42 protein-coding genes (1 of these 42 running past the window's edge) are annotated in these 57,671 nt (G+C 59.0%); 21 read left to right on the forward strand and 21 right to left on the reverse strand.

What is annotated here, in order from left to right:
- Positions 1–756: 756 nt before the first annotated feature.
- From D3227_RS41205 to D3227_RS26605, 6 genes are all read left to right on the forward strand, one after another.
- A complete protein-coding gene (locus D3227_RS41205) occupies positions 757–1,167 on the forward strand; it encodes a hypothetical protein (RefSeq protein ID WP_147377689.1) in 411 nt (136 codons plus the stop codon).
- A gap of 205 nt (positions 1,168–1,372) precedes the next feature.
- Positions 1,373–1,675 carry a hypothetical protein gene (locus D3227_RS26585; RefSeq protein WP_120017300.1) on the forward strand — a complete coding sequence of 101 codons (303 nt, stop codon included), beginning with the start codon at positions 1,373–1,375 and terminating at the stop codon, positions 1,673–1,675.
- A 443-nt stretch (positions 1,676–2,118) separates the two neighbouring features.
- Entirely contained in the window at positions 2,119–3,075 is a 957-nt protein-coding gene (gene ligD, locus D3227_RS26590) for a non-homologous end-joining DNA ligase (RefSeq protein ID WP_120017239.1), read from the forward strand.
- A 283-nt stretch (positions 3,076–3,358) separates the two neighbouring features.
- Positions 3,359–3,619 carry a hypothetical protein gene (locus D3227_RS26595; protein WP_120017240.1) on the forward strand — a complete coding sequence of 87 codons (261 nt, stop codon included), beginning with the start codon at positions 3,359–3,361 and terminating at the stop codon, positions 3,617–3,619.
- The gene (locus tag D3227_RS26600) at positions 3,616–4,119 is read left to right on the forward strand and encodes a hypothetical protein (RefSeq protein WP_120017241.1); all 504 of its coding nucleotides are present in this window, start codon (positions 3,616–3,618) and stop codon (positions 4,117–4,119) included. The genes D3227_RS26595 and D3227_RS26600 overlap by 4 nt, the downstream gene beginning before the upstream one ends.
- A 103-nt stretch (positions 4,120–4,222) precedes the next feature.
- Positions 4,223–4,525: a hypothetical protein gene (locus D3227_RS26605; protein ID WP_120017242.1), complete on the forward strand. Its 303-nt coding sequence runs from the start codon at positions 4,223–4,225 to the stop codon at positions 4,523–4,525.
- Positions 4,526–4,629: 104 nt separating this feature from the next.
- Here the strand turns inward: D3227_RS26605 and D3227_RS26610 are convergent, their stop codons facing one another.
- The 9 genes from D3227_RS26610 to D3227_RS26650 all read right to left on the reverse strand — a co-directional run bounded on the left by D3227_RS26610 (position 4,630) and on the right by D3227_RS26650 (position 26,138).
- Positions 4,630–7,962 (reverse strand): Swt1 family HEPN domain-containing protein, encoded by a 3,333-nt coding sequence (locus tag D3227_RS26610; RefSeq protein ID WP_120017243.1) that lies wholly within the window; start codon positions 7,960–7,962, stop codon positions 4,630–4,632.
- 3 nt (positions 7,963–7,965) lie between these two features.
- Complete coding sequence (locus D3227_RS26615; RefSeq protein WP_120017244.1) at positions 7,966–10,794, reverse strand: DUF1156 domain-containing protein; 2,829 nt, start codon at positions 10,792–10,794, stop codon at positions 7,966–7,968.
- Positions 10,784–14,989: a sacsin N-terminal ATP-binding-like domain-containing protein gene (locus tag D3227_RS26620; protein WP_120017245.1), complete on the reverse strand. Its 4,206-nt coding sequence runs from the start codon at positions 14,987–14,989 to the stop codon at positions 10,784–10,786. The genes D3227_RS26615 and D3227_RS26620 overlap by 11 nt, the downstream gene beginning before the upstream one ends.
- Positions 14,986–18,570 carry a helicase-related protein gene (locus tag D3227_RS26625; RefSeq protein ID WP_120017246.1) on the reverse strand — a complete coding sequence of 1,195 codons (3,585 nt, stop codon included), beginning with the start codon at positions 18,568–18,570 and terminating at the stop codon, positions 14,986–14,988. Before D3227_RS26625 ends, D3227_RS26620 begins: the two co-directional genes overlap by 4 nt.
- A 207-nt stretch (positions 18,571–18,777) precedes the next feature.
- The gene (locus tag D3227_RS26630) at positions 18,778–20,742 is read right to left on the reverse strand and encodes a hypothetical protein (protein ID WP_120017247.1); all 1,965 of its coding nucleotides are present in this window, start codon (positions 20,740–20,742) and stop codon (positions 18,778–18,780) included.
- A 2-nt stretch (positions 20,743–20,744) separates the two neighbouring features.
- Positions 20,745–23,330: a sensor histidine kinase gene (locus tag D3227_RS26635; protein ID WP_120017248.1), complete on the reverse strand. Its 2,586-nt coding sequence runs from the start codon at positions 23,328–23,330 to the stop codon at positions 20,745–20,747.
- Positions 23,330–24,418, reverse strand: a complete 1,089-nt coding sequence (locus tag D3227_RS26640; RefSeq protein ID WP_147377690.1) for a hypothetical protein — start codon at positions 24,416–24,418, stop codon at positions 23,330–23,332. Before D3227_RS26640 ends, D3227_RS26635 begins: the two co-directional genes overlap by 1 nt.
- A gap of 221 nt (positions 24,419–24,639) precedes the next feature.
- On the reverse strand, positions 24,640–24,861 hold the full coding sequence (locus D3227_RS26645; protein ID WP_147377691.1) for a hypothetical protein: 222 nt from the start codon (positions 24,859–24,861) through the stop codon (positions 24,640–24,642).
- 416 nt (positions 24,862–25,277) lie between these two features.
- A complete protein-coding gene (locus tag D3227_RS26650) occupies positions 25,278–26,138 on the reverse strand; it encodes an alpha/beta fold hydrolase (RefSeq protein WP_167480861.1) in 861 nt (286 codons plus the stop codon).
- 263 nt (positions 26,139–26,401) lie between these two features.
- Here D3227_RS26650 and D3227_RS26655 point away from each other — a divergent pair, with 263 nt between their 5' ends.
- The 8 genes from D3227_RS26655 (at position 26,402) to D3227_RS26690 (ending at position 36,285) form a co-directional block, all read left to right on the forward strand.
- A complete protein-coding gene (locus D3227_RS26655) occupies positions 26,402–27,565 on the forward strand; it encodes a cytochrome P450 (protein ID WP_147377692.1) in 1,164 nt (387 codons plus the stop codon).
- An 80-nt stretch (positions 27,566–27,645) separates the two neighbouring features.
- Complete coding sequence (locus D3227_RS26660; protein ID WP_147377693.1) at positions 27,646–27,963, forward strand: hypothetical protein; 318 nt, start codon at positions 27,646–27,648, stop codon at positions 27,961–27,963.
- Between the two features lie 77 nt (positions 27,964–28,040).
- Positions 28,041–29,522, forward strand: a complete 1,482-nt coding sequence (locus D3227_RS26665; RefSeq protein ID WP_120017254.1) for a radical SAM/SPASM domain-containing protein — start codon at positions 28,041–28,043, stop codon at positions 29,520–29,522.
- Positions 29,519–31,045: a B12-binding domain-containing radical SAM protein gene (locus D3227_RS26670; RefSeq protein ID WP_120017255.1), complete on the forward strand. Its 1,527-nt coding sequence runs from the start codon at positions 29,519–29,521 to the stop codon at positions 31,043–31,045. Before D3227_RS26665 ends, D3227_RS26670 begins: the two co-directional genes overlap by 4 nt.
- A gap of 2 nt (positions 31,046–31,047) precedes the next feature.
- Entirely contained in the window at positions 31,048–33,174 is a 2,127-nt protein-coding gene (locus D3227_RS26675) for a carbamoyltransferase C-terminal domain-containing protein (protein ID WP_120017256.1), read from the forward strand.
- A complete protein-coding gene (locus D3227_RS26680) occupies positions 33,158–34,285 on the forward strand; it encodes a cytochrome P450 (protein ID WP_167480864.1) in 1,128 nt (375 codons plus the stop codon). Before D3227_RS26675 ends, D3227_RS26680 begins: the two co-directional genes overlap by 17 nt.
- On the forward strand, positions 34,251–35,465 hold the full coding sequence (locus D3227_RS26685; protein ID WP_120017258.1) for a metallopeptidase TldD-related protein: 1,215 nt from the start codon (positions 34,251–34,253) through the stop codon (positions 35,463–35,465). The genes D3227_RS26680 and D3227_RS26685 overlap by 35 nt, the downstream gene beginning before the upstream one ends.
- Before the next feature lie 130 nt (positions 35,466–35,595).
- Positions 35,596–36,285, forward strand: coding sequence for a recombinase family protein (locus D3227_RS26690; protein WP_120017259.1), 690 nt, complete (start codon positions 35,596–35,598; stop codon positions 36,283–36,285).
- A 362-nt stretch (positions 36,286–36,647) separates the two neighbouring features.
- On the opposite strand, the gene D3227_RS26695 is transcribed toward D3227_RS26690, so the two are convergent.
- Positions 36,648–37,043: a DCC1-like thiol-disulfide oxidoreductase family protein gene (locus D3227_RS26695; protein ID WP_120017260.1), complete on the reverse strand. Its 396-nt coding sequence runs from the start codon at positions 37,041–37,043 to the stop codon at positions 36,648–36,650.
- Entirely contained in the window at positions 37,030–38,751 is a 1,722-nt protein-coding gene (locus tag D3227_RS26700) for a hypothetical protein (RefSeq protein ID WP_120017261.1), read from the reverse strand. The genes D3227_RS26695 and D3227_RS26700 overlap by 14 nt, the downstream gene beginning before the upstream one ends.
- 555 nt (positions 38,752–39,306) lie before the next feature.
- Here D3227_RS26700 and D3227_RS26705 point away from each other — a divergent pair.
- From D3227_RS26705 to D3227_RS26720, 3 genes are all read left to right on the forward strand, one after another.
- Positions 39,307–40,074: a GMC family oxidoreductase gene (locus D3227_RS26705; RefSeq protein ID WP_245451893.1), complete on the forward strand. Its 768-nt coding sequence runs from the start codon at positions 39,307–39,309 to the stop codon at positions 40,072–40,074.
- A 95-nt stretch (positions 40,075–40,169) separates the two neighbouring features.
- Positions 40,170–42,239 carry a GDSL-type esterase/lipase family protein gene (locus tag D3227_RS26710; RefSeq protein WP_120017262.1) on the forward strand — a complete coding sequence of 690 codons (2,070 nt, stop codon included), beginning with the start codon at positions 40,170–40,172 and terminating at the stop codon, positions 42,237–42,239.
- 1,244 nt (positions 42,240–43,483) lie between these two features.
- On the forward strand, positions 43,484–44,353 hold the full coding sequence (locus D3227_RS26720; protein WP_120017263.1) for a hypothetical protein: 870 nt from the start codon (positions 43,484–43,486) through the stop codon (positions 44,351–44,353).
- 126 nt (positions 44,354–44,479) lie between these two features.
- On the opposite strand, the gene D3227_RS26725 is transcribed toward D3227_RS26720, so the two are convergent.
- Both D3227_RS26725 and D3227_RS26730 read right to left on the reverse strand, forming a co-directional pair.
- The gene (locus tag D3227_RS26725; RefSeq protein WP_120017264.1) at positions 44,480–48,265 is read right to left on the reverse strand and encodes a hypothetical protein; all 3,786 of its coding nucleotides are present in this window, start codon (positions 48,263–48,265) and stop codon (positions 44,480–44,482) included.
- Positions 48,266–48,642: 377 nt separating this feature from the next.
- Positions 48,643–49,224 (reverse strand): recombinase family protein, encoded by a 582-nt coding sequence (locus tag D3227_RS26730; RefSeq protein WP_120017265.1) that lies wholly within the window; start codon positions 49,222–49,224, stop codon positions 48,643–48,645.
- A 542-nt stretch (positions 49,225–49,766) separates the two neighbouring features.
- Here D3227_RS26730 and D3227_RS26735 point away from each other — a divergent pair.
- Both D3227_RS26735 and D3227_RS41785 read left to right on the forward strand, forming a co-directional pair.
- Entirely contained in the window at positions 49,767–50,144 is a 378-nt protein-coding gene (locus tag D3227_RS26735; RefSeq protein ID WP_120017266.1) for a hypothetical protein, read from the forward strand.
- 110 nt (positions 50,145–50,254) lie between these two features.
- Positions 50,255–50,404 carry a hypothetical protein gene (locus D3227_RS41785; RefSeq protein ID WP_167480865.1) on the forward strand — a complete coding sequence of 50 codons (150 nt, stop codon included), beginning with the start codon at positions 50,255–50,257 and terminating at the stop codon, positions 50,402–50,404.
- 59 nt (positions 50,405–50,463) lie between these two features.
- Here D3227_RS41785 and D3227_RS26740 read toward each other — a convergent pair whose 3' ends face one another.
- Together D3227_RS26740 and D3227_RS26745 are read right to left on the reverse strand one after the other, a co-directional pair.
- On the reverse strand, positions 50,464–51,471 hold the full coding sequence (locus D3227_RS26740) for an RcgR family putative quorum lactone hydrolase (protein ID WP_120017267.1): 1,008 nt from the start codon (positions 51,469–51,471) through the stop codon (positions 50,464–50,466).
- Positions 51,461–53,074, reverse strand: a complete 1,614-nt coding sequence (locus D3227_RS26745; protein ID WP_120017301.1) for an RcgA family putative transporter — start codon at positions 53,072–53,074, stop codon at positions 51,461–51,463. Before D3227_RS26745 ends, D3227_RS26740 begins: the two co-directional genes overlap by 11 nt.
- Before the next feature lie 121 nt (positions 53,075–53,195).
- Between D3227_RS26745 and D3227_RS26750 the strand changes: the two genes are divergently transcribed.
- Entirely contained in the window at positions 53,196–53,573 is a 378-nt protein-coding gene (locus D3227_RS26750; RefSeq protein ID WP_120017268.1) for a hypothetical protein, read from the forward strand.
- A 71-nt stretch (positions 53,574–53,644) separates the two neighbouring features.
- Here the strand turns inward: D3227_RS26750 and D3227_RS26755 are convergent, their stop codons facing one another.
- From D3227_RS26755 to D3227_RS26780, 6 genes are all read right to left on the reverse strand, one after another.
- Positions 53,645–53,830 carry a hypothetical protein gene (locus D3227_RS26755; protein WP_120017269.1) on the reverse strand — a complete coding sequence of 62 codons (186 nt, stop codon included), beginning with the start codon at positions 53,828–53,830 and terminating at the stop codon, positions 53,645–53,647.
- Between the two features lie 45 nt (positions 53,831–53,875).
- Positions 53,876–54,292, reverse strand: coding sequence for a hypothetical protein (locus tag D3227_RS26760; RefSeq protein WP_120017302.1), 417 nt, complete (start codon positions 54,290–54,292; stop codon positions 53,876–53,878).
- An 11-nt stretch (positions 54,293–54,303) separates the two neighbouring features.
- Positions 54,304–54,843 carry a hypothetical protein gene (locus D3227_RS26765; protein ID WP_120017270.1) on the reverse strand — a complete coding sequence of 180 codons (540 nt, stop codon included), beginning with the start codon at positions 54,841–54,843 and terminating at the stop codon, positions 54,304–54,306.
- Between the two features lie 108 nt (positions 54,844–54,951).
- A complete protein-coding gene (locus D3227_RS26770) occupies positions 54,952–55,491 on the reverse strand; it encodes a thermonuclease family protein (RefSeq protein WP_425374554.1) in 540 nt (179 codons plus the stop codon).
- 170 nt (positions 55,492–55,661) lie between these two features.
- Positions 55,662–56,204: a thermonuclease family protein gene (locus tag D3227_RS26775; protein ID WP_120017272.1), complete on the reverse strand. Its 543-nt coding sequence runs from the start codon at positions 56,202–56,204 to the stop codon at positions 55,662–55,664.
- Positions 56,201–56,809 carry a hypothetical protein gene (locus tag D3227_RS26780; RefSeq protein WP_120017303.1) on the reverse strand — a complete coding sequence of 203 codons (609 nt, stop codon included), beginning with the start codon at positions 56,807–56,809 and terminating at the stop codon, positions 56,201–56,203. Before D3227_RS26780 ends, D3227_RS26775 begins: the two co-directional genes overlap by 4 nt.
- 155 nt (positions 56,810–56,964) lie before the next feature.
- On the opposite strand from D3227_RS26780, the gene D3227_RS26785 reads away from it, so the two are divergent.
- On the forward strand, positions 56,965–57,671 hold the 5' portion of the coding sequence (locus D3227_RS26785; RefSeq protein ID WP_120017304.1) for a lytic transglycosylase domain-containing protein. The gene runs 244 nt beyond the window's last position; 707 of the gene's 951 nt are visible here — the first part of the coding sequence; it begins with the start codon at positions 56,965–56,967; its stop codon lies beyond the right edge, outside the window.

Below are 57,671 nucleotides of genomic sequence, written 5' to 3' on the forward strand. Positions count from 1 at the left end.
GGTCCATCCCGGAATTATGGGACGCCGTGGCCGTCGCCATCGATCGTTTCCACCCCAAAGAATGCGAAAACCTGTTCGCCCACGCCGGCTACGATGCCTAACCGTGATTATCCAGAAACTGCTCTAGCCCTTTCTTTCTCCGCGAAGCGGTCTCGTGCCCGAAGGGGCAGGAGCTCCGCTCCTGCTCCCGAGCTCGCGCGGAGCAGCGGGAGAGAGGGAGGCAAGGGAAAAAACGGAGGGGGTTCGCCCGCCCGAGGCAAAGCCGAAGGGGCGACGCATGATCCGCCTAAGCGGATCCGCGTCGATCCTGCATGTAGCGCAGCCGAAGGCGTAGCGGAGGAAGGACGGGGAGACCGTTTTTTTCCTTGCGAGGGAGAGAGGGCAGCGCCCTCTTTCCCTCACAGACGCAAACAAAGTCGGCCGCGATCGCGGCCGTCACTCGGAAATGAAAGGAGCCGTCACCGGCTTGCGCCAGGACGGCTCCCGCGGTGAGTGGCAAGAAGGGCTAGCGACTTACCATCACCAACTCGTATTTGGCTGAGCAGGGTGCACTATGCTGATTTCACCCCGTTCTGTAAACGGGCGATATGCCAATTTGGTGCACGCCCTACGGCGTTCTGGCTGCGAAGCAGCCGCGCGTCCGATCGTCACCCGAATGGGAGGAGACTGGCTGTAGGCAAGGCTCCGTGCCGGAGGCATAGAGCGGTTTCGCGAAGCGACGCGCCCATAACTTCTACCATGATCACGAGATTCGAAGTGCATCCAGTCTACCAATTCGGTTACATTAATTCGACCGAACACCGGCGATCAACCGCAACTTGGCAGGATCAATTGCAGTATCCTCTTTCGAGGAATGGATTTCTCACCTCGGTTTACAGCAGATCAACGATCCGCAAGTTGGCAAGCCGGTCTATCGGAAAAACCAGCTTCGGCGAACTGGAGCTAAGTGCCGAAATTGAAAAAAAGATCAGCACCAGCCTTCGCAACGCTCGCTATCGACGGAAAATCGCGCAATCGAAGCTGGCGCCGATGCTCGTGCGACCAGGTTTACAACCGCTACGAAAACGCGGTTTCGCGGCTGACAGTCGGCCGGTTCCCTCACACCTGCGAGGTGCTGGACATTTCGCCGGTGGAGATCCAGTTTCCGGCGCGCCGCATCTTTGGTGAGAGGACGAGGCCGAAGCGGAGACTCGTATGGCGATCGTTGAAAGGCAGGCGAATTTCGACGGGCTCATGCTTCAAGCCAATCTGGGCTTTCTTCACCATCAGAAGACGAAGTAGGCTGACGAGGGCAGCAACGGCTATGACGGCGCGGCACCAGCCGCGCCCTCATTCTTTGCTGCTGTTCACGCTGCAATCGGGAGTGACATTCATGGCGGCAAGTAACAATCGGCTCATGAAGGCGAGCGAGATTCCGGCGTTTGTCGATGCGATCATCAAGGCAGGGTGCGACATCTGCGCCGTCGGCCATGACAAATATGTGGTCGGGGATGCCGACCTGTCGCCGGCGGAACGGGAAATCGCGTGGCCGAAGATTGACAAGATTGAGGAGACTTACGGCGATCGCGATTTCCTCAAGCTGGAAATCGTTGCCTACCTGCGATCGATCGGCAGGTATCTGGATCCCGGCTCGCCGGCGACGCACTGGTCGGAGAATACGAGAACTCATCACTGAAGCGCCGGCGGCACCCTTCTCCGTCATTCTGTGAGAGGAGACTCCTAGCCACTGCCTACTGCGGTCAAGGTGCTGGAACAAATTTGACCGCTGTATATTCTTTCGACATGAGCGATGCCGCGGTCATTTTTGCCTCGATGAGGCGGTCCGGTGCGAGATCCGGCACGAGCTTGCCGTTGCCAGGGCGCAGCATGGCAACAGCTGGGAGGTCCAGTCGATCGCCAACAGCTGGGGCGACACCATGGATGATCGCGAGACATTAGCGGCAATTCGCTTGTTCAATCGCACCGGCTCGATGTTTGCCGGTGTTATCTGCTCCATACACTGATGCCGTCTCCCAAGATCGGGCCGGGCGATCGTCTGACGATAGTCGATGCGCCGAAGGTATGGGGTGACGGCCGCGTGACATTTGCGCTTTTCAGACCACGGGATCGGAAGGCATCATGAAATGGGCGCGCCGTACCACCAGCGCCCGTGACCGGCCGAGTATTGCCGCCGGCGTAATCCCGCCTCTCCTGCCGACGCTGGTCGATCGCGTCCCGCAGGGCCCTGATTGGCTACACGAAATCAAATGGGACGGCTATCGGATCGGGGTCTATCTCGACAAAGGCAAGGTCAAAATCCTTACCCGCAACCTCCACGACTGGACCGTCAGGTTTCCGACCATCGTCGCGGCGGTGGCCGAGCTCGACGCCACGGACGCGATAATAGACGGTGAGGCGTTTGTCGCCGACGACAAGGGCTTGTCGCACTTTTCCAGTCTTCAGCGGGCTCTTGGCCGCGGCGGGAGACGTCAGGACATCATGCTTGCCGTCTTCGACCTGCTCAAGATCGACGGCGAGGATCTTCGCGATCGGCCACTCGTCGATCGGCGCAAAGCGCTAGTTAATCTGCTGGGTGAGACGCCGCCAAACGGCATCGTTTTGAGCGACGAGATCAGCGGCGGCAGCGACATTCTCGCACAAGTCTGCCAGTTCGGCTTCGAGGGCATCGTCTCCAAGCTGCGTGTCAGTCCATATCGATCCGGCCGGCGCCAGGAATGGGTGAAGACAAAATGCGTGCTGAGTGATGAGTTCATCGTCATCGGCTACGAGCCCGGCAACAGTTACGGCGGTCTGGGAAGCGTGCTTCTGGCGAATGTCGAGGACGGAAATCTGGTCTTCGCCGGCGGCGTTGGCACCGGCTTCAATGCGCGCACCGGCACCGACATGATACGCCGGCTCAAAGCCACTGAAGCCGAGAAATCAACTATTCCCGGTCTCAAAGTGAAAGGTGCAATTTGGACGCGGCCGGAGATTGTCGTCGACGTCGAATACCGCGGCTGGACCGAGGATCACCAGCTCCGGCATCCGTCGTTCAAAGGAATTCGCGAAGACCGGTCGGTTGACGAGTTTCTGTAAAAAGGCCTGATCGATAGGGTGGACACCTCCTAACGGCATCGCGATGTGCCAAGGTAGCGGTGTCGAAACTTTGGCTGGAGACGCGATCATTCGAAAGTACGGGTCAACGGGCAGCAAGCGACCTTCCCGAGCGGTAGAACCTTCAAGATGAGGGTCGATATCGTCGCGCGCCTATCAGCCGCTCCGATGAGCCCTCTCGCGGGCTCTGCTCGCACGCCAGCGGGTTCACGCGACACTGGTTCGCGGCTAGACTATTTTGGAACTTCCATTTGGGGGGAAGAATATGAAACAGGCCATAATTCTGTCAGCGGTGCTGCCGCTGCTGGCGCTCGCTGGGTGCAACAGCACTGCGGATCAGTGGCAACAAGCTACTTCGCCGTCTTTCGCCGGTCGCTACGAGCAAGCGAAGGCGATATGCGAGGGCAGGGCGGCGGAGAACTTTGCTGGGGCCAATAGCGGCCTTCTCATACGGGCCGTATCGTCCGACGCGGTGTTCCGTGGCTGCATGGCTGAACAGGGCTTCGTCAAGAAGTCGGGTCAATGACTGCCAGGTTCGTAGCGGCAGTAACAGCGCTCCTGCTCGGTGTCTCGACTGCTGCGTTTTCCCAAGAAGCGCAGGAAGCATTCACTGAACATTTGATCCATCAACTTACGTGCAAGCACGCCCCAGATCCGACGGCCACCCTACTCTATTTGAACAAATCCAAACGCATTCACCTCGACAGGGGCGAGGGTGCAGACAGCGAGACCTGCTGGGCGATCCGGCCTCAGCTGGAGGTGAAGGGAGCTACTTTCACCCATATCTGCGCCTCAGCCGAAGATCGGCTATTGCTCGATCTTTTCCCTCGCCTTTACTGGCGTGGGCCGGGCACTTCGGCGGGAACTGGCTTGCGGCTAGTCTCTGAGGAAGATACCGCAACAATCAAAGACTGGATCAAGCGAACGATTACGGCTGACGAGACAAAACTTGAGGTCGGCGAACCGACATTTGTCGATGGCAGAACGGAAATTTCGTGCAACAGCCTTAGCTTCCCATATCAATAGTGGCCAAATGTGCACGACAAGTGCGGCACCACGTGGGCCGCACGCTTCTTTCGGCAGGGGAGTGAAATCCTTTGAATCAGTCGGCACAGAAGGATTCAGCGCCATGAAATACGATGTCAAAGTTCACGCCCGGAAGATCGCAAATCCGCGTGAAACGGTTGAACGCTACTACATCGTCGAGGTGAATTACCCTGACGAGGTAGACAAGCGGGCAATCGCCCTTGCGCGGCAGGACGGCGCCATAGTCATCAAAGTCTTGCGTAGAACATGCATGGCGCGCGGTGACCCCATCGCGATGCCCTCTTTCGGCTTCGGTTCGCGCTTTTGCCCTGACAGTTGCTCGCTGGCGACTTGTATCGAGCTCACTTGGTATCTTGGTAGCGTCGTCCGCAGTGTTTGGTTTTGACCGGAACCGGGGAAAAGAAGAAGAGAGCCATTCCGGGGATATGTGATCTTTCAAACAGCCTGGAGGCCGCGGGTCGAAGGATCCAGGATAATGGACGGGACAAGTTACTCCACTTCGAAGCCCTGACTGGTGAACTTCAAGGTACGGCTGTTCTCGGTGACCGTCCGGACCACGTTGTCGGGCGCTCCTGTTGGTATTCTGGCCTCGATCTCAATAGTCACAGTCACCTCTGAGCCGACCAAGCCGACGAGGTGAGAAATTACCTCGTCGGCGATCCGGCCTGCGTCACGGCCGACTCGAGCTGGATCAACGACCACGGTGCCGTGGAATCGCTTAGGCGTGCGAGCTGTTGGCCTCACTGGGACGGGGCCGTCACCGGGGGCATTAGGCTGATCGCCCGGTTGCTCACCTGTATCTCCGCCGGTCGACGGCACCGACTTCGGTGCGGCGTCGGCAGCTTGCTGCCGCAAGGCAACATCGGGCTTAACGAGGACCCCGCCAAGGCTATCGACAGAAGCGACTGCTTGTTGCCCGCCGCGCAGGCCGCGATACCTCCCTGCCGCCTCGTCAAAGCTGTCTGCGTAGGCGAATGATTCACTTTGCCACAGCAATAGGCTCAGTCCGTCCTGGACTGCCGCTGCGAGCACCTGTGAGTCTTTTAAGCGTGGCAAATAAAGATATCGCGCGAAGTCCTCTGCGAGCTGCTTGACTGCGACATCATCGCCTCGCCAAAGAGGGACGCGGTCGAGTTCCATCCGCAGTCGGGTCCCGGCCAGTACAGGCACGAGAAGCTCTTCGTTACGAAGCCGCTTGCTGGCACGGACGGCAAGTGCGTCCTGGCCAGACAGGCGGTACGCGTGCCATTCGATTGGAGATTGCGGGCTACTTTGCGCCGGAACAAGCAGCCACTGATAGGTTTCAGGGAGCCGGGCAACAACAGCTCCATCGGCAGACTTCACTTGGGTTTCGGCTTGCTTCAACTGTTGGGGGTCGAGATTGAGAGCTTCTTTCTCTAGCGTGATAGACTCCCAAGCCAGATAACGGCGCACCGCCTCGCCCAAATCTTGCAACCGCGTTTGGTCGACGGCCAGGAAGGTCAACGTGTTCCTGAACAGTCGAGGCGCGGCCCCGCGCGATTCCAGTATGGCGTTGGCCGCTGACTGGGCTTTGTTCGTCGGATCCTTGCTATAGGGATGGTCGATGCTCAGCACGACCAGGCGGGCGTCCATATCATCGGGCACGTCCGCACCGGACTGCGGCAAGGGATGTATGCGCCGGAACTCGCCGGCTGACCGCAGATCGATGCGCAGGCGGCGATCAATTTCCTGCACGACAGCGTCCGGGTTTCGCTTCAACTGCTCGGCGCGATCATCTGCAAGCTTGGTAACGGTCGGCTGGGTCGAGTACCAGTAGCGGGCGCCGTCCTGATAGAGATAGGTCGCTACCCCGCTCAATCGCCGAAGCGCATCGCCGAACACCGCAGGCGATTCGCCCGGCATGACGCAGCCAAGTTTCACGCGACGGTCTTCGAGGCCTCTATGCGCCGCTTGCGTAAGCGGGGCCGAGCCCAGGTAGATAGCGCGTGCGACGCGTCGGCAGGCGGCGAATTTGCCGAGGTTTGGTACTTCACCATCGAGCCGCAGCGGCAACGAGCTGGGACCGTCCACGTCCTTCTCGATGACCGGCACCCAGTTGTCCGAAAGATAGCGCGTCAGTTCGAATTGCACCCGAGGATCATCGATCGAGATGTTTGCCGGCAGAATCATCGGATTGCGGTCGCCCTTCTCCCACAGGCTGTGGATCACTGCGGCCATAAGGCGCAATACGCCGCGGGTGCGTTGGAATTTCACCAGCGTCGACCAATCTGTGTAGAGCCGATCGAAGATCTCGGGATGGATTGGGTAGGCTGCCTTGAGCCGCTTTTCATAGTCGGCATCGCGGCACTCAGACGGAAATTCCTGATGCTGCGTCCGGTAGAGATCGGCGAAGGCGCGGGCCACAACGTCTCGGTCCCTGAATTGCGCCGGATCGGACATCGGCTCGAACAGCCGTCGTCTGACAATCTCGAAGCCCTCCTCGGCGCTGGCGGGTCGCCAGGAAGATTCAACGCGGCCGACGACATTACGCAGCCGATCAAGTGCTTCGCGCCCACGTTGGCCGCCCACCTCGACATCATCAGCTTGGGTGTGAGGCGAGCCCGACGTGTCTGATGCTGGAAGGCTGATAACCAGCAGGCAATTATTAGCCAGCTTCGCCGACTCGGTGAGGACCTGAGCGAAAGTGAATTGGGTTTCGAATCCGCCCGCGGGTAAGTCGGATTGGTCGTGGAGTTGACGCGCGTAGGCAACCCACTCGTCTATCAAGATCAAGCATGGTCCGTACTCCACGAATAGTTCACGTAGGACGTCGCCTGGACTCGTCGCATTCACATCGTCAGCTTGAATTCGTGCGAAAGCCTTCTTACCGCCGAGTTGCCATGCCAACTCTCCCCAAAGTGTGCGAACGACTGTGCCGTCAGGCTTCGTCGACGGATTGCCAGGCGATATCTTATTGCCCACCAGCACGACGCGCTTTGCTATCGGCAGCTTGGTCGCCCCAGCATCCTTCATGACGGCATCGATGCCTGAGAGCTCCGTCGGAGAGATACCGGAGAACATATGATAGAGGGCCAACATCGAGTGCGTCTTGCCGCCGCCGAAGTTGGTTTGAAGTTGCACCACCGGGTCGGCGCCCTGGCCAGAAAGCCGCTGCACGGCACCAACCAGCATCCCCCTGAGGCTGTCGGTCAGATACGTCCGCCGAAAGAACTCGACGGGATTCTTATATTCGTCCGTGCCTTCGCCGAGATGCACCTGCCAAAGGTCGGCCGCGAACTCAGCCTGCTGATAGCGGCCGCTTGCCACGTCCCTGTGCGGGGTTACGACCTCACGCCAGGGCTTTAGGCTCCCTGTCGCCTGACTCTCGATGGCGGTTCCCGCGCTCTTCCGTTTTTCACTCCGCATCTGCTCGTCGAAGATGAGTCGGCGTAGCTCCATCTTCATCTTACTGACTTCATCGGCCTGCGACGCGGAAACGGCTGTGAGCAGGCGCGCGATTGAATCCAGAGCCCGGTCAGCATCATCCCCGGAAAATAGTTCCTGATGCGCCCAGCGGTTGCGGTAACCACGCACCTCGCCGACGAGCCCGCGCTCAGCCGGTCCAAGTGTCTTGCGAAACACATCGTTCCAGGCGTCCCACATAAGCTTCAACAGCAGTGCTGAGTCCCACTGGGTGATGGGCTTGTCGCGAACGAGCGGATCCTCGGCCATCGCTTGCACGGCTTGGATGGATTGCCCGTTATTCAACGCACTCTTGACCTCACGCTCGACGAACGGCGCAAGGCCAGCTTTGAGAAGTTCAAGGGCCTTGCCGACGCGTTCCTGATTCGTGACCGCCATGGCCTAAGTCCTCCCGAACATGTCAGGTTGCGTCGCGGGCCTCGCGATCCGCTCCTCGCGTGCGAGGCGCGCAACTTCTGGCCAGCCGAGAACAAGCGCGTTGTACCCGAGAGCTTCCTGGGAGAGCTTTCGTTTCTCTGCGATCTTAAACAGGCGGTAGGCCAAATCCCGTGCCGCTTCGCCGTTGGAACCCAGTTTCCGTAAAAGGACCGAAGTCGCTTCGTCACCAACCGCCTGATAATGGTACAGGCGCAGAAGGTGATGGGTCATTTCCCAAACAGGTATGCTTTGATCGTTCTGCGGATCCCAGTCGGCAGGTAGTTCGTCGGGACGGAGCAAACGCACCTTGCCTCCCTTTGAGAGAACGATGCCAGCTTGCTGGAGACCAGAGACAGAAGTGACCTTCGCTTTGCTGAGTATTTCGGCATCACCAAAACCGCCTTCAGAGAATCCGAACTGCTCGAACCACGCGATTGCCCACCGTGTGTCCGCATCAAATTCATCTTCTACTTCACTGAGAACTTCCGTCAGGGTCTGATTGATAATGTTTATAGCCGCTCTGATTGATAATTGCGTCCCCGAGCTTTCGAGAATTCGACCATACCGGGAGTAAATGGCCATTCCCGGTCCCAGGGCAGCCTGAGCAAAGTCGACAGGTGCGATGTTGCCCTGCTGCAGATGTCGCAGGGCTGCGGGGAGAACGCGCTTCAGCTCCCTCCGAAACTCGCTGCTGGCGATTTGCGGAGCGTCGCTCGCACGGGGGCGGCATGCAAGGACGATGTAAGATGCTAACGCATTCGAGCCCATCGAGCGCATTCTCCAGGCCTGAGACGCGCGTACCGGCCAAGTCGCGGTGATTTGAAACCCACTGGAAATCAGCGCCTCAAGCAAAGTCTCCCACCCCGTGGTTAGGTCAATCGAAACTCCCGCCTGGTCCTCGTCTTCTCCATCCTCGTCTGCCTGCTTGAACGCATAGTAGACAGTTAGGGGAAACTGAGGGTCAATCTTGTGGCGCAGGGCGCTAAATGCCTTTCGGAAACCTGCTTCAAAATGCTCCTTGGCCATCTCCCGATTCCCGTGAAAATTCTCGGGTGATGCCGTAAGTTCTGGGAGCTTTGGCACCAATACCGTTGAGAATAGATCTGGTTGGATACGGCCTAGTGCTCGCCGCAACCAGATGTAAAAAAAATCGCTGAGTGCAGCATATCCAATGTTGTCATAATATGGCGGATCAGTGCTGACGAGAAGCTGTGTGGCTGAGTTTGTACCCGAAGCTGCGTCAATTTGAAGAGCGCTCCCAAGTTGTGTAGAGCGGGTTGCGATCGTTTCGATGCAATCCGCCACATGCGCGCTACATGTAGTCCAGCCGCCGACGGTATCAGCGAGAATGTTGGCCTCTGAAAAATCGAAGATCATTGGGATTGCTTGGCGCCCGAAAAGGTTCATTACCTTCTGATTTGACGGACTCCAACGGCAAAGAGAGTTATTAAAATCTGCGCATCGATCGACTGCGAGCGCCAGGAACGTGCAGACCGTCTCTGCGTATTGATCTGCTAATTTGACGTTGAATCCGGCTGCCAGCGCATCCGCGTGAGCATCTGCGGAAATTCCGCTAACGAGATCGCAGATTGCTACCATTGCCACCAGTTGGCGCGGGGTAAACATTTGCCAATGCTTTCGGATCCCGTAGTTTTGAACTCGAAATCCCAGCGCCTCATTAGGCAAGTCGGTGTCGGGATAGTCGTTGGGCATCGGAGCGTGAGCGCAAGCTGTCTGGTCGTTAGTGACCGAGACATAAGTTCGCCCACGGCGGATTTCGGCTACAACCGCAACCATGACCGCACCCAGACGACCCTTCTGACCCTCGCTTCGTATGTAGTCGAATGGGATCGGGTCACCGCTTAAGAGACATTTGAATCCGCCGCGGCCTGCCTTGGTGCCAGAAGTAATCGAAGTGCGATCTGATGGGGTTCCGCTTTTCACAACAAAACGAAACTCCCGTTTCATTTTATCTACAACCGGCTCCAACCAGGTCAGGCTACCCTTCTTGTTGGAGAGCCAGAATGTGCTCATCAAGGGTACGTGTGTTCCTTGAGCTGCCGGGCTTGGGCTGGCCACGGTCCGCGCCCAAATCCAAGCAATGATTTTAGCCTCACCGCCGCCCTGTTCCTTTAACAGACGTACTTTCGGATAGAGGGAGCCAATCTGTTTGACTGCCCGGTCATGTACAAGGCGACTGTAATAGCGGATGTCGGCAGCCAGTCCGTGCGTGCCACGCCAAGCGTCTCCACCTCCGATCCGTCGGCGATCTTCGGGATTTACAGGAGCGTGGTTGGCCCAGCGTGGCGCGAGCTCGAGGTTGCACTTGTTCAGCAAGACAGCCACTGGGTTTAGGTCGCCGGCATAAGCGTCAAAACCCATGCGATTGGCTTCTAGCGGAATAGAACCTCCACCGGCGAACGGGTCAAATACCGCCGGCAGCTTGCCGTCACTGTGCCTCAGCATTTCTGCCCGAGCCTCCGCATAGACCTCGGGCGATTCGTGGAGCTTCTTTCCCATCATCCGTCTTATGATGTCGAAGAGCCGCTCACGCTCGGCGTTCTGCTCTTCTTCCGTAGGCCATTTTTCCGGATGCGCTTCTGGATCATCCACGACCGAGGCAAAAAGAATGGCTCGCGCCGTCGGTAGCGGTAGACGCGCCCACCAATGGTGGATGCCCTTCGGGTGCGGGCCGATTCCTGGCATTTTGTCGTAAGCCGAAGCGTCGTTGATCTCAGGTAGCGGCAGAGCTACCTCGATTAGCTTTTTCTTCGGGCTATTACTAACGGTCATGATCAAAAACCAATCGGTACGTGGCTGGGTAGAGGGTGAGTTCACCGTCATCGCGCATGGCACGCAGTCGCGCGCCTGGCACTTCGATGGGGTCACCTTGCGGGGTTGAGAGAATGAGAGAATAGAGATCCGGGAACTTCTCGATTAGCCCCCAGATGTCCGCCTCAAGCTGGAGCGGCTGCTCCTCCAGGCAGTGATCCTTCGGCCAGTAGTGATGGACGAGTTCGCCTTTCGCCGTCCGCTGTTCCCAAGGGAAGCGATTATCGTGGGCCTTGCTGATCCAACTGCCGTTGGCGTGGAAAAAGCGATCGTCGCTCTCATTCTGATAGCCAAGGGATCGTGCAAACCGCTCGATGATGCTGGGCTTGACTGGTTTCGGAGCGGGTCGCTCTCTTGGCGGCGCAACATCCACGCCGTCCAACTCCCCGTGGATTTCATCTGGGTGTTCAGTCGGCTCGGCCTCGACCGCGGTAGCCGGTTCCGGCCTCACGTCAGCGTCCGGGCTTTTCGGTGGAAGAATATGATCGGCCACTGCTTCCACTCCGGCGGCTTGCGTGGCCTGTCCCTCGGAAAGCGGTGTTGCGCTTTCTGATGGCGCGGATGCTGATCGGGGCTCGAGTTTGAAGTTCTCTTCCAGATACTCAGTCACTTCGTCGACCGATCGGCCGAAACAATAGTTCAAGGCCGCAGTGACATCGGGTCGGCCAAAGACCTTCCCCAGCCGCTCCGGCACCAGCCGCGCCAGCTTGGCCCGCGGAAGCTGCTCGACGTAAAGCACCCGGTCGAGCCACACGACCTCGGCATGCTTTGGTGTTCCCGCCGGCGCGCCGTCGATATAAGGAATGATCTCCAGCGTTGGTGTGGTCCGCCACGCAGTGCACGAGAGATCCTCTGCATAGGCGCGGATTCGCTGCGCGTCGCCGCTGTCATCGAGTTCAATCCTGCAGAGTTCGGCCCCCAACCGGGACAGCCAGGGTTGCTTCTCCGGCGAGCCAGAAAACAAGAGGTCTTGCTGAAGGCGTTCCTCGATGCGGCCCGCAAGACGCGGTAGATTTCCGAAAGGCAACGTTTCCGTAATCTCCGCCGGCAAGCGCTGAAAGTCGGCGGTCTTTTGCTTCACCCATTCATGTAGATGGCTGTACTCCGTCAGCGTCTGCATGGTGAGCGCGTATTCAAGCGACGTTGTCGGCACCCATTCGCGCGCCAGATTCAACCAATGACCGCACTCGTACCATATCCGGCTCGCGTGGCGGGACATAAGCGCCCGAACGCGGCGGGCATCGTCCTGCGATAGCGCAGCCCCCGCAGGGAGTTGCTTGAGCCACTGAATGGCCAGATCCGCAGTTGGTCGTTCCGCTACTCCAATTTTCCGCCAAAGCGCCAGGTCGCGAACCGAGGCACGGATGATATCGGCGCCTGGCGCATCATCCTCATCGGCAGAGAGATACACGCCTGACAGTGTGGCCCAGCCAGTTCCCTCGGCGAGGATGATCTTCTCCTCCCGAAAGGCGTTCTTGATGTTCAGAAGGTCGGCCGTCGAACATGTATCGACCATCTGGTCGAGACGCCGATACCATTTCTCGACTTCTTGGATTGGTGGCTGGCTGGTTTGCGCCAGGGCTCGGAGGCAGTCCAGGAGGCGATGCGGTCCCGTGGGTGTGTCCCTGACTCCGAGCAGCGCCAGCAGTGGCCGAGTAGTTTCTCGGTCAAGCAGCCCATGGACGAAAAACTCGACATCGATAAGTGACTCGGTATCCGGCGTTCGTCGGAGCATCTCGGCGGGCTTGCGGAGGACACCTCGCGTGTCCGGGAGGCAAGGCAGATCCCGGAATTTCAGAATCCATGCCGGCAGGAGTTCATCGGAGCTTATCGCCCGCGTGCTGCCTGTCGTCGCGACATGCAGCGCGCGTGCTTTCGATGCTGACGACCAAAAGGATTCCGGCTGAGCAAGTATTCGATCGAGAACGCGACCCCAGAGGCGATCGTCATCCTTCGCGCCAGCGGCCCAATGGTTCCAAAAGGCATCGTCAAAGTCGAAATCTTCAAGGAAGAAACGCGATGTCTTGTAGTGAAAAGTCGGCGCGGACGATGAACCGCGCTTGCGGATCTCGGTTTCGATCTTCTGCCGGCCATACACCTCGACGCGCTTCTGCTTGAGCGGAGCGAACTCCAGAAGGCCAGAGCGCCCCGACGAAATCCAGCGCCGCCACTCCTCCGCGGTGCATGAGGTGAAATCCTTCGAATAGCTGGGATGAAGAAGATGCTCCGCACACCAGAGCTTCGGTAACAGAGACTCCAAGGTTCCGTCTCTGTCGAAAAGAACCACATGGGCACGCGATCTGAGCCGCAGATCGCTCGACGCAAATCTGAAGGACTCGCCTGCCGATACGCCCAGCTTCGCGGCGATTTGGGCAAGTTGGACGCAGTTTGGAAGGGCTTTCGATTCCTGATTGAAAAATCCGGAAGCTACCTGATCAATGACCTTGTTGACATCGCTCGTCTCCTCAAAGCCAAGAGTCTTGAGAACGGCCTGCGCGGCGGATGCCTCCTGATCAATTTCGGCTTCCTCAGCACCTTCCGTGCTCCTGCACTGCTCTGTGATGAAGCGCGTCCAGTTTTGATTCAATACTAGCAAGTGCGCGGAAAGGAACTCCCAATCTGCATCCGACTGGAGTAGACGCTTTTCCCCTAATCGCACGACCTCGGCAGCCGAATAGAGGACATTCCTGCCTTGAGCGGGAAATATCCTGAGTTTCGACCGGATGGCCGTCATGCGCCAGCCGGTCAGGTCCGGCGCCAAGTACGCCCATAATTTCAGGAGACTACGCCACGTCTCTGGCCTCGGTAGGTGCTTTGCCTGAAGAGCGGCAAGGACATGTTCCTTGCTTACGCGATCGACCACGCCCCGGCGGACCAGCTTTTCGCGATTAGCGACAGACACATGGCGGGATAGCGCCGGTCGGTTAGCACTGTCGAGGAGGGAAGCAACCTGTTCGGCGGGCCAGACATCGAACATTTCCTCCGGGAAGATGACGCTCTGCCCGCCGGGTCTCAGCGCGCCGTCATTAGTGAGGAGAAAGGCTTGGCCTTCGATCGCGCCATCGAAGGTTCCTTCCACCGTCGTCGTGCAAGTTCCTTCAAGCGAATTGTCATCACGAACAACATCAGGGAACAGCTCATAAGCCCGAGATCGTTCGACCACGCTAGCGTTGGCGTCGCGCAACCATCGAAGCATCACTGATGCTGCGAGCGCCCCGACACGCTCCAAGAGCCACCGATTTGTCGGTGATGTTTCTGGGTCCTTGATCTTGAGGCGGGCCGGGTCTTGGATGAATGGAGCGTTGCAGGCGAAGGGCAGCGAAGTCTCGACCCCCGTGGGCAGCACGACGTATAGCCGCCCATTGGCGCCAAGGACGATCTCGACCTTGCAGGGGGGGAAGTCCGCCTCCTGGTCAGCACCGAGAAGTCTCTCCTGCCGGATTTCGGACAATGCCTCGGAGGGAAACGCCTCTTCTACGGATCGCGCGAGCAGGAAGGCGTGATCAGGATTGTCATGCAGGGCCATCCACTCCGTATCTGGGACTGGCCCGCAACCCATGCTGCCCCAGTGCATTTCATGCTCGCCAATCCGAAGACGACGAATGTGTTTGAAGAAGAGCAGAGAAACCGGACTTTTGAGCCACTCCTCAAGGTTCTTCTCGACCTCCCGCTCCCGATGGCCATCGGCGATTGGTACATGGACTTCGGTGTGGCGTGTTGGAGAGGCGTCGCCATTAAGCCACTTCGGTTCGGTAAACCGCTGGCGCTCGAAGGCCACGGAAAGCGTGGGTGTCAGAAGACGAACCGTGTCCCCAAGACTAAACGTGCTCTTGAAGCCGATCCCTCGGAACCCGATCGTATGCAGCGCACGTTTGTTGGAATAGCCGAACCGGCACAGAGAAGCGAAATGCTCCTCGGCAAAATCCTCTCCATCATGCGTGAAGATAAAGCAATGGTCTTCGATACGTACCGTCGCCTCGGTGGCGCCAGCGTCGTCCGCGTTTTGCAGGAGCTCCGAAAGAATATGGCGAGGGCTCTGGACCTGCTTGAAGAGCTGATGCCAAGGGCCGGCGAGTTCGGGATCGCCTTCCAGCTGGTCCCAGCGTCTCGCCGCACGCTCGCGTATCCCATCGAAGTAATGTGGCTGCCCGATCATCTGGGCGGCTCTGCACGCGCGATCAACTCAGCAAAATTATAGTTTACGCTGGTGACGCCGAAATCCGGCTCGCGCTGAAACGGCCGACGGACATAGTGAAGTCGGTGATCGTCGCCATCGAATTCCACCATCGCAAGAATGAAATCATCTGGCTTGTTGAGCGAATAGAGGATTTCATTGCGAGTGACCGTGACTGTCGCTGCACCAGACACCCGCCCCTTTACCTCTATGAAGCGAAGGCGCCCCGTGCCGGGCATGCGGCTTTCGATGTCATATCCGAGTTTTTCCAATTCACGATCGATTGGCTCAAAGCCAAGATCACGTTCGACTTTCATCACAATCTGGCGAGCTTTTGCGGCGGCGGCCAGAGTGTCGGGGGATTCTGTGAATGTGGGCGATCGAACCCCGGTCATTGCAGCAACCAACCCGGCCGGAACGACAAGCATGCCGCCAAGGACGACGGGGGGCAAAGGAGAGATCTGCCGTTCGCGCTTGATCTCGTCCATACGCTTTTCTAGACGCCCCTGAAGGGCATCAGCACGCTTCCGAGCCTCTCCCGAGTTCAGCCGGGCATTTACTTTGCCGGATTGTTCCTGAAGTTTTAGCTGTTCGGCACGATGATCCCAGTAGTTGATTTCCTTTGTCAGCCTGTCCTTGACGGCGGCCTCAGTCTTGCTGAGCAATTCGAGCTTACGTGACCTAACCTCATTGAGGTGCTCCGGCACAACATTGGTGATGGCATAGCCCTGGGCCTTCTGTTCGATCTCCCGACCGATCCAAGCAGACTCAGCCCGAGCGAGGAACGCTTCCACAGTTGGCTCGCCGTCGTGGAGCGGCCGATAGTCAAGATAGGGTGCGTAGTTCAGATGGCGGGCCTGTCCCTCCGCGTCGATCTCAACGTAGAGCATCCGCTTCGATACGATCCGCCGGTCTCCGCTTCGCGTAATGCCTGCGTCCTGAATGGCATGTTCTAGAAAAAACAAGACGCGCGGAGTTAGGCCCGGATCACGGTCATCGACCAGGACAGTGCCTCGCCGCAGGAGATCGCGATGCCGCTCCAGGGTGAGGTCTATCGCCGCGTCGAGAAGTGGGTGGCCCGGACACACAAAGGCAGCGAGAGCTAGGCCCTGTGGGGCAACGAGCGACTTTTCAAACGCAATACGCTCGTAGCGGGGTAGTACCGGTTCACCGAACCCAATCAATCGATCACGGTTGCGTATCGGCGCGGGTACATGGGTGACCTCGTATCGCCGTGGCTCGCGCTGCTTTGCCTTGCCGCCTAGCTGCTTGAACGCCTCCAGGAAAAAGGATTCGATATAGTGGGGCTGCAGCCGGCGTGCCTCAGCACGCTCCATCTCTTCACGTATCCGATGGACCTTACTTACGTCCATCGAGTCATGTGCCAGCGCGTGCTCCTCTAGCAGGTCTCGAAGCTGGGTCCGATCAAGCGCGCTGTCGACAGCCTGGGTAAGCCTCGCCCGAACCTCCGGTAGATCTCCGTAGCGTATAGCTTCGATGAGCAGCTCTCGCAGAGGGCGTCCCTCGAACTGAAGCTTACCTAGGACATCGAAGACCTGTCCTCCGAGGGTCTTGCGGGCTTGCTCCAGCTTTTCGAGGAGCTTCCGATACACATCGCCCTCTCGGGTTCCTTCCGCGATGAGGTTCCACAGATGACAAACTTCGGTCTGACCAATGCGATGGATGCGGCCGAAGCGCTGCTCCAAACGATTCGGATTCCACGGAAGGTCGTAGTTCACCATCAGATGGGCACGCTGGAGATTTATGCCTTCACCAGCGGCATCGGTTGCAAGTAAGACTTGAACCTCAGGATCGTGTCTGAACGACTCTTGTGCCTTCAACCGCTCCTCGCGGCCCATTCCTCCGTGGATCATGACGACCGACTGCTTGCGACCCAAAAGGGTAGTGATCCGCCCTTCGAGGTAGTTCAGCGTGTCTCGGTGTTCCGTAAAAAGAACCAGCTTCTGCGATGGGGAAGGAGTCGGCTTTGGGATAGGATGGACATCCACGTCATAAGGAGCTGGGTCCCCCTCGAGTTGGTTGGCGATGACAGCCGGAGTAAAAATCTCGGACAAAAGGTTCGCAAGCTCGCGCCACTTCTTGTCTTCACCGCTACGGCGGATCGAGTGCGCCAGGGCCTCAAGGCGTTTCAGGGTTTCGATTTCGTTGCGCAGTTCCGCGATGCTTCGCGCGGCCGTCGCTTGATCGAGTATGTCTTCCTCGGCCGCCTCGACCTCATTGTCGGGCGCATCCTCGAGATCCTCGACGTCTTCTGCGGCGAGCGCCGGAGCCGCCGCCGCTAGCGCAGGCGCGACTTCGCCGCCGCGTTGGAGCAGCTCCAGCTCTCTGAGCCTGCCTTCCAATCGTTCCCTTCGTCGCCTTAGAGACTGGTGGATCGCTTCCGGCGAAGACGCGAGGCGGCGCTGGAGAATGGTAAGAGCGAAACCTACGGTGCCGGCGCGCTTGTCATTCTCGAGAGCCTCCGCTCGATTGAACTCTTCGCGCACGTAGTCCGTGACCTCCTTGTACAGCTGAGCCTCTGCGTCCGAGAGCTTGTAGGGGACGGTATAGGCAATTCGCTCGGGAAAGAGAGGCGTGGCATCGAACTTGAGTAGATTTTCCTTGACCATCCTTCGCATGAGGTCGGAAACGTCTGCCGCATGCACGCCATCTCGGAATCGACCCTCAAAGCGGTCACCGTCAAGAAGCGCCATAAATAGCTGAAAATCTTCTTCCTTGCCGTTGTGCGGCGTCGCAGTCATTAAAAGGAAATGTCTGGTCAATGTGCCGAGCAGTTGGCCCAATTTGTAGCGCTTAGTATATTTAATTTCCCCACCGAAAAACGTGGCGGACATCTTATGCGCTTCGTCGCAGACGATTAGGTCCCAGCGGCAATCAGGGGCCTGAAGCTTTTGCTGCACATCTTCATTGCGCGAAAGCTTATCGAGCCGCGCAATAACCAAGTTATTTTCGAGGAACCAATTGCCAGTCCTGGCTGCTTCGAGCTTGTCGTTGGTCAAGATATCGAAGGGTAGATGAAACCGTCTATACAGTTCGTCCTGCCATTGCTCTGCGAGACTACCTGGGCATACGACTAGGCAGCGATGGAGATCGCCTCGTGCGATCAACTCCTTCATCAGAAGGCCGGCCATGATTGTCTTGCCGGCGCCCGGGTCGTCTGCAAGGAGAAATCGCAGAGGCTGACGCGGCAGCATGGACTCGTAGACCGCAGTAATTTGGTGCGGCAGTGGCTCCACAACGGAAGTGTGAACGGCCAACACTGGATCGAAAAGATGGGCGAGCCGAATTCGCTGCGCTTCAGATACGAGCCGGAAGAGCGTACCGTCTCCGTCGAAGCTCCATGGGCGACCTAGCTCTACAACGCCAATTCTTGGCTCATCATGCCTATAGAGCAGTTCGTTCGCGACCTTACCTTCGGGCGTCTTATAGGTGAGTTCCAGAGCGGCTGAACCATGCCAGTGAACATTGACAACGGTGACCAGCCCATCTGGCAAGATGCCGCGAACGGACGCATTGGGTTTCAGGTCTTCGAGTTGAGCCATCTTAAGAATCCTCGCGATGAAGTATCGCCGAAATTTCCCGAACACAGAACGGTTGGCATGTCCCCGCAGCCGTCATGTTAATGAATTCGATAGAAGATCGCCGTCATTCGTTTCCTCACGCATGTCGCATCCACAATCCATGCAACGGAGGCCGACCGCAGGGATGCGTTCAGGCGCTTCTGGAGCATTTTGCGCCCACAGACGACGCTAAGATCCCATGCGGACTTTCAGTGACTGAAAATTCCGAGTCGCTATTCGTAGCACTTTCGCCATGTACCCTTCGCCGGAAAACTCATGAGTGCTCTCCAGATGTCTTGGGGTTGCGGGCTCCGATCCCGTTGGCTCTTCCCGAATCGCCTCCGTTGTCTCGTCCATAGTCTTGCGTAAATTCGGGTGCTCGCTAGCAGGGACGGGCTCAATGCCGCCTGGCGACATATAATCGAGGTCGAAGGCCTGTCTGCTCATCACAGTTGTGTATTGATCGAGCAAGGCCGCTGCATAAGGCATTCGAATTCGGCCACAGCGGCGAAGCCGCCACGTCACCCGCTTGGGCCGCGTAATATCCTTCCCATCCTCACGCTGCTTCGACGCCGGTTCGAAGATTGCGGTGTGAATATGCTTGAAAGCGTCTTCGGATGTGAAGGTGAGTTGTAGGGGAGTACTGATCGTACCGGACATAGGTAACGCCTTCGCCTCGGCGAGCGCGTTCGAAGCGGCTGCTGTTCGATCGGCGTAGACCTTCTGCTGGCCCATCAGGAGATGGGCCGGAACCTCGTGTCCTTCGTCAACGCGAACGCGACCATCCTGGCGGAATGAAGCAAGATCCAGAATCGAAATCTTTATTGCGCTCGCATTGCGGAAGTCGCACGCCCATTGCTCTCCACGCAACGTGAAGGGAAGCAGCGGTGCTTTGGGGTCGGCCTTAGCTGGCTCGGTCCGCTTCCGCAGTGGGACAAGGAAAGCCGTGTCTTGCGCGCGCTTCTTCTCCTCCGGCCGGAGTGAAATGTCGCAGGGTTGACCAAGCAGCACATACTTCTTGCTGCTTACCTTCGTCGCGGCTTCGTCCAGATCGGCTTCGAATACGTCACCACAAGCAATGGGCGTGAGCGCGCGGTTCAGCAGTTCGTCTGACTCCCATACCTCTGCTTCCCGAAACGCGGAAAGGTTGGGGTCCGGTGCGGCGTCGACCGGCTTCAGCTTGATGCCACGAAGTGCCCGCAAGCGGTTTGCGCTCGTACGGACGCCCTCGTCCACCCCAAAGAACTCACGCGCCTGCTTTCCGAGATGCGCCGTAATCGCCCGCTCGACGACGTGAAGTTCCGAAACGCCCTCCTTGTATCCACGTTCGAAGACATGAGATTCGAGTTGCTCAGGCGGGATGCTGAGCAAACCTTCTGCAGCTTCATCAATCGCTTTCTGCAGCGTGTTCCGCGCGCGCACCAAGACCTCATGGACGCTGCGCCGAAGCCCCGCCCGCTTGACCGCGGTTCGAAGCGCCTCTTCCATCCCATCAGCGTCTTCGGCCTTGTCGTAGAGCCGCTCTTTGGCGATCACGCAGAGCGGGAGCCCGAGCCCTCCCAAATCCGCAAGCTGAACGCGCAGCTCGGCTTCGCTCTTGCCCTCTCCAGGAATATCGGTCTCGTGCGTGAGAATAAAGGCCGTTCCCCTGGAGTTTTTATTCCAAAGCGTTCTCAGAACATCCAGGCCACGTGTCTTTGACCCGCCCGCTTCGTTGAGATCTACGATGTAGCTGAGCTCCGCGTCGCCGGCGGCACATATCGCTGGAAGATCCTGATCAGCCTTCTCGAAGGTCCACCTATCGGCTTCTAAGATTCCCAGCAGTTCGCAGGCGCGTTCAATTGCCGCCACTGAGAGTTCGCCCGTCGCGAACTCCTCTTGATCGCCCTCCTTCTCGAAGAACGTAGCCTTGATAGCGGCAACCCGTTCAGGGTCAAGATCGGTGAGAATCTGAACAATCGATCCCTCAGCGGCCGCAGCGTCGAATTCGTACGAGGAGAGCGCGCCTAGCAATTCGGGGAATTCGCAAGCCTGCGCGGTTTCAAGGCTGTTGATCAGCAACCGTGCGAGCTGAGCCGGCGTGTCGCTGAAGCAGTCATCGATCCAAATGACACGCTTCGAGCCGAGGACATTCAGCGCTTCGGAAATCAGCATCGCTACGCTCGCACCACGAGAGGCCGGAGGTTGACCGCAAACCGGTAACGCCGGCCGTCTTCGTTGCGTTCGGGCAGGAGTTCGACGTCGCAACCGTCGATCTGCAACAGTTCGCTGACGATAAAGAGGCCCAAACCCTGCCCTGCATCGCGCTCCGGCTTCGCCGTCACGAAAATCTCGAACAGCGACTCCTCGTAATGTGGATCCACGCCGGGTCCTGAGTCGGAGACCACAAATCCGAAGGACGTAAGATCGATGGAGATCTGCTTCGGCCGTTGAACCTCGCCCGTGATATCCCCGCGCCGAATCCAGTAGGTGCTGTTACGCACGAGGTTGTCGAGGACCTGGATCAGGCGAGGTCGATTGGCTCGAACCACGATGCTGGTCCCCGAGATGATTGTGCGAATGCCAGCGCGCTCAAATGTCGAAGTTCGGGTCTTGAAGTACTCCTCGACCAATGCCCTAAGCTGGAGCGTTTCCTTGACCGCCCGAGCTCGTGGGAGCATTGGATCGATAAGAGAGGCCGCGCTCGATATCGCAGTGCAGGAGGACCTAATGGCACGCAGATGCGGAAGGACGCTGGCCGCCCCACTCTTTGTCGCTTGCTCAATCGCGGACGTCCTCTGGCGGATCTCCGTTAGATGTGTTCGCAGCTCGTGAGCCAGCCCCCGCGCGCTTAGCCCGACAGCCGCGCTTTCAAAAAGCGCAACCGCTTGTTCATCGCGATCTTCGAGTTCTAACTTCAGCCGTTCAAGGTTAAGCCCGGAGTGGGTACCGGTTGAGAGCTTCTTTCTAACCGTGTCCATCGCAACAATGGCGGTATTGGCAAGCTTTAGGGCGCGGGCCGTTGAACCACCTGACGATCCATCAGCAGATGCCTCCCGCTCCAGGCGCTCGATCTCCGTCTGGAGTTCGAATGACATGCGGTCAGCCTCCGTCCGCGCGTCTTCGGCCGACTGGAAGCCGGACTCAAGGACTTCGAAAGAGCCCGCGACGGTTTGGGCAACTGGCGAACCCTCAGGCCCCACCTGCCGCTTGTAGTAATCGTCCAGCGCGCGTCGGACCTGCTCCAGAGCATCATTCGCGAACGACTTGCAGCGGCGGGCAATCTGCATGAATCCGCGATAGGTGGCGTCTTCAACGAAACCCTCGCGATCAGATTTTTCGATCAGATTGAAGTTGTGTTCGCCTGTGAGCGCGAAGTAGCCGACGGTGTTATCAACGCGCATCCCATACGTGCTGCCCGAGGTCATTCCAGAAGAGAGCTCCAGCCAGTCGCCTTGGGAGCGGACGCGGAAGCCATCACGTAGGATTGAGATACCTGTCATGCCTTTGATCAGGCTGCGATCAACACCAATTCCAGCCGCTGCTGGCTCATCGGGGTCGCCGGCATCATCGAGATGAAAGAAGTAGAAGGCGCCCTCAAGTGGGCCGGGGTCGACGATCGCGGCGCCGCTGTCCAGCTGCATGTCCGACCACCGGAACGTTCGCTTGAGTTCGACGAACCAGGCGCCTTTGAGATCGACCCGCTTCTCGTCGTACGCCTTCAGGCGGCCGTACGTCTCCAGCGCGTTCGCGAAACCTGCACCGCCATCGCGTTCGAACACCGCAGCTGTGCGCTTGGCAGCCTTTGTGCTCCGCGTGGATGTGAACAAGCGTTTGCGAAACCGGGCCTCAGTCACCAGCACCCGCTTTTCAGGATCATCGGGGTCTGCCTGCCACACGAACTGGAAGTCGGCGATCGCCCGTTTCAGGACATCTTCAGTTACCGTGACCAGGGAATGGTCAACGCCGTCAAGCTTGATCCCGACAGGAAACGTGGACGTTACCTCGAATGGTGATATCAACCGTGCGAGGCTTCGCGTGATCTCGCTGATCCGGTCCTTGCGGCGCCATTCCGGCAGATCCCGCAGGCCTAGGACCGAGACTCGCGTCCCTTTGAAATTGCCGGGGTTCGGAAGCTCGTCAAGATACACCGGTATCTCGTCCACGGTACGAGCGGCTTCGCAGTCTGCCCACCTAAACTGAGCCACAGCTAGCGGACCGTTCGCCGAGGTCGATGTTTCGATACGGAGAATGTCGCCCAGTTTCATTGAGCCAAGTCGACCGAGACCCTTGTCCCCGAGGGGCGTTCGCCCCTTTGGCGTCTTGGCCTTCTGGGCGCCCGGCGCGCCGCGTTTGCTAGACCGACTGATTACCAGCCATGAGGTACGCAACTGATCCGGTCTGAGGCCGTCGCCCTTGTCCTCGATAGTGATGCGACCGGTGTAGTTCAGTTTGCGTCTGATCGCGTCGGCGTCATTCACCGTGCTGGTCAGAGGCTGTCCGGCGGCGTCCAAGAGTTCGACCGTTACGGTTTCGGATGGGAGATCGAAACGTCGAAGTTTCGCTGCGGTCCCGGACTCGACAGTTGTGCCGGTTTCGCGCGTGTCGATGTCAACGAGGCAGCCCGGAGAGTCTGCGTCATAGGCGTTTTTGACGCATTCTAAGATGGCTTGCTCGACATCGGTCACGAGCTCGCTTCCGAGCTGAACGAGCACGTGCGCGCCAACCTTCAGTTCCGCGTCACGGTCGGTGGCGCTGTCCATCACGCGAACTCGACGATCATCGTCGTTTCTGTGGTGATCATAACGCCCTGCGAATTGCGCGATGGCATACGCTTGTTAGGCAGCTGACGGCGCAATGAAGCGATTGGCTTCCCGCCCAAGCTTACGACGATGTCCCGGCAGATCGCGTCGAAAGGCACGGTCACCCCAGCGGCAGTACGATTCCCGGTGGTGAGAACCCAATGTGCGGAAGAAGGGGGATGCGTCCGGAGATGTCTGAGCGCATCGGAGAAATCACCGATAAAGCTCGAAACCTTTCGAACCGCCCGACGTTGGCCGCATTTCTCAGCTTCTCGCGTGAAGCTGTCGAAGTGCGGGGAAAGCGCACGGAGCGCCTCCTCCTTTTCCTCGGCAGCGCGAACAGTGCCCCCTAGACTGGCTGAGTCCAACGAGTTGGTGTTCAACCTGAGCTCCGCGGCGACCGAGCCGGGCAGGTCGTCTTCCGGTATCCACCGCATCGCGAGATATGAGAACTGCCCGTAGGGGATAGTAGTTTGATTATCGCCGTAAGGTGGGGACGTTACCATCACCTGGTGCTCGGTGGCCGCCCAGTCGAGTTGTGCCTTTCGGACGTCCTCACAGAGGATTTTCACCGAAGGTCTCGACGATGAGCGAGCACCAAGAAGGGAGCGATATTCCCGAACCCGGATCAGCGCCTGGCGCAAGTGCGCCTCGAACGTCTCGATCACCTTGTCCGCGGGCACTCGATCGTCAGGCTTGCGTATATGCAGTTTGTACGTGCTGGTGCGGCTGTTAGAGCAGAGCCGCACGGTCTCTGCGAAGACCGTCCACATTACCTTCCGCGCCCCCGCCTCGTTGACGCACAGGATGGCCCTGCGTAGCGCAGAGAACTTGACGGCGCTTTCATGGTCGAACCACTTGGTGCGTCCCGGAAAGTCCGCGTCAATGGTCTCGCTTACATCAAGCCGAAGCGCTTTCAGGAGTGTCTGCGCGGCGCCTTCGATGTCTGAGCCGCTATCGATAGCGGCTTTGGCTTCGCACACTAGAACGGCCAGCGGATTGATGTCGATGCCCGTGAAGTCAAGGTCGCGCATAAGGGCTTCGGTCATGACGGTTCCCGACCCAACGAACGGGTCCAATACGCGACAAAGCCTGGGCATCGCGGCCAAGATCGTATCGATGATGTCTCCCTGCATGCGCGGCACCATCATCGCCGGATAGCGCAATAATCCGTGGAGGTTCGGCCGCGTTTTGGCTCCTGTCTCACTCCAACTGCTCGGAGGCGCGCTCTCCAGTGCAAGCAGCCGACGTCGGAGCGTCAGAGGTTTAGTCATCTGATTTTCGTCCCCCGGCGGCCGGCAATATCTTCATCGGTCACGGTGACCCCCACCTCTCTCAACGCCTCGAGCACAAGCGCTCGTCGCGTGCGACCCGTTTCGACGGCCTTGATATCGAGTTCGCGCTTTACCCGTGGAGGTATAGTGATTTGGAGTGGAACCTCTGCGTCACGCCGCGAGGCTCCGCTTAGCCTCTTGCCGGTCTGCCTGGGCATCTCGCAGCGCTCCCCCAACTCCAGGGTACGTGTCGCACTTATTCATTAAATGTGGAAGACATTAAATAATGATTGTAAAAAGCCGAGTAGCCGCGCTTGTCTCGATCAGCCGCGTTGTCCGACGTTCCGGGACTCCAGACGAATGAACGACCGAACTCTCACGATTAACTGCCAAGCGACAACTGGACGCGGGCGCGATCGAGAAGGATGTCCGTCGTGTCGTCGACTCCGTCATTTCCGGCGACCGCCGGTATCCGGCCATTCGGACTTTCTCCGCCCAGATGATCGAACCGTAAGATCGTCAGATCGTCTGTGATTTTTGGGAGTGGTTCAGAGATAGTCGGGAGCACCTTTCGCGGCTATCTGCTTATCTACAGGGTGGGTTCGATCAGCCCGGGACGGATGCCGCTCCGAGCTCACAGACCATCAATGAATTCCCGAACGGGTAAAAGCCATCGCTCCGGCGCCTCCATATGGGCAAGGTGGCCCGTCTGCTCAAGGATGACGAGCCGCGAGTGAGGTAGTGTCCGATGAAGCCGTTCGGCGACGGCCACGGGAAAGCGCATGTCTTTTGCACCGTGAATGATCAAGCACGGAACGCCGCTCAGCTTGATAACGGTTTCGTAGTCCACATCGTCGGGTGAGATCCGGTGGCCGCCCAACCACCGTTTCGTCCACTCGCCGGAAAAACGAACGGCTGAAAGAGCCGTCTTGATCGGCTCGATATGCGACAGGTCATAGACGTCGAGCGGCAGACAATCGAACGCCAGGGCGCGCGCCTTCTCGGCCGCGCTGAGCGTCGGCGATGCGGTAATGCGATCGGCCTTCTCTCGACATGCACCGTATCTTTCGCGGCGTTCCTCCCAGGCATCGAGCTCCGGCTGGAAGTCCTGATAGGCGGTCGTCGAGGCGAGAATCAACGCCTTCACTCTTTCCGGATGACGCTGCAAAAACCGGAGGGCGACGCGGCCGCCAAACGAGAATCCTAGTAGAACGCCGTGGCTGATTCCTCTTGCATCCATCAGTACGACAAGGTCGTCAACGACGTAGTCAACGTGATAGCCCTCGGGGGACTGCGCCCTGCCGGAGCGGCCGCACCCGCGCATGTCAAACGACAAAACGCGGCACATGTCCTGCAAAGGCGTTACGTAAGGCTCGATATAGGAATGATCCCAATCCGGCCCGCCATGGATCACGATGAGCGTTGTAGAGCCGGATCCCCTCTCTGTGATGTACAAATCGGGCGTTGGGTGTCGCCATTCATTGGATCCTGTCATGTGAAGTTTCTCTAGTTTTGCCGGTTCGTTAAGCCGCCCGGCGCCACGCAGCAGCCTTTGCCGCAGTAATGTCCTCATCATCGACGTCTTGTCGCACCTCCGGCTCCTGAGTCCGGATGAGGCAATGAGGCAACAAGGCTTCCCTCCGAAACCACGGACCGCCAACGGATGCGCCGCGTCGCATGACAGCGATTGCGGCATAGCATAGGCTCGAAATCGCCTTGGAAACAGAGAGCTCGTGCCGCAGATGTGAGGCCATCACCATGAATCCTAAGCCCGATGAGACTACCGGCCTGTTTGATGAACAATTCCGGCGCGATCCACACGCTTATTGGTCCAACCTGCGCGCCCAAAGCCCGGTCGCCTGGTCTGAGCGCCTCGATGCGTGGCTTGTCATGTCCCATAGCGCCGCGCTTACTGCCTTGCATGACAAACGGCTCACCATGGACGTGTATAGCGCTTTCAGACCGAGCCCTATACCGGTGCGATCGAGCTTTGAGATGGAGCCAGAGGAGAATGCCCAATTTCGCCGTGCGGTCGCACCGCATCTGCGCACAATTGCGCGCGATACCAGGCAGGTGGAAGCCGTTGCGCTCGCACTCGCCCGCCAAATCGACGATTCGCGCCAATGGGACCTAGCGGCGGACTTCGCAGAACCGCTCGCGCACCGTCTCGTTCGGCATTGGCTGGGGCTAACCCCCGACAGTCATCTGCAGCTTCTCCATCTGCTCGACAAGGCGGACCAAGTGGAAGACCCAAGTTACAGAGCCGCCGCGGGTGAGATCGCGACGGAACTTCTGCTCACGGAGATTGTCACTGCCCGCAACTCAGGCAGCCAGACCCTCCTAGCACGATTGGCCCGAGCTTGGCCCGAGTGGGGCGGCAAAGACGCCGATTTGGCCGCCTTTGTTTCACCGATGACCTTTTCGCTCGTAAAAGGGATTGGCACCCGGCTTCTGGTTCATTCAGTCGCGGCGCTTTGCCTGCAACCGGCGCTCCAGCGAGTTGTCCAAGACGGCGGGTTCAATTTGGCGGAGCGGGTTGCCGAAGAGGCGTCGCGATGGGAACCGGTTCAGCAGGCAATACCGCGTCGGGCGTCAAACCACATGGAGCTTGAAGGCCGACATGTTGCCCGCGGCGAACGCCTTTTGATCGTCCTGTCAGCGGTCTGTCGCGATCCGGCGCAGCACCCAGAGCCGCATCGCTTCGATCCGTTTCGCACTGAGCCTTCGCTCGCCTTCGGCCACGGCTCTCACGGCTGTCTTGGCGGCGGTCTGGCGACAGCCGCAACGGCGGTCGCACTCGTTGTTCTGCTTCGCACCGTACGTGGCCCGCTGAGACCTGCGCAACTTCCGTCCGATGTTCCGCAAGTCGGCCTCGGATTGGCTTATACCTCTTTATGGTTACAAGCGAGGACTTCTGCTTGATCAATCCGAGGCCTTCTTCTCGACCAGAGATTGTGATAGTATTTAGCAATTGAGATACTGCGTCTCGAATGGAGGAGGGAATGACACATATTTCTCACACGGAGGTTTCGTCAATGCACTGGAACAGGACGATGCAGCTTACGATGCTGAATCGTTCCTCGAACAAAGTCGAAAACGTGAATATCGACTTACCAGCTGGCGCCATGGATCAGATTAAGGCAGCAATTCGACAAGAATTGAAAAAAATGAAAGTTAAAACCGGTGGCGACGTCTGGGTCGAAAGCATGAGCGGCTTTATAACGAGAGACCCAGAGGAAGAGAAAACCATATCTGACATCATGGATAAGATGGTTGATACGGCCACTGCGAAGAGTTTTGAAGTAAAGCCGCGCAAATAAAAGAATGGCATTTCTGTGGATCGTAGTTGATTGCGGCAAAGCGAGCGGCAGGTAGATCACGCTGACGTGGGGATCCCATGGCATACAGGGTAGGCAGCCACTGGTTTGCCGGACCAGTTCACGTCGACTTCAACCTGACCAACCGCTGCAACTTAGCCTGTCGGCATTGCCATGCCAGTTCCGGCGAGCCCTTACTGGCTGAACTGGGTACAGCCGATGTAATGAGGATCGTTGACAGTCTCTATCACCTTGGAGTCTTGTCGATCGCTTTCGCCGGTGGCGAACCATTAGTCCGACCCGACATCGCTGAGATTTTGCGGTATGCAGCAGCGTTGCCGGGGATGTCGGTTTCGGTCATCACCAACGGCCTGTCGCTGACCCCAGCACTGCGCGCGAAGCTGGCTCCAATCAAGAACAATTTAACCATCAATGTCAGCATTGAGGGCAGCACGGCGGAGAATTTCGGCCGTCTGAGGCAGTCGCCGAGCGGTTCCGCCGCTGCGCCGGCGCTGTTTTTCGAACGCATTAAGCAAAGCATTCGCGCATTAGTAGCGGACGGCTTCACTGTCTCGACGAACATGACCATCACCCGCCAGAGTCTGAAAGACGTAGTCGCAACCCATCGGTTGGCGGTGGTGGAGCTAGGTGCCAGCGCTCTCGTCGCCATCAAGTTCTTCCCCGGGGGGTACGGCTCGTCGCTCGCTCATATTTTGGAACCACCAGTCCCGGCATGGCTCGATGTCTTCGCCGAGTTGACTCGGTACAAGCTTGCCGGCGACCTCCCCGGCCTGCAGGTGTCGGTGCCCGCTGCCTGGGAGTTCTACCTGCCGCTGATTGCCGCCGACCTCGACATCGTCGCAGCCGAGCAGGCCTGGGGGTATGTCGGGACAGCGCGGGCCTCATCAAACGGCCCTCGCGACATCGGCGATGCGGCCGGATTTGCCGACCTCTGCATTGATTCAGACGGCAAAGTCTATCCCTCGGTGCTTCTTGCCGGCGAGCCGGACGCGCTGGCCGGAGATCTCCGCCGAGACACCCTTGCAAGCATATGGCGCCACAGTACCGTCCTCAACGGCCTCCGGCGGCTGACTGTTAGCGACATTGAGGGCGCGTGCCAGTTCTGCGCGCTGAAGGATCTCTGCGGCGGCGGATCTCGCGCGCGCGCCTTTGCCTTGACGAGGCGGCTTTCAGGACCGGATGCGACCTGCCCCCTCATTGCCCAACCGGGCAACGCCGGGGCGCGCGACGAGGCGCGCCAAAACACGCCGCCTAGGATCCCGGCTGTGCGCCGAAGCTGGACGGTGGGCGTTGGCCGCCATGCGATACGCGTACTTCGGCTTGATCGTGGATGCGAGGTGCGCACGAGGGGTCACGTGTGGCATTGTCCGGAGGGTACGGCAGTCGCGCTGGAGGCCGCCGCAGAAGCCGACGGAACGTCCGATCTTACGCTCGCGCTGCGGCACGAGACAGCCGGCAACGGGCTCTGTCCCGACCGGGTCGGCAAGATTCTCGCCGGCGCGGCCGCGGTTGCTGGAACGGAGGCTTCAGCTAGGCCATGATCCCGCCGGACGTCCTGGTCATTGCGCCCTTCCGGCAACCCACGTTTCGGTTCGGGATAGCAGCCGACTACAAACATCAGGAGCCTTGGGATTCTCCGCCTTTCCTAATGGCCGGCGCAGTCGAGGCTGCGGGATTTTCCGCCCGTCTCCTGCAGCTTATCAACATCTTCCCCGGCTATAGCGAGGAAGCGCATGGCGCAATCCTGTCCCAACTTCTGCGCGCGTCTCACGCGGAGGTCGTTCTCTTCGTCGCCGACCACTTCATCGCCAGCCGAAGCACGGCCGCGCTCTACGGCATGCGCCAGGTCGTGGCGCACATGGCGCACTCAGGCATGCGGCCCCTGTTTGGTGCCACAGGCCGGATTGCGACCGCACTCGGACGTAGACTCTTTGAGTTGTGCCCCGACCTTAATTTTCTCGTCGCGGGAGAGGCGGAGAGTGTGATCGGCGACGTCTTGGGGCCTGCGGTTCGACGTGACTTGGAGGCGATGGCCGCCCATCCCAATGTGCTTGTGAACGGATGGGGAACCCGGTCCCATGCGGAAGCAGCATTTCTTTCCGACCCGAACGCGGCGGCGCTTCCGGCCTACCATCTCGCGGGCGATATGATGCGCGCGTTCGAGAGAATCTTTGGTGCCCCGCCACAGAACATTCCGTTCAGCATCAGAACAAGCCTGGGCTGCCGGCTGCAATGCCGGTTTTGCGCCGGCGTGCCGAATTGGAACCGCTATCGGCTGAAGTCGCCGGAACGAGTCGAAACGGAGATTGACCTTTTGACGAAGCATTGCGGCGCCTTCGCACGGCTGTCGTTCCTGGAAGACGAATTGTTCACTGTCGACGACGCCCATGTTGATGCCGTTTGCGCACTTCTGCAGAGACGGGCACTCGTTCTCGATGGCGTCTACACCCATTCGGCGTTTCTTACGGGACGGTCGGCCGCGGCACTCGCGACCGTGACGCGCCATGTCTATTTCGGCCTAGACAGCGCCGATGATGCAATTTTGAAGCACATGAAAAAGGGGCAACGCTTCGAGAACGCTTTAGCCGCCATAGAGTTGGCGGAGAAGGCAGGCCTTGCCGTTGCGCTTGAATGGATCATCGGCTCGCCAGGAGAAACGCGAGACAACCTGATCCACAGCCTCAACATGATCTACAATCTCTTGGCCACTGGAACGGTCGACAACATCAACACCTACGTCTACTGTCCTCACCCAGGAACCGCGTTTGCCGAAGCGGCGGAGGAATACGGGATCGAGGTCTTATCGGGGCTCGACTGGATCCAGGAATCGGGAGGCTTTCCGGCCGCGCGCACGCAGACGCTGACGCGCAACGAGATTTTCACCGCCTATTTGATGAGTCAGCTGGTCATCCTCGAGGCAAAGGATGCTCGGCATAAGATAGGGCCGGCACGAAAAGTCTCATCGGCGAACTACCCCTACATGCGACGGCTTCTGGGCCTGATCGCCGAAGCCGATGTAGCGGCCGAGCACGACCGCGCGCTCGTCACGGCGGTGTCGTCGTGACAATGGGAACCCATGTCCTTGGACTAAGCATGTCAAGCCACGACCGATCGGCCTGCCTTCTGCGGGACGGCACCATTGTCGCCGCGATCGCCGAAGAGCGGCTGGACCGACGCAAACATTCGCAAGGCTTCTATGCAGGCGCGGGGCGAGACATCGTGTTACCCCCATTTGCCGCCATTGCCTATGTCCTAAGAACGGGCGGGATCGGCCTTGACGATGTGGCGCTTGTAGTCTGCGGCCGGTCTATCGGCGCAGCCCGGCATCGTCTCCTCGATTACCTCCCCCTGCCGCCGGACAGAGTCACAGAGCCGCCGCTGCCGGGCCATCATTTGGCCCATGCCTATGCTGCCTTCGCGACCGCACCGTTCGACGATCCGGCTATTCTCGTCGTCGACGAACAGGGCCACCACCGCCGCGACGGAACATATGAGAAATGCTCCTTCTTCCTGGGCGAGGGCGGCCGGGTGAAGCCGCTGCGCCAGTTCTTCGGCACCGCGTCCGACCTGAGCCTTGGCATGTTCTACAATGTGTTCGCGGCGACGTGCGGACTGGGCGAGGCCGGCCTGCCGGCAGGCGGCAAGCTGATGGGCCTCGCCGCCTATGGTCAATCCCGACCCGAATGGCCCCAATTGGTCGACATAGAACAGGGCAGCGGAAACACGTATATTCCGCTGCAGCGGCTTGTGACGTTCTTGGACGGGATCGGATGCCTGAAAGCATCCTCGGACGGCGCAATGCACAGCTGCGACGGAGTGCAGGCACTTTTGTCGTTATTGAAACCCCTTGACTGGAGCGACCCGCTTGCAGCATCGCTCGCCAGAAAGGCGCAGGATGAGCTTGAAAGGGCAGTCGTGGCCATCGCGGCAGCACTGAGGCGCGAATCAGGCCGGGACACGCTTGCCTATGCAGGTGGCGTGGCCCTCAATTGCTTGGCGAACGCGAGACTGCAGGAAACGGGGTTCCGGGACGTCTTTGTTCATCCTGCGGCCACCGACGACGGCAATGCCATCGGCCTTGCTTATTGGGGATGGATCGATCGCCTTGCGAAGCCGAGGCCAGTGCCCGCGCTCATGTCGCCATTTCTTGGCCGCCGGTATGAAACCCACGAGATCGAGGATGCAGTCTCCCAATTCGGCCTCGACGGAGTGTTGCAGCGGGGAGGGAGCCTTGAAGACGTGGCGGACGATCTGGCGGATGGTCGCATCGTCTGCTGGTTCGACGGCCGCAGCGAGTGGGGGCCGCGCGCCTTGGGCGCTCGCAGCATCGTAGCCGATCCGACCCGAAAGGGCGTGGCAGAGCGGATCAATGCGACGATCAAGTTTCGCGAGCCATTCCGCCCTTTCGCGCTCAGCGGCACGCAGGAGGCGCTCGCCCAGTTGGTGGATCTTGACGCGGTGCCGCGAGGGCTGCGCCCCTATATGCTTGCCGCGACGGCCGTGCGCGACGCCCGCCTTGATCCTGTGCGCCACGCCGACGGCAGCGTGCGCATACAGGTCGTTGACCCGGAGCTGCAGCCACGCTGGTTCCAGCTAATCGAGTGCTTTGCCGAAAAACGCGGTGTCGGAGCGGTCTTGAACACATCGTTCAATACTCTGGGTGAGCCGCTGGTGGAGACGCCGCACGATGCGGTACGTCAGTTCCTGCTCTCAGGCGCAGACCGCCTTTTGATGGGTGACTATGCGCTCGACCGGCGTGATCTGGTCGGCGAATTCGCCGCGCGTGCCATGGCATTGGCATGGGCGCAGACCGCTTTCGATCCCTTGTCAATCGCCCTTAGCCTTGAGGACGCCGGCTACTGGGAAAAAGCCCTAGTCGTGCTGAGGGAAAATGGGAAGCATCTCCATGCTGATGGCCTTCAGGGCGAGCGGGCAGTCGCCTTCCTTGGCCTGAATGTCCGTATCGCGCAAACACAGGGCCAGACAGACGAGGCCGCCCGCAATGCCGCGGCCGTCCTTCGCCATCTGCGCTTTCCGGCCGATGCCATGAGCGCGGCACACGCGCTCATGCAAACGGGCACGGAGGAAGACTCTTCGACTGCAGCCTTGCTCTCCCTGCTTTGCGGCGAGGGCGGGTTCGCCGCTTTCTCAAAAACTGCTTTTCGGAGACAGGATGATGTCGCACCGCAGTAAGCCGCGGGACCAATCTCGGCAAACCTTTACGTCGCCCGGCCTGTCCGACTTCGAACCCATCGGTTACAGCGCAGCCACGGGCGGCTGGGTCGTTCGCGGCGTCGCCGAGGGGCACCAGATCCTTAACTCTGAGAATTTCGGTCTGGACGTATATGACGAGATCGAGGCGGATCACGCAAAGGTGCACACCTTCATGATGGCGGCGCCTCCTTTGCATCTAACTTATCGTCGTGCGCTTGCAACGGCATTTCACCGCGCTGTCGTGGCGCGCATGGAGACGACCATCCTCGATCCTGCCGCGGGCGCGACCGCCGAGGCCGTGATCCGAAGGATCAAAGAGGAGGGATCGGCTGCCCTCGTCACAGAGTGTATCTGGCCGTATCAAAGCAGCGTCATCTATCACCTCTCCGGGATCGCGCGCGACGCTGGCGACGAGATAGTGGCCGGTTTCCGTCTGCTCCACGCGGTATCAGCGGCTCAGTCCGACCACGACCCGCGCGATGTTACAGCCTATGTCCACGGCCGTACGGCCGAGCTCCTAGGGGATGCGCGCTCACGTGGTGCCGGCCTCTTACCGGACATACTCGCCACGCCGGAGATCGCCGCGCTCGACGATGAAGAATACGCGATGATGTTCCTCGGTTTCTTCCGCACACTTGCCGTTCGCATTGGCCATGACCTGCCGGCGACGCTGTTGCGGCGCATTGCCAGCTTAGCCAGCGTGCAACACGAACTGCGCCGGTCGCCCGCTCTTAGCTATAGCGCCGCAAATGAAGCGGTTCGAATGCAGGATTGGGGCGTGATTCCACGACGCGTCACCGCTGAGTGCCGTGTCGGCGGCAAACGGCTTCGTCTTGGAGACAATGTTTTCATTTTGCTGGGCGATGCGGGCAAGGACCCACGTCTTTTCACCGAACCGGACACGTTCCGTCCCGATCGGCCCTATCTTGACCGGCAGCTCGCCTTCGGTGCCGGCGAGCACCGATGTCCCGGTGCCCACTTCGCCCGCGCCATGGCCGCAAGACTGGCTCTTGCGATACTGTCAAGAACGCGGCAGATAACCTTGACCGCCCGCGATGACGGCACCGACCGTCTTGTTGTCGATGCGTGAGCCACGGTTCGGCGAGGTCGGGTTTTGGGAAGAGCGCCTAGACGACGACGCGTCTATCAAACTCGTGATCGATCAAGGCAAAGTGCACCGCGACACCCCTTTCGCCCGAGCAACGTTCTATCAGCGCTCCATTGCCTCGGCGGGAAAAGACGCACGCGCGTGCACAAAGCCGCGCGACGCCCCCGCCCAAAACAGCTGGGTCGTGAGCCAGGCTATCGCCATGGCCGATTGGTTTCCACTCGACGCGCTCGCCGATAAGCTTGCAACAGGAGGTACCGCCGCGACATTCGAAATAAATTGCCAAGCGCGTCAATATCGCAATGCGGACGGGCATGTACATGCGAAGCGCAAGGCGTATTTTGCATTTACTCTCATACACTCTGACCCGAGGGTCGGCTCCATAGTCGATGTTGCTCAAGACCCCGAAACGCTCGTCAAGAGAATCGACCAACACCTCGCCAGTTTAATGGACTACTCTGAGTTGCTTTGTTCCGAGTCTTTGAGGTCAGTTACCGCAGATCCTCTCCCCATACTTCTCAGCCCGACTGTCGCAGGAGTCATGTTCCACGAAATTTTCGGGCATGGCGCCGAGGAAGCGTGGTTTGGCGCCGCCCGAGGAACACAGACGGGTCCTTATTCCCTCAGTGTCGCCGCGCGGTATCCTAGAGACTGCGGCCACGATGATGATGAGGGTGTACGCGGGAACGCGGTAACACTTGTCGAAGGCGGCGCGTTAGCGAATGAGGTCCGTGACCGCAGCACAAGCAGCACGAACGGTCGCCCATCAGGGCTCGCACAAGTCGGCCCCCATCGTGGAACGCCCCGGGCCCGCTGTACTCATCTGGAAGTTGGGGGCGGATCCGGGTCGCCGGAGGCCCTTTGCAACGCAATCCAGCGCGGGCTGCAATCTGATGATGTGAGATTGGCCCAGGTGGTGAATGGCGTCGCCGTCCTCCAGCTTGGACGGGCGCGGCGGATCGAAAAGGGGCACGAATGCGAGCCCGTCGCACCCTTCGCCATCGTCGTCTCGCTCGTTTCTTTGCGCGAACACATCGCTGCTCTATCGGCTGCGAAACAGTCACGGTGTGGGTTTTGTGTGAAGTTCAACGATCCACTGCTTAGCATCATCAGGGCGCCAGCGACCCTCCTCGATAATATCAAACCGCTTGCGGTCGGTTAGACCAAGAGCCTGGCTCAAAAGGGTGGTCCAAAAGTGGATGGCTCATTTAGATTGCTACTTCCTATTTTGCGCTAGGCGCGTAAGCTAGGCGCATTGAAGTATATCTAAATGAGCCGAGCGGGAGGGGAATATGCACGTTGCTCGTGTTTATCTGCGGGTCAGTACCCAAGGGCAGGATCTCGATCGCCAGGAATCAATCATCGCTGAGGCGAGGGACGCCGGGTACTACATCGCCGGCGTCTACCGCGAGAAGGCATCCGGCGCTCGCGCCGACCGGCCGGAGCTGCTTCGTCTAATCGCGGACCTTCAGCCTGGGGAGGTTGTCGTTGCGGAGAAGATAGACCGCATCAGTCGTCTGCCTTTGCCTGAAGCTGAAAAGCTGATCGAAACAATTCGGAATAAGGGTGCTCGTCTTGCCGTACCTGGTGTGGTGGATCTTAGCGACATCGCGGCCAGCGCTGACGGCGTTGCCAAGATCGTGCTCGAGTCCATTCAGGAAATGTTGCTGAAGCTCGCCCTGCAAATGGCTCGAGACGACTTCGAGGATCGCCGCGAACGCCAGAGGCAAGGCATCGAATTGGCAAAAGCGGACGGGAAATATGCTGGACGCCAAGCTGACCTGGTGACACACGAACGCATCATTGTCTTCCGGTCTGGCGGCAACAGTATCAGCAGGACGGCGAAGCTGACCGGCTGCAGCGAAGCGCAGATGAAGCGCGTCTGGGCTCGACATCAGAAGGAAAGCGGGAAGCAGGAAATGTTGTCGCAAAAGTTGAGTTCTGCGACTGTGCAAAAGTCAGTTGCAAAACCGTCGCTTTGATCGGGAGTTTTCGCGACAAGGGAAGGTCGCGAGAGGTGGTTTTCTTCCGTAGCTTCCCTCGATCGGAACGAGAAAGAAGCGCCAATTGTTGCCGTTGCTCGTCGCCGAATGAACAACCGCTCCTCCGACGAAGCGGTCCTTCCCCACCAGGCGACGCAGAAGGGTGGTGATGAGCAGACCTTCAGGCTGAGTGGTGGCGACGATAGAGCGGATCACGGGCAATCTTCGACATGCCTCCCTGATCGCAGAAATCCGTCACCCCTCGGTTAACTTTGCGGTGCCCTCAAACAATCCCGCTATAAATACGGCACGAAGAAGTTGAAATCTGATCAGCTTTTTGTGACGTCTTGATGAAAACTTTTCTACTTTGCCTTGTTGATCTTCTTGCGGCCCAGAATCCTAAGCACAAGATTTCTTCCGGATCTTAAAAATGGGTAGAGAACGCGCGCCCTGTCTGGATCAGAGAAGACGCGAGCCATAAACCGATTGGCGAATGAGGACGAGCCGCTGGCAAGTGACAGCATTTGCATGCACTGAGCACCATGATACCAGCGTCCGCCGATTAGCGCGGCCATGCCGTCGTCCAGATCAAAACGGTCGCGCGCCTCCAGAGCCTTTGGATCATCGGACCGGGCATCCACCAGCTGGACATGTCCGAAGGCCTGACGAAGCCTGACCATCTTGACGTACTGGCTGCAGAACGGGCATTCGCCGTCATAGACGATCGTGACGCCCTCTCCGGATTCACTGACGGACATCGATCCTAGGCCCCAAGGTTTGAGTCATGACCCGCCGAACGATCTTGCCATCTGCGACATCCAGGCAGACGGTATCGACCACATATCGATATGCCACGATGTCGCGAGGGTCCTGCGCCTCAAAATCGCGGTGCAGGAACGGCATGGAATAGTGATGGTGGGGATAGAGGTTGTAATCAACCGCAAAAACCGAGTTTGCCAAATTCTCGGCGCGATTGTGCTGCCCAAGAATAAACGGCGCCGGGCGGGCCGTATCGTAGTCAGGCGGCGTGACTGGCTGTTCGACTGGATAGGCGCACTCGTTGGTAAGTTTCATGACCTCATAGTTGGACGAGGCAACTTCCGAGGACTTTGGCTGCACGTCCCTTATCCCGATCTGGCCGAAAGCTGAGGTCGGGACGTGCCCGGATTCGTGACGATACTCATGAAAGCTGAAGTGGCGGGCATAGAGCAGGTAGGAGGCATCACGAAAGAAGCTTGGGGCGACCCGCACCCAGTCACCTTCTTCCGTGAGGGCCTCGAAATGTGCCTGCCGGATTTGCCTTGAATCGTACCAGCCGAGCCGCGCGTTATAAAAGACCACGTGGCCGAATATCGTGACAAGGATCCCGGTTACGATGGCGATTGTGGAAAACGAATTTTCCTTCATTCTCGTCAGAGCCGCAACGATCAGACTGTTCAAGATGATCCAGTGCAGAAAAAGGGCGCCGCTCAGAAGGAAGATCCCGATATGCATGAGATCGAAGAACGCGGTCAGGCCGATGAGCCATCGCCGGCGCCAAAACGCGAGAAAGCATAGAAGCTGAGCAGCAAGGATGACGACATTCATCGGAATCTGGACAGCTCTGAAGGCTTCGTAAGCAAGAGCGAGCAGGGATTCAGAAAAGCCCAGCGGGGCCGCGCCCAGACTGTACCCGGCCAGCATTATGGAGCTGGTCGGGTTCTCGAGGACCCAGCTCAGGGGCCCTCCGTCAAGCGTGATCTTGGCCATCCCGGACATGAAGTAGTTGCCGAAATGGGCGCCGATCCCGGCAAGCAGCAGTATGCCGGCAGCTTGGGCTGCGAAATTCCTGGTTCCGAGTTCGTCAAGGCTGGGTAGGTTCCTGGTGACGGGCTTCAGCCGGCTCACACTCTGCAGCAGGCTCAGGACTATCAGGCCACAGGCCAGGAAGAGACCGACCTCAATCAAGGGCGCATAATCGTTGCGGCCCAGTTCCGCAGCACCGGAGACTGCCCGCGTGACATCCTTGTGGAAGGCGAAATAGACCATCGGGAAAACGGCGAAGGATGGCCGTAGGATCGACAGAAGGCCTGCGGCAAGCGCGATCAGGCGTGCATATTCGAGCGCATTGCCCAAGGCCTCTGCGCGGGCCGCGTCGGCAATGCCGGGTTCGTCTCCAAGCCCAAAGCCGAAGAGGCCGAGCGTTATCGCCAGGCCGACGACGATTGTACGAGCAGGCCCCGCCTCGGAGGGATAGCGTACGAATGCAAAAGCGCAGCATAGCACCGCCAACCCGATCGCGCCGGCCGTGGCAAAGGCAGGATCGTGCCACGCCACGCGGGAGGCCGCTTTTTCGTAAAGCAGGATCGGAACGAGCCCGCACAGGAACGGGAAAAAGAGAAAGGCTGCAAGAACCCAACGCTCAACCGGTGAACGCTCGATGCCGACTGACGGCCAAGGCTGGGCGCTGCCCGCTCCGATGCTCATGCCATGCGTCTCCCGTCTTCCGGATTTTTCGCCTTACCTTTTCGGTTTTCGGTACCGGGATGAGCCCTGTCGTGGCCGGATATTGCCGACATCCCGCGTGTATGGTCACAACACATTGCTGCACCGCAACAAGACAGCCGTACTACAACCTAGGCGTACAAGGCAACGATGTAATTTCAAGGCGCCTCGCCGTGGCCCAATATGCGCGCGTAAATTGCACCAAGCAGTCGATAGTGCCTCCGCCCATCGCTGACCTCTTCTAATTGTCTAATTTAGGTACAACTAACGCGACAGTGTTCGACCGGCCAGACTCATCGTGCCGTAGTCGCCCTGGAGGGGTTGCAGGCTTAAAAAAGTGCTACCCAGCTACCCAACGTTGTGGCAAATATCATGTTGCATCGCATCAATAATGCGATGCAACATTGAAATTGCCTCGCTGACCTGCATGAGGCCCGATCGTATCGGCTTCGGCTGCACCAGCGTCTGAAGAGGCCATACACAATGGTACTCGACATCCAAGTCGAACAGGTCGCCAACGAGCACTATGATGCCGTCGTGATCGGCTCCGGCTTCGGTTCAGCCTTCTTCCTGCACGAATTCGTCAGACGGAGGAATGCTCGTGTTCTCGTCCCCGAATGGGGGCGCCATAACACGCATGAATGGCAGCTCGAACACGGCTCAAACAGCGACATCCAGGACGAGGAGACCTATTCCAGCAACGCCAGCAAGCCGTGGAACTACACCATCGGCTTGGGGGGCGGTACAAACTGCTGGTTTGCGCAGACGCCGCGGTTTCATCCGAACGATTTCAGACTGAAGAGCCTCTACGGCATCGGTCTCGACTGGCCGATCAGCCATGACGATCCCGAGCCCTTCTATTGCGAGGCGAAGGCGGTCATGTCGATTTTGGGAGACCCAGATATGGCCGCCGTAATGCCGCGCTCCCAACCCTTTCCTCAGCCGCCCCATCGCATGTCCGCGCCGGATCGGATGATGAAGGCGGCCCGGCCCGATGAGCATTTCGTCATGCCGACGGCGCGGGCGCGCGTGGCAACGGAACAGCGGCCCGCCTGCTGTGCATCCTTGCGCTGCTGGCTGTGTCCGGCGGACGCCAAGTTCACCGCCAATAACGGCTTGATGCATGCCTTTGAAAATCCCGATGTCTCGGTCTGTCTCGGCTGGGAAGTCCGGCGGTTCGGTCATGCCGGCAGCTCCGTCCATTTGGTCATATTCTCGAGCGGGCGGTCCGGCCGCGATCCCTGGAGGCAGCATAGGACGGAGAACAAACCCACGCCAGTGATATCCAAGGAACTCGTCATGTAGGCTTCCCACCAACCCCATCAGCGCTTCGTATCCCTATGCCCTTTGGTGGGTGACTTCCGGTTGAGCGTGCCCCTTTGCCAAGAGGAGAAACTGCTATGACTGTATTCTATGACAGCAGCCGTCCAGATGCGTTCGTCGGCGGAGGCGGCTTGGACGGCGTAAGTTACAAGGCTTCTTCCCGTGGAGTCATTGCCGATTTGGCCTCCGGGCATGCGTACAAGTTGCTTTCGATACTGCCGCTCGGCGACTCCATCACATATGGAGTGATCGCAAGCTCGTCCGATACCGAAAGTGGCGGATATCGGAAGTTCATGCTGGAACGGTTGGACGCACTCAACGTCAAGATCGATTTCGTCGGTTCCCTGTCCAACGGGCCCGCCAGCATGCAAGATCGCGATCACGAAGGACACCGCAACTGGACGCTGAATCAGCTGAACGGCATCGACGACGACGTTGTGGCGGCTACCAAGGCCGACGCCGCGCTGCTGATCGCCGGAACGAACGATAGCGCGACCGATAGCGTGCCAACGATGCTGCAGGATTTGCGTAACCTGTTGCTCAGCTTGAGTTCGAGCGATCCCGCCTTGACCGTCTTCGTCGGTTCCTTGCCTCCCGTTCGCGTCGGGCAGCAGTCACAGGCGCGTGCGGTCCGGGTCGACGCCTACAACGATGCAATGCCCGGTCTGATCTCTGAACTGGCCGCCCAAGGGCATAAGGTCATCTTTGTCGACATGCGTGATCTGACACCAGATGACATCACAGCACCGCCGCTTGATAGCGGACTGCATCCGACTGCCGGGGGCTATGCAAAAATCGCCTCATATTGGATCGACGCCTTGGAACAACACTTCGGTCTGGACGGGACCGGCATCGGAAGAGACCGCGATACCTTCACCAGCATTGAAAATCTTACAGGCTCTTCCTTTGCCGACCAACTCGGCGGAAACGAGGGAGCCAACGTGCTGGATGGGCTGGCGGGCGATGACGTGCTGGAGGGCCGCGGCGGTTCCGACCAACTCATCGGCGGGGTCGGCGCCGACACGCTTGTCGGCGGCGCGGGTGATGACGTCTACTATGTCGACAACGCCGGTGACAAAACCATCGAGGAGACCAATGGCGGCATTGACGAAACGCATGCTTATACAAACTGGACCCTGGCCGACAACGCCGAAAACCTCTTCCTGAGGTCGGCTGCCAATCTGGCGGGAAAAGGCAACGGGCTCGCCAACGCCATGGTGGGCAACGGCGGAGCGAACACGCTCGAAGGCCTCGGCGGCGACGATCGGCTGGATGGCCGGGGCGGGTCGGACCGGCTCATCGGTGGCCTTGGCGCCGATATCCTCACGGGCGGAACGGGAAACGACAGCTTCGTCTTCGCCGCTGGCCACGGCCACGACACCATCGCCGACTTCGATTTCTCCGGCGATGATCTCCTGGAGATTTCAGGGTACCAGAGCTACAGCGAGCTCCGGCAGGTCGGGAGCGACACGCTGGTCGTCTTTTCTGACTGTGACACTGTTCTACTGAAAGACGTAACTAGCACCTCCTTGAGCAGTTCGGATTTCGCCTGGATCGATCCACTCAATGAGCCGCCGCCGGGGTCAATCGTAGGGGACGACGGCAACAATACGCTTACGTGCGGTTCCGGTGCGGACGTCATTTATGGAATGGACGGCCGCGACATCTTGAACGGAAAAGGGGGCGCCGACACGCTGGCCGGCGGCGCGGGTGATGACGTCTACTATGTCGACAACGCCGAAAACCTCTTCCTGAGGTCGGCTGCCAATCTGGCGGGAAAAGGCAACGGGCTCGCCAACGCCATGCTGGGCAACAGCGGAGCGAACACGCTCGAAGGCCTCGGCGGCGACGATTGGCTGGATGGCCGGGGCGGGTCGGACCGGCTCATCGGTGGCCTTGGCGCCGATATCCTCACGGGCGGAACGGGAAACGACAGCTTCGTCTTCGCCGCTGGCCACGGCCACGACACCATCACCGACTTCGATTTCTCCGGCGATGATCTCCTGGAGATTTCAGGGTACCTGAGCTACAGCGAGCTCCGGCAGGTCGGGAGCGACACGCTGGTCGTCTTTTCCGACAGTGACACTCTTTCGCTAAACAGTATCCCTGCCTCAAGTCTTTCGAGCGGCGATTTTCTGTTCGTGTAGAGCAGCGATAGGAGCCCCAGGAGCGTCGCGCCCGTCATGATCCCGAAGCCGCCGATCTGGAAGAGCGCAAGAATGACACCTTGACCGAAACCGGACCAGTAGGTGGGTGTGTCCTGAACGATCAGCCCGGTCACGCAGACGGCCGAGGCGGCCGTGAACAAGGCCGTCAGCAGCGAGGCCCCTCCTGGGTCCGCACGCGAGATCGGTAACATCAGCATTGCCGTGCCCGTAAGGATGGCAAATAGGAATGCCAATGGCACCAGTCGAGCGGGATGCTGTATCGATTGTCGCAAATGCCACCCTTATTGCTTGGCCCCCCGAACAAGGCGGAACTACCGCTCTACAGCACACTGCCCGGAGTTGGTCCACCCTGGGAGCGGCTCAGACGCCCAGCGGCCGCCAAAGCGCAAGAATAAATACGAAAGCGGTCATTTAACGCCCAAGCCATGAAGGTCGAAATGGGGTCATGGGCGTGAATTCGGCAGCGGCGAACGAACTTCCGCAAGGCGTCGATTCCGGCCGCCTGGTTTTCCCAAAAGTCCCGGATTGAAGCAACTGTGTTGCGTCTGATTTTTGCACCGTCCCACAATGGGCAGTTTCGCGACCACCGCAACCATGGCGGTTGCTGCGGCGTATTTCTGACCCAGCCTATGGGGCTATCCGCTTGCCCGAATTCTGAGCCAGACGCGCGACGGCGGGCGGCGTTGCTTGTCTTGATCAGTGGACTACACGGATAAAACTTCCTGCCATTAGCCGCCGAAACTCGCTTCCGCTTCGCGCCGGAAGAGAACTTCGGCCCGCCCCCTTTGTGCACTGTGCGCGTCAGCTGTGGCCCGTTGCAGGCCTTCCCACGCGACGGCTCCACGGCAAATCTTGACCCGTTGGAGATCTGCGTTGCGAATGGCAGCAATGCGCCCAATGGCAGTCGTACCATCTACGGGCGATCTGTCCCGAAAGCGGACGTAGAATTGGGCGCCCCGCGGATGTCGTAACAGCCCCAGTTCCGGACCCTGTGCTAAGCCGCTCAGGGTTGGGCTCGGTAAGGTAGCCGCGCGAATTGATGTGTCGCTGAGACCCTTCAAGCGGCCGACGCACGCGTCAAAATTGACCCGCCGTTCTGACTGTTGAAAACATCCGAGATACCAAGATGGACTCGGCCCTGCAGCCGCTTTAGCGCCTATCCAGCAAAAACGTGGTAATGTGCGATTATTAGGCATGAGCAGGCATCACGGAGGCGCCGAAAAATGTCTGGAAAACTCGAAGACTTGTACCGTCGCTGGATCCTCGATTGCGTAGTCGACTCGGTGGAGGCGATTTCCAAGGACTTTGTCCAGCATCCGCAGCAATATCGAGGTGCTACCACGTCTGGATTGCTGGAAGAATTCAAGGCCCGAACCGGGAACGACCCCCTCTGGCCAAACAAGGAACAGCGTGCTGCGATCTATGGCACACTCTTTGGAATGGCCGACGGCGACTCCGATGGAGAAAATTCAGGTCAATTCGGCGAGGCCGCGAGCGACGTTCGTCGACGGGCAACCCTGTACGCTGAACGGGTTTTCAGCAGCGGCGAGGAAATGCTTCGACAAGCATTTCGGGATTCGATCGAAACCTTTCAAGCCTACTTGGAAACACTGAAGGGTCCAGTTGTTGATAGAGGGGATGCCCAAACAACGAATATCTTCGACAAAGCTGTTGCGGTTCTTCAAGACGCCGGTGTAGCGCAGCGATTCGGCGGGCTCCCCCCAGCACCAGCCAATTGGCCCACTTCGAGACCGTACGGTGGCGATGGCGCAAACCTAATTGAGGAGATCAAGCGCACTTTATTTGTTGGACCCGAATACCAACTCCCACGAAAACGGTTTCTCGTGATGCAGCGTATCGCCACCTATGGTCACGGCACAATTGCCGACGTTCAAAGCTATAAATACGATCAGTCTAAAGGGCAAAAGTCGACGACCGACTTGATAACAGCTGCATATAGCTGGGCAACGGCAATTCTTGACAGCAAGCGGATGAACAGTAACGATGGGATGCACTTGGGCGGCGATGGAAGCAAGCCATTAGAAAACCTCAGTACGCTTGAATCGCGGCGTAATATTGGCCGAAATCGCTGAAAGATTTCCTGGCAATGGGGGATGCGATGTCGCGCGATGACCGGGGCCATCGGGCGGTTACTTACTGCGGCGAACGCGTGATAATTGCGCTCCATTCAGAGGACGAAGACGGAGACACCCTCTCGCTCAGACGAACTGGGCGTCGAAGAACTGACGCCGAAGGTGCTCGCCTTGAACGGCCCGGATCGTCGCGGCTCGCCGCGGGCCGAGCTTTCCGGTGCGCCTTTGCTCGAACCGACTCCGTTGCCGGATGAGCGGATCTCTTCCTGCCAGTACGTCAGCGACTGCCTGCTTGGTCCCATCACTGTTGTGCCCGGAGTTGAACCACAGCCGCACGAGGAAATGTTTCGTTATGCTCTCCAGGGATTCGAGGGACGTAGCACCGAGATCCGCCTCGATTTGCTGTTCGGAGTACCGCAGCCGCGCGGCGAGCGCTCGCAATGCCTCGAGGCTGTTTGGGAACGCGTGCCGGAGGCCGGTTGGATTGTGGGCCTCGTTGACGAACCCCACCGCGAGCTCGCGACTGGGGATCGGATCAGCGCCCGCGGGCATCGCAGCGAACACTCTCGGACGCTCTTCGTGCCAGTAATCGAGTCCGATAACAGTATTGAGAACTTCCCCGTTCGAGAGCCAGACGTTAATGTTGTCCTTCTCGACCGCGACATTCATCGCTAGGAACTCGGGATCCACTTCGAATTCCGCCGCGATGGCGCTAACACGTCTGCGTAACAAATCGCCGCGAGAACCGCGGAAAAGTGAGTCGAGGCCGCTCAGTTGATTACGTCCTTCTCCTAGATCGATGTCTATCAACTCCGCGAGCTCGATGTCCTCGTCTTGACCGAAATTGCCGCTGCCCCCGCTTCCTTCGAGGCCAGTCGCCTCATCCTCGGGCGGCAGATCGTAACGAGCTTGAGTCACTCTCGCGGCGAGATCGCCCATTGCGTTGGGCGAGAACCCGTGGGTGCCGCGGTCGAACGCCTCGCCCTCATGGGAACGCCCGCCGGCAGTCGTTCCGTCCTCGCGCTGCGAGTCCAGCGTCCCGTCGCCCGTCGCGGCGCCGTCCGCCCCGTCCACACTAGCGGTTCTGCCGCCGATCCCTCGACGATCCATGTCGCGGCCGTGGTTTATGCGCGCACCCTCGGCTGAGACACCGCCTTCTTTCTCGCGGCCATAGCCGGCGGTGATCGCAGTCTTGAGCACGTCTGCCGCAACGCCTGCCATGGCGGTCGCATTCCGGCCCGCCTCCGTGGTGGCAGTCAGCGTGCCGGTGGTGGCGGCGCCAGCGAGATCCTGGGTGCCTGCAAGCCCACTCATGTCACGGAAGTTCAGCGCGCCGAGCGCATTGAGGCTTGCGCTGAGGCCGGTGGGATCCGGAAGATTGGTCGGATTGACGATATTCAGCGTCGCCGGCCCGAGTTGTCCCGGAGTGATGGTTTCCCCCCGCGCTCGGGACTCGGTGGAAACTGGCGCGAGCTCAGGTGGTGTGAGCGGGGCCGGGGAATCCTGCCAGTTCCAGAAACGCGTGATGTCGAGCTTCTCGGCCGAGTTGGAGCGCCCGAGCACCGCTTCGGCGAACACGCCGTCGGTCGGAATCGGCACCATGCGCTGGTCCTTGACCGAACGCGGCGAGAGCTGGCGGTCTGCGAGCACGCGCGACCAGGGCTGGGGACCGCCGGTACCGAGGCCGCTTGCCTCCTCGGGTTCAACCGGGGCGCGCAGCACGACGAAATTGCCCGTGACCGAGAGCACCTTGGGCTCCACCTGATCGACGAGCGGGCGGCCCTGCCAACGATACTTCGACAGCAGACCCACGACCTCCGTGGAGCTTAGCGAACGGAATACCTGCACCGAATAGTGGGCGCGGTTGGCCGCCAAGTGGGCTTTCAATTCAGCCTTGCGGTCGGCTGTGTCGCTGGAGAATCGCGCAGCCGAGAAACTCGTCCCGGCGGGAGAATCTGGCATCGAGACCGGAATGCCCGGACTCGTGAATCGACGTCCCCGAAAGGAAAGATGCAGCCGGACGAGGCCGCGCACGACACCGCCCAACTGCTTCTGCAAGCTAATGTCGGCGATTTCGCCGAGCGCAACCGGGGTGGCGAGTTCGACCACCGGCCCGTTCGCCTGGAGGGTAAGGCTGGGTGTAGCATTGCCGACCATGGACAGGGTAATGGCGGAGGCGGGAATGCCTTCGAGCTGGACCGCGACCAGTTCGACCTCGTCCGGATAGAAGAGCGAGCTGCTCTGCGGGCGGACGATCGGTCGCATGACGATCGAGGAGCCGCGGACGACTGCGTCGTCACCGGCGAGGAAAGAGGTAAGGGACACCGGAGCGATGTCCGCCCGACGGGCGAGCATCGCGGTCGTCGGTGCCGCAGCAACTGGAGCGGTTTCAGGATCAGTCGGCGCGGGAGCGGACGCAATGCGCACCATGCGGTCCCCTAGAAGCAAGGGCTGCAAGGCAGCATCGATCAGCGCCGAATGAAAGCTCTTTGCCGGGCGGATCTCGATCGTGTTGGTCGGATCGAGCAGCAGATCTCGCGCGCGGGCAGTGAGCGCGGCGCGGGCAAGGACGCCGCGATAGGCCTCGATCATGTCATCGCTACTGAAGTCGGCGAGCGCAATCGGGAGAAACAGGACGCGCTCGGCCGTATGCACTTCGGCGACGACACGATAGATCTGGACGACCTCATAATATTGGACCGTCAGCGCGTGCATGTGATTGTAGTTGGCGACAATACGAGTGCTGACCTGCTGATGCTCGCTTTCTGAGACCTCGCGAACCGCGGTTGCGCGACGATTGCGCACACTGGTGGAATGCTGTTCAGTGCGATCGTTGACGTTCTGGGTCATGGAGGCTGTAACCGAGCGCTTGCCGAGCGACCACGACCTGCTGTTGGCGTCAGTTGTCGTCGAGGCACCCTGGTAGGAGCCGCCCAACGCGCCGCCGAGCAAAGCGCCGCCGACCGGGATAATCGCGCTCAGCCCCAAGCCGAAGCCGCCGGAATCAGAGGAGGATTCGACATGGCTGGTCGATCCGCCCGACTGCATGTCCTCGGCGACTGCGTTCTGCACTTCGCTGATTGCGCGCCGGTGTCCCGTCTGCGAGGCGAGCGCCTCTGACTCGCTGACGGATTCGCTCGCTTGAGCTGTGACGCGGCGCGTGAAGTCGACGACGGCAATGCGGGTGGCCTCGCCCGGCGCGAGCGCGAGAGAGTGGAGCATCTGGCCGAGTGTGATGCCCTGCGCATACCACGACTGGGAGAAGGTGATGAGCGCACCAACGGCCGGCTTGTCGAAGCCCGTCGCCGCACCGATCACATCCGAGAGCGAAAGTGGTCCGTCGAGGTCGACGAGATTGGCATCGCCCTGGCCGCTGTCGAGCATGACGAGGCTCGAATAGTAGACCCGCTCAGTCGGATACTCGGCGAAGCGCGGGCGCAGCGCCTCGGTCTGGAGTTCGTCGAGCGTGAGCGCCGAGCCGACCGTGTCGCCGATCAACTCGCGCGCAACGCGCTGCGGCGGCCAATTGGCAAACTCGGCGATTGTGTAGACGTCGAGTGCCTGCTTCAGCGCCGTCGCCTGTGCGTCCGTAATCTCCCGCAAAGTTTCCAACGGCAGCTCGCCGATTTCTTCGAGCGTGCCGAAGCTGGTATTCGGCTTCAGCCAGTCGCCAGGCGCCATGCCGTACCGGCTGGCAAGCTCGCCAGGCCTGCCGGCGGCGGCTGCCGAGCGCGCGGTTGCAAAGAGCGAGGCCGCACCGAGATCGAAGATTGTGGATATGCCAATCGCCTGGAGTGCCGTGGCAGCATCTCCCGAAACGCCGAGAAGCTTGGCGGTAGGCTGCCTCAGGACATCGCCGTGTTCCAGCTGGGAAATATCGGATCGCAGATAGTCAGAAAACCCTGAAACCATATTGGCACTCCCGGCACATGCCAGAGCAGGCTAGGCGATAGGGCGGAAGGCAACACGCTGCCATCCCAGTCTTTGACCGCCAATGGTCTGAATGTCGCACAAGGATCAGATCACGTCGACGTCTCCGGCTGTAGAAGTGTCCGTTTTTTTGTGATCCGAACCTGGAAGCTGCCCGTCCGGCGTCGGCCCCGAACGCGTCATCCGGTGGTCCATTCAGCAATGACGGTTCATGGCGGTCCTTGCTCGTTCGAGGACCTTCGCGATCGGATCGCTCCCCACCCTTTGCGGCCATATTGTCCCGAGTGATCGGTAGATCTTCGGGCCATAAGCGAAAGAGCCTACACTCCCGTGCTCATTCCTCGCGAACCGTGAACTTATCATGTCTTGGCCGCTTTCGCTTTCATCCGTGCCTGTGGGAAGTAGTCGTAGAAGGTCACACGGCTGATGCCCAACCGACGCGCGATCTCTGCCACCGAGATGTCACCGGCAGCCAGCATCGCCCTGGCGGCTTTTTTGTCATCTTCGGTGAGCTTGGGCTTGCGGCCACCTTTCCGGCCGCGCGCCAGAGCGGCCTTGAGGCCTTCCATGGTGCGCTCTCGATTGAGGTCCAGGAAATACTCGGCCATGGCACCGTGGATCTGCAAAAAGAAGCGTCCTTGGGCGCTCTCGCTGTCCAGCTCCTCGGTCAAGCTTTGGAACTTGATGCCATCGGCGCGGAGCTTATCGATCGTGCGCATCATTTCCACCAAGGAACGGCCTAGGCGGTCGAGCTTCCAAACGACCAGGATATCCTCTGGCCGGAGATAAGCGAGGGCGGCTTCCAGCTCTGGCCGCTTGCTTCCCGCCTTGCCGGACTTCTTTTCTTCAAAAATCTTCTCACAGCCGGCGCGCTTGAGCGCGTCCCGTTGCATGTCAAGATTCTGATCGGCGGTAGAGACCCGGGCGTATCCTATCTTCATGTAAGGATATTTCGCGGGTACCGTTTTCCTGTCAATAGATTTGCTAACATATTTTCCTTACATGATTGCTGCTCTCCCGCGCCTCGATGGGAGAGGCATAACTATGTGTAAGGAAAACGGTCGATTTGCAGACACAATGTCGTGTAGACCGCGACCGAACTGATGGCCTCCACTGCTCGCTCCAATTCACTCCTGCGTTTGAAACAAAGGCTCTCATGTCAGTTGGGCATAGGCTCGTCCGCATGACGCATATCGTCGACCACACTTCAAGCCCACCGAGAGGGGAGAAAGGGCTCTGCCCTCTCTCCCCCACAAGCAGAAAGCCGGCTTTCCCCATGCTTCGGCCTACGGCCTGCAGCACCGGCCGGAATCCGCTACGCGGACTCCGGCCCGCCCTTCGGGTGGGCGATCCCCCTTCCGGTTTTCAGCTTGTCCCCCGTTCTCCCGGTCCTCGCCGGACAGGCAGGGGCAGGACGAGGCCTGCCCTGCCTTCCACTGGAGGGGAACGAAGGGTGGCCGCTTGAAAAGGAGCTGATGCGGCAATGGTTGAAGCGAGGATTGAGGGGGCCGGGCTGAGCCTGGCAGAAATTACCGAGCGGCATATGGCGGCGCAAAAGGCGGCGGCTGATGTCGTGCGTGAGTGGGGCGATCGACTGTACCCCTCCGGTGAGGCCTCACCGGAGGGGTACGATCGACTTGCTGCCGGCGACGTCAGTAGCGTCGCCTATGCGAGCGCACTGTTGGCCGTGGTGACGGAAGAGGCTACGTCCCGTCGCATTGTCATGGAGTATCGCCCGCTCGATTATCAGGAGTCGATCCGCAAACTGGTCTATATCTCGGCGTTCTTGATCGCTGCAGAGGTCCGGCTCGAGGAAAGCGAAATGGCGATGGTAATGGAAGCGGCGGCGCCATTCGGGTGATGCCATAGCGATGACGCGCGTTGAAGAGAGCCCGCGATTGACGCGGGCTTTTTGCAACCGAGGTGGGCACGCTGCGGCCAATGTGCTATTGTTCGCTTGTCGGAGGCAGCATGACTGAGTTGATCCTCACGGGAACAATCGGCGGACTCCTTGGTACCGGGCTGGCGCTGATCGGTGTTCGGCAGGTAAGGATTATCGACTGCCTCGTCGCGTTCGGCATGTTGCTTCTGGGGCTGACGTGGCTTGTGGGCGTGAACTGACCGACCAACGCCAAACTCATGCTCGCCGGGCCGACTTGTCAGCAGACGACAGAAACCGCTCAACGGCCGCGCCTTAGTAACCGCTTCAAGCTCAAACCGGCCAACAAAATGTAAGGCGGCATGGCGAGCGAATAGTGACCACAGTTTAATTCCAAAATATTTGGCCTAGCCCCGGCGTCCTTAAGCCTCTGGATGAACCTCTCCGATAGCTCTGGCAACACCACTTTGTCTCTCTTAGCCAACACAACCTGAAGATCGAGATCAGGCCGTGCCAAACTATGCGCGTAATTCTCCAAGTTAAGTGGACCCCAGGCCCTTCTGAGATCGGTCAGCTCAATCTCCGGCTCAAGGCTATCGTGTATCGATCGTGTCGCGCGGCCCGTCCAAACCATATCCGCTAGACTCCCCGCCGTCAGAAACAACGAGGCTTTTGACACAGCCAAGTCGTGTGCCGCGACTATGGCCGCAACCCAGGAACCTAAGCTCATTCCGAGAACCGAAATCTCTCGATAGCCTTCGCTTTTCAACCAACGTATGAGTTTTCGCCCATCCAACACTGCCTGCCTTACAGATTGGATCGTTCGACCGAGATTAGGGCTAAGCATATAGTCGGCGTGCACGGAGCCGGGACGGCTGCGTTCGAAGTGATAAGGCATAGCAATCTCGACAACCGTGATGCCACGCTGCGAGAAAAAGTTGGCAATCTGACGATTCCGGGCGCTTGCATTCCAATGGTGAAAAATCACCATTGCCTGATCGAACGACCCGCTTTCTGTGATTTTCGCCGAGACGACATTGTTCTGTTCGATATCAGTAGAAATGTCGGATGGAAATTTGAGCCACCCATCTAGCCTTTCAAACCCCTGATCACTCACACTCGGCTCATCGAAAAAGGCTGGATCAGCCACGGCTTGGTCCGCAAGGGCACAGAATTCCTCGATACTTGTTATCTTCTTCGCACCTGGAAAGGCGCGTTCCGCGTCAAGGACGAAATCCGTTGGCTTCTTCCCTTCCTCTCCGCGAAGGGCCCGGCGTTCGTCCCAACGATCGAGCCAACTATGAAACACTCTGATTGTCTCCTAACTCGCTCGCTCGCCATCGCCCCAACCCTGGATCAAACAGGCCGTAAATCGCGAGCAGCACTCCAATGCCCAGAAGGATCGAAAAGCCAGCAAATGCATCGATCAGCAAATAGCCAGCGACGAGTAACGCTACGACCGCCGACATCCTCCACAAAGGCATACAAAACCGACGTTCGACACCTAAACGTATGGAGCCGTACAGAAATACAACACAGGTCGAAATAGCGATAAGAAGGCTGCTATAATGCGTCGGCATACGATAGCGGAACCCGGTGCTCACATCATCGCGACCTTGGAACATCGAAGACATATCGCCGACTAACCACGCCACAATATTCTCTCCACTGGATGCCAGATAAGAGCTTTGGACCTTCATCCATATGGCGACCAGAACACCCAAAACAGTACACCGAAAAACTCCACGCATCACCCTAAGGCTGGCTTCATTGAGCTCGCGTTCATAATCCAGCTCCCGCCGATTACTCGCTGCTTCTCCAATTCTCCAAAGATCATGGACCACCGTATGAAGCAAAATGAGACCAACGAAGAACAGATAAAACACCAGGCACATGTATAGGTAAGCGAGCCCCGTAAAAACGACTGTTTCGGGGACAGATATGACCTCAGGACGCACAAGAGCTATTTTCCCCCAATCCATGGCATAGTTGCCACCGCCTTTCATCAACGGGATCAAGGACACGCCGATCCATTGAAAAAGACCCGCGAACAGCAAGCAAATCAAAAAAACCGACCAATATGTGTACGAGGAAGCGTCAACGTTGCGCAACCAGGCGTCGTCGCTTTCCACCTGATCGCCCTGCGCTGCGAGCTTTCTGCGCCCCTCACTTTTCCAGAAGACCAGCAACTCTATAGCGAAAAAGAAAAACAGCGGTAAGAACACCATAAAGTCGAGTGTCCAATTTGCGGCCCAAAGGAATCCAACCTGCTTAACGAGCCCGTCCGCTCGCTCGTAGGTGACGTTGTGGATACCAATGATGTACGACAGAAAGCCGAGGGCGGTCATGCCGGCAAACACCGACGCCGGTAAATTCAGGGGAGATCCGTGACTAAAAAACGCTTCCGATTTCCTCGCCAAACTAAAACGCCGCCTCGGCCCCTTGGCGTCAGTATCCCGTTTTAGCTCTGCCGGAGACGCTGTGTCGTCATCGAAGGTCGCAGCCAGTGCCGTATCTGGAATCTCCTGTGCAACGCTGCTTCCGGCTCTCTTCCATTCTCGTCTCTTGGCCGATAACCGCGATTGCGCCGCACTAAGCTCCATCTGCCATTCGCTGGTTGCCACCGGATCATCGCACCCAAAAACCCTCGCCAGCCAACGAATATTGGCAGTGCTAATTCCCTTCTCGTTCTCTTGAAACCAAAGCTGCACCGTTCGCAGATCGACCCCAATCCGGTTGGAATCGATCTGTGAAATCGCCTCTGCGAGAAGCTCGGGCGTCCATGGGCCTGCAGGAAACCCGTCCTTGCCCAATGGCCTACCAGCACCCGCCGCGGCCAACCGCTTGAATATTTCTTTGAAATCACTTTCGTCTCCCGGCGGAGGGAGAAATATTTTTTCATTCTTGATCAATGGCTTACAGGCGCTGCTTTCGTTTCGTTTCGTTGGCCTTCGTATCCTATCGTGCTCTCGTCCTTGATCAACGTTTTTATCAACTCGATTGGCCGGGGTGACAGGGGCGGAGTGTGCCCGCATGAGGAATGAAGCCATGCTGAGCCTAGGAAAATCTTCAAATGACCCATCCGGAGACAACCATTTCACTCGGCAGAATCGCACGGCGATTAATGCTGAGGCGCGGCTCGGCACCCTGGCCGACATAACCGAACGACATGTCGCAGCTCAAAGAGCAGCCAAAGCGTTGCGAGAGGCTGAGAAGGGGCCCGGGGCTGGCGACGTGATCGCGTTGGACGAGGCCGCGGCGCGGCGCGACGTGATTGCGTATCAGCCCGCCGATCACCGGGAATCCATCGGGAAGCTGGTATACATCGCGGCATATTTGATCGCGAGGCGGGAGCGTCTCGAGGAAAGGGAAATGGCGACGGTTATGGAGATGGCGGCGCCTGTTGGGTGAGGTGATCAGCCATCATGGGGGTGAAAAAGCCCGCTGAAAAGCGGCTTCTTCATGCCACAGGTGCTTGCGGGTCAAAGTCGATCTGCTCTTCCGTGGATCAACCTGATCGCACCGGCTTGCACGGCACCGGTCAAGCATCCCCAAATCAAAGCGGCGATGAAGTTCCAGCCGAAAAGCAGGGCAATGACGAGGCCGATCAGACCTGTCGCACAGACTGTGGCGTAGTCGAGCAGTTCGTCTTCCATTTTCAGCAACATCTGTTTTCGTCGGTCTCGCCGTTTGAGAACGGCGGCGGAGGCCGGCTAGTTGATGGTGGCGATCCATTCTCCGGACGCGCCTTTGGCAAACCCGACGACGCGATCCAGGGGCCGTGCCTGTGGTGACATCTTGATTGATGTCATGCACGAAACGCCGGGGCCGTTATGGTTTTTGTCGCACTGGCCAAGGCTAAGCGAGATCTGCGGCATGTCGTTGCGATCCCAGACCAACGGTGAGCTGGATTGCGCGTTCTGATAGGCGGCCAGGGCCTCACCCTCTGAGGGTTTGTCCACGACTGGCAAAGGACACAGTGAGGGATCAGCGGTTATCGCCGCCGTGAGGTCTGCCTTGGTGATGGTCGTTGCCTCGACAGCCGGGTGTGGAATTACCAGCCAGGTTCCGCCGGCGCCGACCGCAAGGCCGACGCTGGCTGTTATGGCGAGTAGGAGGGCATTGTTCATCGCTCTGCCCATTAGAGGTTCAGATTGAACCAGTGCCGTTGCTTGACGCCCTGATCATTCGGAATATCGAAGTACCAGGAATCAGCGCGCCTCGACCGCTGCGAGGAAATCTCCTTGATGCAAGAGTTTTCTCCGTCACGGGCACGGCGATTCAAGATCACGCCGGCTTGATTGGTGGGCCCCTTTAGACCGGGGTGCGTTTGACAGGTGTTGAGGGTCTTGACGCAACGATCCGGCACGCTGCGATTGCCGTCCCGGCCATATTGGCTATAGCCGATCTTGGTCCCTTCGGGGCAATCGGCATATTCCTCACGACCCGGTGCACCGGCCCTTGCTTCGTCGCAGATGGGCCACGAGAAGCCAGGCTTCGACATCGCAGCAATAAGTTTGATCATCGGCGGGACGCAGTATTCCACGCCATGCCAGGAAGGGTTTTGCGAGGCTGCGCATAGCAAAACTTGGCAGCCCCAGGATGCGTCTTGTGCCTTGGCCGCTGTGGCTGGAAGGAGCGCGGCGCCGGCGATGCCGGCGGCATAAATCAGGTGTCTCATGTCAGGCGGTCCTCTGATTATAGCGGGCGTCGCCCAGGCGACAGACGGTGTGTCGTTGGGTGGAGTGCTTCGCTTCGAAGCGTCTGCCATGTAGACGAAGTCCGGCAGCTATCGGTCTGTCCTCAACGGTCGCTTGCGGGCATCGGCAAAAGGCGGGGATATTTCACTCTCGCGTTCGGCAAGCAGATTGAAATCAGCGATCGGCCGGCGATCTGGCGTCTTGTCGACCGCCTTGCGGCGCCATTCATTCATGTCGAGCACGTAGGTTGCCCACATGCCGTAGCGCGCGGCCATGGCGTAACGCTGATAGGCGGCATATTGGCCATTGACGAGATAGGGCGAGGCAACTCGCGCCCAGCCAACACGAAGCATTTCCAGGGCAAGATCTCGAGCGCCGGTGGTGCAACGCGCGATCGCCGTACCGTCGACTCTGTAGGAGACGACGTTGCAGGTCACCGACTTGTTGCCGACCGTCCGTTTAAGCCATGCCTTGGCAAATGGTCCGCACGGAACGGGTGGAGGAGCCTTCACGCGCTCACGGTCTTCCCACTTGGGATCAAGTACCCATTGCGACAGCTCGCAAGCGTCGATGTCGGCCAATTGGACGCTCTGTGCGTACTGAGGGTACCAGAGCGTCCGCCCGTCCATGACCGCGACCCGCCCCCTTAGAACAGGATGCACCCGGGTCACCTGGGCGGCGAATGGTCCTACGGCTGGCCGGTAGACCTTGCGGACAGGCTCATTCCTGATGACATCCGCCGCTTCGACGGCCTCAGCGGTGAGGGCAAGCATTGCTGCCGACAAGAGGAGTTGGGCTTTCATTGCTTCGCCTCCTTCTTGGCGCGCTCGTTGGCTGTCTTGGCCAACAGGACTGCCGGGTGCACAACATCCGGGAACTGCCAGAGACCGGCCTTGCGTTCGCGGGCGTCCAGCTCGGCCACGGAGTACGGCGGATGAAGTGGCATGCCCTGATCATCGAGCGAAGCGAAGGCGTAGCCGCTCGAAATCATCATGGTGGCGAGGTCGAGGCGATCCTTGCCAACGGTGGCATAGCAAATGACGTAGGTTAGGTCCGCGGTCTTGGCGACCGGCGCGCAAACCGGCTCGGTGTCCTTGATATAGGCAGCAAACATTGCCAGGGACGCATCGCCACAATCGCGCTTTTGCCCCTTCAAGTCGGTGTAGTTGGTGCCGCGAAGGCAGGATTGAACCCCAAACAGGCGATAGCGCTGCCCCTCTGCAACCCAGGTGTCGCCGGTTTCCAGTGTTATGCCCGGCTCCAGGTCAAAATAGCCGTCAGGCGCACTAAGCGCCGTTGCAACACTGGCCACGGTGAGCGTAAGGGCGAGTGAACACCTCATTGGGCCTTCACTCGCGGATCGGCCCACATGCCGTAGGACCCTGCTTTGCCGACATCTTCGGCCTGCGCGAGGTCCGGCCGGTCATAGGAGCCATCGGGCTTTTTTGTCAGGCGCAACGCGCCAAGGGACAAAAGCTGCTCCTCGAACATATCAACGGAATCGAGGCTGCCGGGATAATTGTAGTAGCCATAGCAGGTGGCATTCTGCGTCGGTGACGACTGCTCGCTGACGAAGGCCCGGCAGAAGATGACCTTCGGGCTTTTCAGCATGATTTGCAGCTGCTGTTGCGCGAAGTCGGCGCAAGTGCCGGCAAAGCCTTCCTTCCGGTTGACCACTTCACCTTGGCACGGCTGGAGGCCGTAAAGGTGAAGATTGGTCTTGCCATCGACCCGGAAATCCGTGGGCGATACCGCCACATATCCGGATGCTGACGCGTAGCCCTTGCGGTCCACGGCTTTGCCGCTGCCGTCGTAGTATTCGACGACCAGCACCGTCTTGCCCGGTGCCGCCAGCGACTTGATGTAGTCCTTGTTGACGTTGTCCACCGACCAGGCCGGCGTTGCGATAACGCAACCTGCGAATGCAGCAAGGATGGTCCGTTTCATTTCCAGCCCTTTACCATATTGGTTCATGCCGAATCCCACTTTTGGGGTTTAAGTGTGGCGCGAAAACTTGTATCGCTACACCAAATCGGTTCATACAACGGCGAACTTAATCGGTTTTCACCACAATCTCAACACCGCAAATGGGGCGGGTCGCGATGACAAAAAAGGCTGGAACGAGCAGCATTGCAGGCAGCAGGGCTCTGATTTGCTCGACCCTGCTGAATGTGCTCGCGACTGGCGCCGCAACGGCCCAGGAAGCGCAGAAATCCGCTAATTTTGTGAATATTTTCGCGCAAACTGAAAGCGTCAATGACGCTGCGATCAGTAGAATTTTCGATTCTAGATGGAGCCTGAGCGGCGATCATTACGTCGTCACCGAGAACGGCGTTGTCACGCCGGAGAAGACAGCCAAAAAGGGCCGCCAGGCAGACACCCATATTGGTACACTGAAGCGGGCCTACACGACGGAAGACGACACTCCGGAAAATACCATTGTGGGTAAGATACCGACAGGACAGATTACCCAAAATGGCTTAGAAAACCCGGCTCAAGACAGCACGGCAGGCGTGCAGGCTTGCGGTCCGTCACCGCTAAGCCCTTCGGAAATCAAGAAATTAGTTGTCGATGCGGCGCGGCGTCACAAGGTCGACGAGGTTTTCGCCACGGCGATTGCCTGGGCGGAGAGCGGCTTCGACCAAACTCGCAATTCGGACAAGGGCGCGCGCGGCCCCATGCAGCTCATGCCTGCCATCGCCGAACGGTTCCAGGTCGAGGACATCTGCGATCCGCAGCAGAACATAGAAGGCGGCATGAAGTACCTGCGGGTCCTGCTCGACGAGTTCCAAAATCCTCTGCTTGTCGC

The sequence above is a fragment of the Mesorhizobium waimense genome, assembly GCF_003601975.1.
GTDB lineage: Bacteria > Pseudomonadota > Alphaproteobacteria > Rhizobiales > Rhizobiaceae > Mesorhizobium > Mesorhizobium waimense.

Excerpts from the sequence above, each read along its gene's own strand:
- D3227_RS26585 (WP_120017300.1), top strand. The coding sequence starts at position 1,373 with ATGGCGGCAAGTAACAATCGGCTCATGAAGGCGAGCGAGATTCCGGCG.
- ligD (WP_120017239.1), top strand. The coding sequence starts at position 2,119 with ATGAAATGGGCGCGCCGTACCACCAGCGCCCGTGACCGGCCGAGTATT.
- D3227_RS26595 (WP_120017240.1), top strand. The coding sequence starts at position 3,359 with ATGAAACAGGCCATAATTCTGTCAGCGGTGCTGCCGCTGCTGGCGCTC.
- D3227_RS26600 (WP_120017241.1), top strand. The coding sequence starts at position 3,616 with ATGACTGCCAGGTTCGTAGCGGCAGTAACAGCGCTCCTGCTCGGTGTC.
- D3227_RS26605 (WP_120017242.1), top strand. The coding sequence starts at position 4,223 with ATGAAATACGATGTCAAAGTTCACGCCCGGAAGATCGCAAATCCGCGT.
- D3227_RS26610 (WP_120017243.1), bottom strand. The coding sequence starts at position 7,962 with ATGGCGGTCACGAATCAGGAACGCGTCGGCAAGGCCCTTGAACTTCTC.
- D3227_RS26615 (WP_120017244.1), bottom strand. The coding sequence starts at position 10,794 with ATGACCGTTAGTAATAGCCCGAAGAAAAAGCTAATCGAGGTAGCTCTG.
- D3227_RS26620 (WP_120017245.1), bottom strand. The coding sequence starts at position 14,989 with ATGATCGGGCAGCCACATTACTTCGATGGGATACGCGAGCGTGCGGCG.
- D3227_RS26625 (WP_120017246.1), bottom strand. The coding sequence starts at position 18,570 with ATGGCTCAACTCGAAGACCTGAAACCCAATGCGTCCGTTCGCGGCATC.
- D3227_RS26630 (WP_120017247.1), bottom strand. The coding sequence starts at position 20,742 with ATGCTGATTTCCGAAGCGCTGAATGTCCTCGGCTCGAAGCGTGTCATT.
- D3227_RS26635 (WP_120017248.1), bottom strand. The coding sequence starts at position 23,330 with ATGGACAGCGCCACCGACCGTGACGCGGAACTGAAGGTTGGCGCGCAC.
- D3227_RS26640 (WP_147377690.1), bottom strand. The coding sequence starts at position 24,418 with ATGACCGAAGCCCTTATGCGCGACCTTGACTTCACGGGCATCGACATC.
- D3227_RS26645 (WP_147377691.1), bottom strand. The coding sequence starts at position 24,861 with ATGCCCAGGCAGACCGGCAAGAGGCTAAGCGGAGCCTCGCGGCGTGAC.
- D3227_RS26650 (WP_167480861.1), bottom strand. The coding sequence starts at position 26,138 with ATGACAGGATCCAATGAATGGCGACACCCAACGCCCGATTTGTACATC.
- D3227_RS26655 (WP_147377692.1), top strand. The coding sequence starts at position 26,402 with ATGAATCCTAAGCCCGATGAGACTACCGGCCTGTTTGATGAACAATTC.
- D3227_RS26660 (WP_147377693.1), top strand. The coding sequence starts at position 27,646 with ATGACACATATTTCTCACACGGAGGTTTCGTCAATGCACTGGAACAGG.
- D3227_RS26665 (WP_120017254.1), top strand. The coding sequence starts at position 28,041 with ATGGCATACAGGGTAGGCAGCCACTGGTTTGCCGGACCAGTTCACGTC.
- D3227_RS26670 (WP_120017255.1), top strand. The coding sequence starts at position 29,519 with ATGATCCCGCCGGACGTCCTGGTCATTGCGCCCTTCCGGCAACCCACG.
- D3227_RS26675 (WP_120017256.1), top strand. The coding sequence starts at position 31,048 with ATGGGAACCCATGTCCTTGGACTAAGCATGTCAAGCCACGACCGATCG.
- D3227_RS26680 (WP_167480864.1), top strand. The coding sequence starts at position 33,158 with ATGTCGCACCGCAGTAAGCCGCGGGACCAATCTCGGCAAACCTTTACG.
- D3227_RS26685 (WP_120017258.1), top strand. The coding sequence starts at position 34,251 with ATGACGGCACCGACCGTCTTGTTGTCGATGCGTGAGCCACGGTTCGGC.
- D3227_RS26690 (WP_120017259.1), top strand. The coding sequence starts at position 35,596 with ATGCACGTTGCTCGTGTTTATCTGCGGGTCAGTACCCAAGGGCAGGAT.
- D3227_RS26695 (WP_120017260.1), bottom strand. The coding sequence starts at position 37,043 with ATGTCCGTCAGTGAATCCGGAGAGGGCGTCACGATCGTCTATGACGGC.
- D3227_RS26700 (WP_120017261.1), bottom strand. The coding sequence starts at position 38,751 with ATGAGCATCGGAGCGGGCAGCGCCCAGCCTTGGCCGTCAGTCGGCATC.
- D3227_RS26710 (WP_120017262.1), top strand. The coding sequence starts at position 40,170 with ATGACTGTATTCTATGACAGCAGCCGTCCAGATGCGTTCGTCGGCGGA.
- D3227_RS26720 (WP_120017263.1), top strand. The coding sequence starts at position 43,484 with ATGTCTGGAAAACTCGAAGACTTGTACCGTCGCTGGATCCTCGATTGC.
- D3227_RS26725 (WP_120017264.1), bottom strand. The coding sequence starts at position 48,265 with ATGGTTTCAGGGTTTTCTGACTATCTGCGATCCGATATTTCCCAGCTG.
- D3227_RS26730 (WP_120017265.1), bottom strand. The coding sequence starts at position 49,224 with ATGAAGATAGGATACGCCCGGGTCTCTACCGCCGATCAGAATCTTGAC.
- D3227_RS26735 (WP_120017266.1), top strand. The coding sequence starts at position 49,767 with ATGGTTGAAGCGAGGATTGAGGGGGCCGGGCTGAGCCTGGCAGAAATT.
- D3227_RS41785 (WP_167480865.1), top strand. The coding sequence starts at position 50,255 with ATGACTGAGTTGATCCTCACGGGAACAATCGGCGGACTCCTTGGTACC.
- D3227_RS26750 (WP_120017268.1), top strand. The coding sequence starts at position 53,196 with ATGAGGAATGAAGCCATGCTGAGCCTAGGAAAATCTTCAAATGACCCA.
- D3227_RS26755 (WP_120017269.1), bottom strand. The coding sequence starts at position 53,830 with ATGTTGCTGAAAATGGAAGACGAACTGCTCGACTACGCCACAGTCTGT.
- D3227_RS26760 (WP_120017302.1), bottom strand. The coding sequence starts at position 54,292 with ATGAACAATGCCCTCCTACTCGCCATAACAGCCAGCGTCGGCCTTGCG.
- D3227_RS26765 (WP_120017270.1), bottom strand. The coding sequence starts at position 54,843 with ATGAGACACCTGATTTATGCCGCCGGCATCGCCGGCGCCGCGCTCCTT.
- D3227_RS26770 (WP_425374554.1), bottom strand. The coding sequence starts at position 55,491 with ATGGACGGGCGGACGCTCTGGTACCCTCAGTACGCACAGAGCGTCCAA.
- D3227_RS26775 (WP_120017272.1), bottom strand. The coding sequence starts at position 56,204 with ATGAGGTGTTCACTCGCCCTTACGCTCACCGTGGCCAGTGTTGCAACG.
- D3227_RS26780 (WP_120017303.1), bottom strand. The coding sequence starts at position 56,809 with ATGAAACGGACCATCCTTGCTGCATTCGCAGGTTGCGTTATCGCAACG.